The 56,354-nt window shown below is 62.9% G+C and carries 51 protein-coding genes and 2 pseudogenes (2 of these 53 running past the window's edge); 27 read left to right on the top strand and 26 right to left on the bottom strand.

Features of this window, described 5'->3' with window-relative positions:
* The 6 genes from recC to ACFY68_RS23580 all read left to right on the top strand — a co-directional run.
* Positions 1–2,077: the 3' portion of an exodeoxyribonuclease V subunit gamma gene (gene recC, locus ACFY68_RS23605; protein ID WP_387532390.1), read on the top strand. 1,400 nt of this gene lie to the left of the window's left edge; only the last 2,077 of its 3,477 coding nucleotides appear in the window; its start codon lies beyond the left edge, outside the window; it ends in the stop codon at positions 2,075–2,077.
* Entirely contained in the window at positions 2,074–5,745 is a 3,672-nt protein-coding gene (recB, locus tag ACFY68_RS23600) for an exodeoxyribonuclease V subunit beta (protein WP_387532387.1), read from the top strand. Before recC ends, recB begins: the two co-directional genes overlap by 4 nt.
* Entirely contained in the window at positions 5,742–7,817 is a 2,076-nt protein-coding gene (gene recD, locus ACFY68_RS23595) for an exodeoxyribonuclease V subunit alpha (protein ID WP_387532384.1), read from the top strand. The genes recB and recD overlap by 4 nt, the downstream gene beginning before the upstream one ends.
* Before the next feature lie 71 nt (positions 7,818–7,888).
* Positions 7,889–8,455 carry a YfiR family protein gene (locus ACFY68_RS23590; protein ID WP_387532381.1) on the top strand — a complete coding sequence of 189 codons (567 nt, stop codon included), beginning with the start codon at positions 7,889–7,891 and terminating at the stop codon, positions 8,453–8,455.
* Positions 8,452–9,723 carry a diguanylate cyclase domain-containing protein gene (locus ACFY68_RS23585; RefSeq protein ID WP_387532378.1) on the top strand — a complete coding sequence of 424 codons (1,272 nt, stop codon included), beginning with the start codon at positions 8,452–8,454 and terminating at the stop codon, positions 9,721–9,723. The genes ACFY68_RS23590 and ACFY68_RS23585 overlap by 4 nt, the downstream gene beginning before the upstream one ends.
* A 3-nt stretch (positions 9,724–9,726) precedes the next feature.
* Positions 9,727–10,218: an OmpA family protein gene (locus ACFY68_RS23580; protein ID WP_346613877.1), complete on the top strand. Its 492-nt coding sequence runs from the start codon at positions 9,727–9,729 to the stop codon at positions 10,216–10,218.
* Positions 10,219–10,389: 171 nt separating this feature from the next.
* Here ACFY68_RS23580 and ACFY68_RS23575 read toward each other — a convergent pair whose 3' ends face one another.
* Positions 10,390–11,340 carry a LysR family transcriptional regulator gene (locus tag ACFY68_RS23575; protein WP_387532375.1) on the bottom strand — a complete coding sequence of 317 codons (951 nt, stop codon included), beginning with the start codon at positions 11,338–11,340 and terminating at the stop codon, positions 10,390–10,392.
* A gap of 132 nt (positions 11,341–11,472) precedes the next feature.
* On the opposite strand from ACFY68_RS23575, the gene ACFY68_RS23570 reads away from it, so the two are divergent.
* A complete protein-coding gene (locus ACFY68_RS23570) occupies positions 11,473–12,999 on the top strand; it encodes a CoA-acylating methylmalonate-semialdehyde dehydrogenase (protein ID WP_387532372.1) in 1,527 nt (508 codons plus the stop codon).
* 10 nt (positions 13,000–13,009) lie between these two features.
* On the top strand, positions 13,010–13,897 hold the full coding sequence (gene mmsB, locus ACFY68_RS23565; RefSeq protein ID WP_387532369.1) for a 3-hydroxyisobutyrate dehydrogenase: 888 nt from the start codon (positions 13,010–13,012) through the stop codon (positions 13,895–13,897).
* A gap of 146 nt (positions 13,898–14,043) precedes the next feature.
* Here the strand turns inward: mmsB and ACFY68_RS23560 are convergent, their stop codons facing one another.
* From ACFY68_RS23560 to ACFY68_RS23545, 4 genes are all read right to left on the bottom strand, one after another.
* Positions 14,044–14,403, bottom strand: a complete 360-nt coding sequence (locus ACFY68_RS23560) for a hypothetical protein (RefSeq protein ID WP_387532366.1) — start codon at positions 14,401–14,403, stop codon at positions 14,044–14,046.
* Positions 14,400–15,377 (bottom strand): hypothetical protein, encoded by a 978-nt coding sequence (locus ACFY68_RS23555; protein WP_387532363.1) that lies wholly within the window; start codon positions 15,375–15,377, stop codon positions 14,400–14,402. Before ACFY68_RS23555 ends, ACFY68_RS23560 begins: the two co-directional genes overlap by 4 nt.
* A gap of 10 nt (positions 15,378–15,387) precedes the next feature.
* Positions 15,388–15,876: an Hcp family type VI secretion system effector gene (locus ACFY68_RS23550; RefSeq protein WP_387532360.1), complete on the bottom strand. Its 489-nt coding sequence runs from the start codon at positions 15,874–15,876 to the stop codon at positions 15,388–15,390.
* Between the two features lie 305 nt (positions 15,877–16,181).
* Positions 16,182–16,526, bottom strand: coding sequence for a cupin domain-containing protein (locus ACFY68_RS23545; RefSeq protein ID WP_003258412.1), 345 nt, complete (start codon positions 16,524–16,526; stop codon positions 16,182–16,184).
* A gap of 583 nt (positions 16,527–17,109) precedes the next feature.
* Between ACFY68_RS23545 and ACFY68_RS23540 the strand changes: the two genes are divergently transcribed.
* On the top strand, positions 17,110–17,328 hold the full coding sequence (locus tag ACFY68_RS23540; protein ID WP_387532356.1) for a hypothetical protein: 219 nt from the start codon (positions 17,110–17,112) through the stop codon (positions 17,326–17,328).
* A 17-nt stretch (positions 17,329–17,345) separates the two neighbouring features.
* Positions 17,346–17,606, top strand: coding sequence for a DUF3077 domain-containing protein (locus ACFY68_RS23535; protein ID WP_387532353.1), 261 nt, complete (start codon positions 17,346–17,348; stop codon positions 17,604–17,606).
* Between the two features lie 114 nt (positions 17,607–17,720).
* On the opposite strand, the gene ACFY68_RS23530 is transcribed toward ACFY68_RS23535, so the two are convergent.
* From ACFY68_RS23530 to ACFY68_RS23500, 7 genes are all read right to left on the bottom strand, one after another.
* Positions 17,721–18,653: a phosphatidate cytidylyltransferase gene (locus tag ACFY68_RS23530; RefSeq protein WP_387532350.1), complete on the bottom strand. Its 933-nt coding sequence runs from the start codon at positions 18,651–18,653 to the stop codon at positions 17,721–17,723.
* Position 18,654: 1 nt separating this feature from the next.
* Positions 18,655–19,278: a lysophospholipid acyltransferase family protein gene (locus tag ACFY68_RS23525; protein WP_346613886.1), complete on the bottom strand. Its 624-nt coding sequence runs from the start codon at positions 19,276–19,278 to the stop codon at positions 18,655–18,657.
* Between the two features lie 10 nt (positions 19,279–19,288).
* The gene (locus tag ACFY68_RS23520) at positions 19,289–19,720 is read right to left on the bottom strand and encodes a hypothetical protein (RefSeq protein WP_387532347.1); all 432 of its coding nucleotides are present in this window, start codon (positions 19,718–19,720) and stop codon (positions 19,289–19,291) included.
* A complete protein-coding gene (locus ACFY68_RS23515) occupies positions 19,717–21,180 on the bottom strand; it encodes a phosphatase PAP2/dual specificity phosphatase family protein (protein ID WP_387532345.1) in 1,464 nt (487 codons plus the stop codon). The genes ACFY68_RS23520 and ACFY68_RS23515 overlap by 4 nt, the downstream gene beginning before the upstream one ends.
* Complete coding sequence (locus ACFY68_RS23510) at positions 21,177–22,934, bottom strand: bifunctional alpha/beta hydrolase/class I SAM-dependent methyltransferase (RefSeq protein WP_387532342.1); 1,758 nt, start codon at positions 22,932–22,934, stop codon at positions 21,177–21,179. Before ACFY68_RS23510 ends, ACFY68_RS23515 begins: the two co-directional genes overlap by 4 nt.
* 30 nt (positions 22,935–22,964) lie before the next feature.
* Complete coding sequence (locus ACFY68_RS23505) at positions 22,965–23,570, bottom strand: CDP-alcohol phosphatidyltransferase family protein (RefSeq protein ID WP_387532339.1); 606 nt, start codon at positions 23,568–23,570, stop codon at positions 22,965–22,967.
* 181 nt (positions 23,571–23,751) lie between these two features.
* Positions 23,752–24,657 (bottom strand): LysR family transcriptional regulator, encoded by a 906-nt coding sequence (locus tag ACFY68_RS23500; RefSeq protein WP_387532336.1) that lies wholly within the window; start codon positions 24,655–24,657, stop codon positions 23,752–23,754.
* A 78-nt stretch (positions 24,658–24,735) separates the two neighbouring features.
* On the opposite strand from ACFY68_RS23500, the gene ACFY68_RS23495 reads away from it, so the two are divergent.
* Positions 24,736–25,500 carry a sulfite exporter TauE/SafE family protein gene (locus ACFY68_RS23495; protein WP_387532333.1) on the top strand — a complete coding sequence of 255 codons (765 nt, stop codon included), beginning with the start codon at positions 24,736–24,738 and terminating at the stop codon, positions 25,498–25,500.
* Here the strand turns inward: ACFY68_RS23495 and ACFY68_RS23490 are convergent.
* Complete coding sequence (locus ACFY68_RS23490) at positions 25,490–25,804, bottom strand: putative quinol monooxygenase (protein ID WP_346613893.1); 315 nt, start codon at positions 25,802–25,804, stop codon at positions 25,490–25,492. The genes ACFY68_RS23495 and ACFY68_RS23490 overlap by 11 nt on opposite strands.
* Positions 25,805–25,968: 164 nt before the next feature.
* Here ACFY68_RS23490 and ACFY68_RS23485 point away from each other — a divergent pair, with 164 nt between their 5' ends.
* The 3 genes from ACFY68_RS23485 to ggt all read left to right on the top strand — a co-directional run bounded on the left by ACFY68_RS23485 (position 25,969) and on the right by ggt (position 29,301).
* The gene (locus ACFY68_RS23485) at positions 25,969–26,559 is read left to right on the top strand and encodes an NAD(P)H-dependent oxidoreductase (protein WP_346613894.1); all 591 of its coding nucleotides are present in this window, start codon (positions 25,969–25,971) and stop codon (positions 26,557–26,559) included.
* Between the two features lie 60 nt (positions 26,560–26,619).
* Positions 26,620–27,516, top strand: a complete 897-nt coding sequence (locus ACFY68_RS23480; protein WP_387532329.1) for a LysR family transcriptional regulator — start codon at positions 26,620–26,622, stop codon at positions 27,514–27,516.
* 117 nt (positions 27,517–27,633) lie between these two features.
* Positions 27,634–29,301 (top strand): gamma-glutamyltransferase, encoded by a 1,668-nt coding sequence (gene ggt, locus ACFY68_RS23475; RefSeq protein WP_387532326.1) that lies wholly within the window; start codon positions 27,634–27,636, stop codon positions 29,299–29,301.
* 121 nt (positions 29,302–29,422) lie between these two features.
* On the opposite strand, the gene ACFY68_RS23470 is transcribed toward ggt, so the two are convergent.
* The 3 genes and pseudogenes from ACFY68_RS23470 to ACFY68_RS23460 form a co-directional block, all read right to left on the bottom strand.
* The gene (locus ACFY68_RS23470; RefSeq protein ID WP_387532401.1) at positions 29,423–30,136 is read right to left on the bottom strand and encodes a methyl-accepting chemotaxis protein; all 714 of its coding nucleotides are present in this window, start codon (positions 30,134–30,136) and stop codon (positions 29,423–29,425) included.
* 141 nt (positions 30,137–30,277) lie between these two features.
* Positions 30,278–31,207, bottom strand: a pseudogene (locus ACFY68_RS23465) (methyl-accepting chemotaxis protein); the annotation flags it as partial.
* Positions 31,208–31,536: 329 nt separating this feature from the next.
* Positions 31,537–32,427 (bottom strand): neutral zinc metallopeptidase, encoded by an 891-nt coding sequence (locus ACFY68_RS23460; RefSeq protein ID WP_346613898.1) that lies wholly within the window; start codon positions 32,425–32,427, stop codon positions 31,537–31,539.
* 181 nt (positions 32,428–32,608) lie between these two features.
* Between ACFY68_RS23460 and pcaH the strand changes: the two genes are divergently transcribed.
* Positions 32,609–33,328: a protocatechuate 3,4-dioxygenase subunit beta gene (pcaH, locus tag ACFY68_RS23455; protein ID WP_387532323.1), complete on the top strand. Its 720-nt coding sequence runs from the start codon at positions 32,609–32,611 to the stop codon at positions 33,326–33,328.
* 10 nt (positions 33,329–33,338) lie between these two features.
* A complete protein-coding gene (pcaG, locus tag ACFY68_RS23450; protein WP_346613900.1) occupies positions 33,339–33,944 on the top strand; it encodes a protocatechuate 3,4-dioxygenase subunit alpha in 606 nt (201 codons plus the stop codon).
* 38 nt (positions 33,945–33,982) lie between these two features.
* Here pcaG and trmA read toward each other — a convergent pair whose 3' ends face one another.
* From trmA to ACFY68_RS23435, 3 genes are all read right to left on the bottom strand, one after another.
* Positions 33,983–35,068, bottom strand: a complete 1,086-nt coding sequence (gene trmA / locus ACFY68_RS23445) for a tRNA (uridine(54)-C5)-methyltransferase TrmA (protein WP_387532320.1) — start codon at positions 35,066–35,068, stop codon at positions 33,983–33,985.
* Entirely contained in the window at positions 35,065–36,360 is a 1,296-nt protein-coding gene (locus tag ACFY68_RS23440) for an NCS2 family permease (RefSeq protein ID WP_016497921.1), read from the bottom strand. Before ACFY68_RS23440 ends, trmA begins: the two co-directional genes overlap by 4 nt.
* Before the next feature lie 222 nt (positions 36,361–36,582).
* Positions 36,583–37,803 (bottom strand): MFS transporter, encoded by a 1,221-nt coding sequence (locus ACFY68_RS23435; RefSeq protein ID WP_387532317.1) that lies wholly within the window; start codon positions 37,801–37,803, stop codon positions 36,583–36,585.
* A 346-nt stretch (positions 37,804–38,149) separates the two neighbouring features.
* Here ACFY68_RS23435 and ACFY68_RS23430 point away from each other — a divergent pair, with 346 nt between their 5' ends.
* From ACFY68_RS23430 to ACFY68_RS23420, 3 genes are read left to right on the top strand one after another with little or no spacing between them, the layout of a single operon-like run.
* Positions 38,150–39,586: a cytochrome ubiquinol oxidase subunit I gene (locus tag ACFY68_RS23430; RefSeq protein ID WP_346613904.1), complete on the top strand. Its 1,437-nt coding sequence runs from the start codon at positions 38,150–38,152 to the stop codon at positions 39,584–39,586.
* Between the two features lie 3 nt (positions 39,587–39,589).
* Positions 39,590–40,597, top strand: a complete 1,008-nt coding sequence (gene cydB / locus ACFY68_RS23425; protein ID WP_387532314.1) for a cytochrome d ubiquinol oxidase subunit II — start codon at positions 39,590–39,592, stop codon at positions 40,595–40,597.
* Positions 40,598–40,606: 9 nt separating this feature from the next.
* Positions 40,607–40,762 (top strand): DUF2474 domain-containing protein, encoded by a 156-nt coding sequence (locus ACFY68_RS23420; RefSeq protein ID WP_346613906.1) that lies wholly within the window; start codon positions 40,607–40,609, stop codon positions 40,760–40,762.
* Positions 40,763–40,879: 117 nt separating this feature from the next.
* Here ACFY68_RS23420 and ACFY68_RS23415 read toward each other — a convergent pair whose 3' ends face one another.
* Positions 40,880–42,004, bottom strand: a complete 1,125-nt coding sequence (locus ACFY68_RS23415) for a methyltransferase (protein WP_387532311.1) — start codon at positions 42,002–42,004, stop codon at positions 40,880–40,882.
* 93 nt (positions 42,005–42,097) lie between these two features.
* Positions 42,098–42,811: an autoinducer binding domain-containing protein gene (locus tag ACFY68_RS23410; protein ID WP_387532398.1), complete on the bottom strand. Its 714-nt coding sequence runs from the start codon at positions 42,809–42,811 to the stop codon at positions 42,098–42,100.
* 211 nt (positions 42,812–43,022) lie between these two features.
* Between ACFY68_RS23410 and ACFY68_RS23405 the strand changes: the two genes are divergently transcribed.
* Complete coding sequence (locus tag ACFY68_RS23405) at positions 43,023–43,799, top strand: ferredoxin--NADP reductase (RefSeq protein ID WP_346613909.1); 777 nt, start codon at positions 43,023–43,025, stop codon at positions 43,797–43,799.
* A 70-nt stretch (positions 43,800–43,869) separates the two neighbouring features.
* Here ACFY68_RS23405 and mscL read toward each other — a convergent pair whose 3' ends face one another.
* Positions 43,870–44,289 (bottom strand): large-conductance mechanosensitive channel protein MscL, encoded by a 420-nt coding sequence (gene mscL, locus ACFY68_RS23400; RefSeq protein ID WP_346613910.1) that lies wholly within the window; start codon positions 44,287–44,289, stop codon positions 43,870–43,872.
* Positions 44,290–44,467: 178 nt separating this feature from the next.
* Between mscL and radA the strand changes: the two genes are divergently transcribed.
* Positions 44,468–45,835, top strand: a complete 1,368-nt coding sequence (gene radA / locus ACFY68_RS23395) for a DNA repair protein RadA (RefSeq protein ID WP_387532307.1) — start codon at positions 44,468–44,470, stop codon at positions 45,833–45,835.
* A 181-nt stretch (positions 45,836–46,016) separates the two neighbouring features.
* On the opposite strand, the gene ACFY68_RS23390 is transcribed toward radA, so the two are convergent.
* Together ACFY68_RS23390 and ACFY68_RS23385 are read right to left on the bottom strand one after the other, a co-directional pair.
* Entirely contained in the window at positions 46,017–47,534 is a 1,518-nt protein-coding gene (locus ACFY68_RS23390; protein ID WP_387532304.1) for a nucleobase:cation symporter-2 family protein, read from the bottom strand.
* Positions 47,535–47,797: 263 nt separating this feature from the next.
* Complete coding sequence (locus tag ACFY68_RS23385; protein WP_387532301.1) at positions 47,798–48,160, bottom strand: PilZ domain-containing protein; 363 nt, start codon at positions 48,158–48,160, stop codon at positions 47,798–47,800.
* 165 nt (positions 48,161–48,325) lie between these two features.
* On the opposite strand from ACFY68_RS23385, the gene ACFY68_RS23380 reads away from it, so the two are divergent.
* From ACFY68_RS23380 to yjiA, 3 genes are all read left to right on the top strand, one after another.
* Positions 48,326–50,392 carry a carbon starvation CstA family protein gene (locus tag ACFY68_RS23380; protein ID WP_387532298.1) on the top strand — a complete coding sequence of 689 codons (2,067 nt, stop codon included), beginning with the start codon at positions 48,326–48,328 and terminating at the stop codon, positions 50,390–50,392.
* Positions 50,393–50,405: 13 nt separating this feature from the next.
* Positions 50,406–50,603 (top strand): YbdD/YjiX family protein, encoded by a 198-nt coding sequence (locus tag ACFY68_RS23375; protein WP_008094130.1) that lies wholly within the window; start codon positions 50,406–50,408, stop codon positions 50,601–50,603.
* A gap of 72 nt (positions 50,604–50,675) precedes the next feature.
* Positions 50,676–51,653 (top strand): GTPase, encoded by a 978-nt coding sequence (gene yjiA, locus ACFY68_RS23370; protein ID WP_387532295.1) that lies wholly within the window; start codon positions 50,676–50,678, stop codon positions 51,651–51,653.
* On the opposite strand, the gene ACFY68_RS23365 is transcribed toward yjiA, so the two are convergent.
* Positions 51,589–53,100: a methylenetetrahydrofolate reductase C-terminal domain-containing protein gene (locus ACFY68_RS23365; protein WP_387532292.1), complete on the bottom strand. Its 1,512-nt coding sequence runs from the start codon at positions 53,098–53,100 to the stop codon at positions 51,589–51,591. The genes yjiA and ACFY68_RS23365 overlap by 65 nt on opposite strands.
* Before the next feature lie 212 nt (positions 53,101–53,312).
* On the opposite strand from ACFY68_RS23365, the pseudogene ACFY68_RS23360 reads away from it, so the two are divergent.
* Positions 53,313–54,359: pseudogene (locus ACFY68_RS23360) on the top strand (5-methyltetrahydropteroyltriglutamate--homocysteine S-methyltransferase); the annotation flags it as partial.
* 82 nt (positions 54,360–54,441) lie between these two features.
* Here the strand turns inward: ACFY68_RS23360 and ACFY68_RS23355 are convergent.
* Complete coding sequence (locus tag ACFY68_RS23355; RefSeq protein ID WP_387532290.1) at positions 54,442–55,620, bottom strand: acetyl-CoA C-acetyltransferase; 1,179 nt, start codon at positions 55,618–55,620, stop codon at positions 54,442–54,444.
* Positions 55,621–55,839: 219 nt separating this feature from the next.
* Here ACFY68_RS23355 and ACFY68_RS23350 point away from each other — a divergent pair, with 219 nt between their 5' ends.
* Entirely contained in the window at positions 55,840–56,106 is a 267-nt protein-coding gene (locus tag ACFY68_RS23350) for a PepSY domain-containing protein (protein ID WP_346613918.1), read from the top strand.
* On the top strand, positions 56,106–56,354 hold the beginning of the coding sequence (locus tag ACFY68_RS23345) for a cytochrome b/b6 domain-containing protein (protein WP_387532287.1). The gene runs 291 nt beyond the window's last position; 249 of the gene's 540 nt are visible here — the first part of the coding sequence; the start codon lies at positions 56,106–56,108; its stop codon lies off the right edge, out of view. The genes ACFY68_RS23350 and ACFY68_RS23345 overlap by 1 nt, the downstream gene beginning before the upstream one ends.

Genomic DNA, 56,354 nt, shown 5'->3' with positions numbered 1-56,354 from the left:
GATTGCCCTTGAACACCTGCTCAAGCTGCCAGACAGCCGTTTCGCCGTCAGCGAAGTGCTCGACCTGCTCGACGTTCCGGCAGTGCGTGCACGTTTCGGCATACGCGAAAGCGATCTGCCGACCCTGCACCGCTGGATCGAAGGTGCGGGTATACGGTGGGGCCTGAATGCCGAGCAGCGGGCCACGCTCGGCCTGCCCGAAGGCCTGGAGCAAAACAGCTGGCGTTTCGGCCTGCGACGCATGCTGCTGGGTTATGCCGTCGGCATGGGCGAGGGTTGTGACGGCATCGAGCCTTACGACGAAATCGGTGGGCTGGATGCTGCCCTGATCGGCCCGCTGGTAGCCTTGCTCGACGCCCTCGATGTGGCCAACCAGGCCTTGTCCCAGCCTGCCACGGCGGCTGAGTGGGGAGAGCGCCTGAATGCGTTGTTGCAGGTGTTCTTCCTGGCGGAGGATGAACATGACGAGTTCCTGCTGATGCAACTGCAGGAGCTTCGCGATAGCTGGCTGGAGGTCTGCGAGACCGTTGGCTTGCAGGACCTGTTACCCCTTACTGTGATCCGTGAGGCGTGGCTGTCGGGCCTCGACCAGGGCAAGCTGTCCCAGCGTTTTCTTGCGGGTTCGGTAAACTTCTGCACCCTGATGCCGATGCGAGCCATCCCGTTCCGGGTCGTCTGCCTGCTGGGCATGAACGATGGGGACTACCCACGCGCCCAGCAACCGCTGGACTTCGACCTGATGGCCAGCGACTACCGCCCTGGCGATCGATCACGCCGTGAGGACGACCGGTACCTGCTACTCGAAGCACTGCTGTCGGCACGCGACCAGCTCTACATCAGCTGGGTAGGCCGGAGCATCCGCGACAACAGCGAGCGCCCGGCATCCGTGCTCATCGGCCAGTTGCGCGATCACCTTTCCGGCGGCTGGCGCGTGGCCGGTGGTGGAGAAGGCCCGCAGGCAGGCGAACAGTTGTTGCATGCGCTGACTCAGGAGCACCCACTGCAACCTTTCAGCCCACGGTATTTCCAGAAAGGCAGCGGGTTGTTCAGTTATGCCCATGAGTGGCAACTGCTACACCAGCAAGCCGATGAAGTTAACCAGCCCCAACCCGGCTTGTCTTCGTACAACAACGATGAAGCACTGACCCTGACCCAGTTGCAGGACTTTCTGCGCCACCCGGTGCGGCATTTCTTCAGTCAGCGTTTAAAGGTGTACTTCGAGGCACTGGAAGCCCCCGCGCCGGATGAAGAGCCGTTCGTCCTCGATGCGCTGCAGCGTTACAGCGCCAGTGAAAGCCTGCTGGGTGCCGCCCTGGCCGATCCGGAAAATGCCGAGCAAGCGTTAACCGCCCAAGCGCGCCGGCTGCAGGCTTGCGGCATGCTACCGCTGGCCGGGTTTGGCGAGCTTCTGCAGGCTGAGCTTATTCAACCCCTGCCCGACCTGCTGCAGCGCCACCGCCAGTTGCTACAACGCTGGCCCGATGTGGTCGAGGGTGCGCTGCCGATCCATTTCGAGCATGGTAGCCACCGCCTCGAGGGCTGGCTTGGCAGGGTGTACCAGGGCGCAGATGAAAGCCTGTTGAGCATCACCACGGTGCCAAACACCATCAATGCGGGGCGCAACAGCCTTAAATGGCACCGTTTGATTGCCAGCTGGGTCATGCACCTGGCGGCCTGTGCTGCAGGGTATCCATTGCACAGCGCGCTGCTGGCCAGTGACATCACCCTGTTGCTGCCACCGCTGCCGCAGCCCGAAGCCGCGGAACAGCTCGGCCATCTGCTGGTATCACGCCAGGCCGCAATGAATGCACCGCTGCCGGTTGCCGCCAAGACAGCGTTCGCCTGGCTGGCCCAGGACGACCCCGACAAAGCACTCGCCGCCGCCACCCGTGCCTATGAAGGCGACGGCCGCACCAGTTTCGGCGAGCGCAGTGAAAGCGTGGCGCTTGCCAGACAGTTCCGCGACTTCGCTGCGCTCAGTGCCGACGAAACCTTTGAAGGCTGGTGCGAAACCTTGTACCGCCCGTTATTCAGCGCAGCCTGGCAGACCTTGGGCAATCCGGAGAGTGGCGCATGACCCAGGACCGTCCCCTCGCACTGAGTTTCCCCCTGCACGGCAGCCAACTGATCGAAGCCAGTGCGGGCACCGGCAAGACCTTCACCATTTCCGCGCTCTACTTGCGGCTTATCCTCGGCCATGGCGGTGAGCAAGGCTTCGGCCGTGAGTTGTTGCCGCCACAGATCCTCGTGGTGACCTTCACCGATGCCGCCACCAAAGAGCTGCGCGAGCGTATTCGCGCGCGCCTGGCCGAAGCTGCGCGTTTCTTCCGCAGTGAGCTGCCAGAGGCGGACCCGCTGCTGCACCAGTTGCGTGACGATTACCCCGAAGAGCACTGGGCACGCTGCGCCAATCGCCTGGAAGTGGCGGTGCAATGGATGGACGAAGCGGCCGTTTCGACCATTCACGGCTGGTGTCAGCGCATGCTCCGCGAGCATGCCTTCGACAGCGGCAGCCTGTTCACCCAGAGCCTCGAAACCGACCATAGCGAGTTGCTCGGCCAGGTCATGCGCGACTACTGGCGACGCTTTTGCTATGGCATGCAAGGCGACGCTCTAGCCTGGGTGCGCAGCCACTGGGGCAGCCCCGACGCGTTGTTGCCGCGTATCCGCCCGCTGTTCGGCCGCGTCCGTGCACACCAGGATGAGCACGAGCCGCAGGCACTGATCGACAGCGCACTGCAACAGCGCGTCGATCAGCTGTGTCTGTTGAAAGCGCCATGGGCAAAGTGGGCGGACGAGTTGCAGCAAATTTGCCGCGATGCCGTCGCCGCCAAGCAGGCTGACGGGCGCAAGCTGCAGGCACGCTTCTTCGAGCCGTGGTTCGAAAAACTGCGTGCCTGGGCGAGTGATGAGCAGGTCGTCGAGCTCGACCTGGGTACCGGTTTCACCCGCCTGACCCCCGCCGGCATGGCTGAAGCGTGGAAGGTTGGCGAGCCGCCAGCTCACCCGGCCTTGCAGGCCATGCAAGGCCTGCCGCAACAGCTGCAGGCCCTGGCCAGCCCCGATGCACGCTTGCTCGAGCACGCCGCCGCCTGGGTCGCGGCACGTTTCGAGCTAGAAAAACGCCGCCGCGCCGAGATGGGTTTCGACGACATGCTGCTGCGCCTGCAGCACGCTCTGGCCAGTGAGGCCGGTGAGCGCCTGGCCAGCTTGATCCGCGAACAGTTCCCGGTCGCGCTGATCGACGAATTCCAGGATACCGACCCGGTGCAGTACGGGATCTTCGAGCGCATCTACTGCATCAGCGAAAACCGCGCAGAAACCGGCCTGTTCATGATCGGCGACCCCAAGCAGGCGATTTATGCCTTCCGCGGTGCCGACATCTACACCTACCTGTCCGCCCGGCGCGCCACCGCCGGCCGGCTGCACAGCCTGGACACCAACTATCGCTCCAGCGAGGCGATGGTGGCCGCGGTCAACCAAGTATTCCTGCAGGCCGAAGCACGTGAGCAAGGGCGCGGCGCGTTCCTGTTCCGCGAGGCCGATGACAACCCGCTGCCGTTCATCGAAGTGCGTGCCAAGGGCCGCAGCGAACACCTGCTGATCGACGGCGAGGCCGCCGCGGCCCTGCAATGCTGGCAGCTGGAAAGCGAAGACCCCGTTTCCAGCACACTTTACCGTCAGCAAATGGCAGCCAGTTGCGCCAGCCACATCGTTACCCTGCTCAATGGCGCTCAGCGTGGCGTCAGTGGTTTGCGCAAGGCTGACGGCGCACTTCGGCCCTGCCTGCCATCCGACATCGCCATCCTGGTGCGTGATGGCCATGAGGCGCAGTTGGTGCGTGCGGAATTGGCGGCCCGTGATGTGCGCAGCGTCTACCTTTCCGACAAGGATTCGGTGTTTGCCGCCCAGGAGGCACATGACCTGCTGGCCTGGCTCAAGGCCTGCGCCGAACCGGACTCCGAGCGCTTGCTCAAAGCCGCGTTGGCCAGCCTGACGCTTGAGCTATCACTGGCCGAACTGGACCAGCTGAACCAGGACGAGCGGGTCTGGGAAGATTGGGTGATGCGTTTTCGCCGTTACCGTGACACCTGGCAGCGCCAAGGCGTACTGCCGATGTTGCGCCACCTGCTGCACGACTTCCAGTTGCCGCGCACGCTCATTGCCCGCAGTGATGGCGAGCGAGTGCTGACCAACCTGCTGCATCTGGCCGAACTGCTGCAGCAAGCGGCCGGCGAGCTGGATGGCGAACAGGCGCTGATCCGCCATCTGGCGGAGCACCTGGCCAACTCCGGCCAGGCCGGGGAAGAACAGATCCTGCGCCTTGAAAGTGATGAGCAACTGGTCAAGGTGGTGACCATCCACAAATCCAAGGGCCTTGAATACCCCTTGGTCTACCTGCCGTTCATCTGCACCAGCAAGCCGGTGGACGGCAGCCGCCTGCCGTTGGCCTGGCACGACAGCCAGGGCAATGCGCAGCTGACACTCACCCCCGACCAGGCACAGATAGCCCTGGCCGATGACGAGCGCCTGGCCGAAGACTTGCGCCTGCTCTATGTAGCCCTCACGCGTGCCCAGCATGCGTGCTGGCTGGGTGTTGCCGACCTCAAGCGTGGCAACCAGAAAAGCTCGCAGCTGCACCGTTCAGCGCTCGGCTATCTGCTCGGTGGTGGCTTGCCGCTGCAGGGCTCGGCACAACTGGGCGACTGGTTGCGCAGCCTGCAGGCGGGCTGCCCGCACATTGCCTGCCCAGGCCTGCCGGCAGCCGACGACACGTGCTACCGCACGCCCCATGCCGAACGCGAACTGTTGCCGGCGCGCAAGCCGCGTCGCCCAGCGGCCGAGCATTGGTGGATCGCTTCCTACAGTGCCTTGCGGGTCGGCGAGCAGACGCTGGGCGCCGACAGCTCCCAGGCCCAGCAACTGCTCGACGATGAAGTCGTCGACGCGCAAGTGCTGCGTGAAGTGCCGGCTGACGGTGGCGATATGCATCGCTTCCCGCGCGGTCCGAACCCCGGCACCTTCCTGCATGGCCTGCTCGAGTGGGCGGGGCGCGAAGGTTTTGCCGAAGTCGCGGCCAACCCCGCACTGATCGCACGCACCGTCGGGCAACGCTGCAACCGACGCGACTGGACCGGCTGGATTTCAACGCTTAACCAATGGTTGGAGCAACTGCTGACTGAGCCTTTGCCGGCCCGTGATGTGACCCTGACTCTGGCGCAGCTGCAGCACTACCAGATCGAAATGGAGTTCTGGTTCGCCAGCCATCAGGTCGATGCAGAGCAGCTCGACCGCCTGGTAGCGCGCCATACCCACCCAGGCGCGGCGCGCCCCGCTGCCCAGCCAACATTGCTCAACGGCATGTTCAAGGGCTTCATCGACCTGGCGTTCGAGCTGGACGGGCGTTACTACGTGGCCGACTACAAGTCCAACTGGCTTGGCCCCGACATCCAGGCCTATGACACTTTGGCCATGGAGAAGGCGATCCTCGAGCATCGCTACGACCTTCAGTATGTGCTGTACCTTTTGGCCCTGCATCGCCAGTTGCGTGCCCGCCTGCCCGATTACGATTACGACCTTCATGTGGGCGGCGCCTTGTTCATTTTCCTGCGTGGCGCCAACAGCAGTGGCCACGGCGTGTACTTCGCCAAACCGCCACGCGAGCTGATCGAAGCGCTCGATGCGCTGTTCCGCGGCGTGCACGCGCCGCAACAGCAGGACCTGTTTGCCGGAGCTGCGCCATGAGCCGCACCCTAGATGACCTCTTGCCCACGCCCCTGAACGCCGAACACCTGTTGACGCTCGCGCCGCAACGCATCAGTGCTGACCTGCTGCAACTGCTCGACCGTTGGGTCGAGCGCGGCTGGTTGCGCGCCCTCGACCGGGCGTTCGTGTCTTTTCTCGAAGAACGCGCTCCCGGTAGCGATCCATTGCTGCTGCTGGCTGCAGCGTTGGCCAGCCATCAACTGGGCCACGGCCACGTCTGCCTCGACCTGCAACAGACCCTCGCCGAGCCGGACTTCGCCCTGTCGCTGCCCCCGGAAGGCGATGCCTTGGCAGGCCCCTTGCTGCTGCCGTCGCAACTGCTCGCCAACCTCGATCTGGGCACCTGGCGCCAGCGCATCACCGCAAGCCCACTGGTAGCCGCTGGCAACACCCCTGGCCAGCAGTCGCGGCCGTTGGTGATCAGCGGCGAGCGCCTCTACCTGCGCCGCTACTGGAGTTACGAACGGCAGATCGACGCAACCCTGCGCCAACGCCTGAGCCAGGAAGATGCAGCCCCGGCAGACCTGCCAGCACGCCTGGCGCAGTTGTTCGACGAAGGCGCTCTGGCCGGCCAGGTGGACTGGCAGAAGCTGGCCTGTGCCCTGGCCACCCGCGCCGGTTTCAGCATTATCACTGGCGGCCCTGGCACCGGTAAGACCACCACCGTAGTCCGCCTGCTGGCCTTGCTGCAGGCGCCTGCGGTAGAGCAGGGCAGGCCCCTGCGCATCCGCCTGGCGGCACCGACCGGCAAGGCCGCCGCCCGCCTCACCGAATCCATCGGCCAGCAGGTCGAGCGCTTGCAGGTTAGCGGCGAGGTGCGCGGGCAGATCCTCACCGACGTCAGCACGGTGCACCGCTTGCTGGGCAGCCGGCCGGGTTCGCGGCACTTCCGCCACCACGCCGGCAACCCGCTGCCGCTGGATGTGCTGGTGGTCGATGAAGCGTCGATGATCGACCTCGAGATGATGGCCAACCTGCTCAATGCCTTGCCCCCCAAAGCGCGCCTGATTTTGCTGGGTGACAAGGACCAGCTGGCCTCGGTCGAAGCCGGCGCGGTACTCGGCGACTTGTGCCGGGATGCCGAAGAGGGCTGCTACTCACCCGCCACCCAGGCTTGGCTGGAGCAGATTGGTGGCCAGTCGTTGACGGACAGCGGCCTGAAGGCGGGTGACGCACAGCGCAACCCGCTGGCCCAGCAAGTGGTGATGCTGCGGTTTTCCCGGCGCTTTGGCGAAGGCAGCGGCATCGGCCAGTTGGCGCGGCTGGTCAACCGCCAACAAGCCCAGGCGGCCCGCGACCTGTTGACGATGCCACCGTCGGACGTCTTCGGCCTCGCCTTGCGCGGCGAGCACGACCGCGCGTTCGATCGGCTGATACTCGATGGCCTCAACCGCGGCAGCGAAGGCCCGCAAGGCTATCGCAGCTACCTGCGCGCCATCGGCCGTTACCGCCCGGCGCCAGGCAGCGCATTCGATGACCCGCGTTGGGAACAATGGGCCGGCAAGGTGCTGCGCAGCTTCGAGGACTTCCAGTTGCTTTGCGCAGTGCGCAAGGGCGCCTGGGGTGTCGAAGGCCTGAATGAACGGGTGGCGCGTGTGCTGCATGGCGCCGGGCTGATCGACAGCCAGCAGCCCTGGTACGAAGGGCGCCCTGTGCTGGTAACGCGCAACGACTACGGCCTCGGGCTGATGAACGGCGACATCGGCATCGCCCTGCGCTTGCCGGATGAACACGGCGAGCCGCTGCTGCGCGTGGCGTTCCCGCGCAATGACGGCAGCGGCGGGGTACGGTTTGTCCTACCCAGCCGCCTAAACGAAGTGGAAACGGTTTTCGCCATGACCGTGCACAAGTCCCAGGGCTCGGAGTTCAGCCACACCGCCCTGGTGTTACCGGACGCGCTCAACCCGGTGCTGACCAAGGAACTGGTGTACACCGGCATTACCCGGGCCAAGCACTGTTTCAGCCTGATCGAGCCACGCCAGGGCATCTTCGAAGAAGCGGTGGGGCGCAAGGTGAGGCGGATCTCCGGGTTGATGCTCGAGCAGGTCTGACGCCCCTACGGAGGTGGCGGCGTTGTGCTATCGTTGCGCCCATATCCGAAGGGACTTGAGAGATTTCCCACATGACAGTGGCCGGTGGACGAGTGACGAGCTCTTTGCTTTCGCTGTTGCTGGCTGCCCTGATGCTATCGGCCGGCCCCGCCCGCGCAGACGCTGCAGCCACTGCGGTACAAGCCCAGCAGCGGGCCAAGGCCGTTACCCAGGTGGTGCTGGGTATTCTCAGCTATGCGCGTTGGCCGACCGAGCCTGTGCCGCTGCGCCTGTGCCTGGTCGGGCCCACCGAATACGCCGATGACCTGATCAAAGGCAACCTGCAGAACTCCGGGCAACCGCTGCAGGTGCGCCGTTTGCTCGCCGATGACCGCGCGGTGGCCCAGGCCTGCGATGCCATCTACATCGGCAAGCTCGATCACGCTCAGCGCGATCGCTTGTTCCAGGCGGTCAGCGGTCACCCGGTATTGAGCATCAGCGAGGCGGATGACCCGTGTACAGTCGGCAGCCTGTTCTGCCTGCGGGTCAGCGATCAACAGGTAGCCTTTGAGGTCAACCTCGATTCCGTGGCCCGCTCCGGCGTGCGTATCCACCCCAGTGTGCTGCAGTTGTCACGGCGCCGGGCGGTGCAACCATGAAGGCTACTAAAAAGAACCGGGCTCGCCCGACCCTGCGTTCGGTGCTTGGCCGCGGTCACCTCAGCGTGGCCCTGTTGGCCGTTGGCCTGGTGGGCATATCGCTGACGCTGCTGGGCGTGCTCGCCCTGCGCGTTTACGCCAACCACAACTTGCACCTGATCGCCCGCTCGATCAATTACACCGTCGAAGCCGCCGTGGTGTTCGACGACAGCGTCGCTGCCAACGAGGCCCTGGAGCTGATTGCCAGCACCGAGGAAGTGGCCGATGCCAAGGTGTTCAACAACGACGGTGAGCAGTTGGCGCACTGGCAGCGCAACGTTGACGGCCTGCTTGGGCACCTGGAAACCCGGGTGGCAACGGCCTTGCTGGGCGAGCCAATCAACCTGCCGATTCTGCACAAGCAGCAGAGGGTTGGGCATATCGAGCTGATCGGCCAAGGCCGCAGCCTGTTGCTGTTCATGCTCGGCGGCCTTGGCGGCATTCTGTTCTGTACCCTCCTCAGTGCCTTTGTTGCCCTGCACCTGTCGCGGCGCCTGCTGGGCGATATCGTCCGCCCGCTGCGCGCACTGGCCAGCGTCGCCCACGCGGCACGGCGCGAGCGCAGCTTCGACCGGCGTGTGCCGGAAGCGCCGATCGCAGAACTCAACGAACTGGGCAACGACTTCAACGCCTTGCTGGACGAACTGGAGGTCTGGCACAGCCACCTGCAGAACGAGAATGCCACCTTGGCCCACCAAGCCAGCCACGACAGCCTGACCGGCCTGCCCAACCGCGCCTTCTTCGAAGGCCGCCTCAGCCGCTGCCTGCGCAACGCTGCGCGCCAGCAGGACCACATGGCCTTGCTGTTCCTCGACAGCGACCACTTCAAGCAGATCAACGACAGCCTCGGCCACGCCGTGGGTGATGAAGTACTGATCAACGTTGCCGACCGTGTGCGCGCGCAGTTGCGCGAGCATGACCTGGTAGCGCGCCTGGGCGGCGATGAATTCGCCATCCTGCTGACCCCGCTGCAGTCGCGCGAAGATGCCCAGCGCATCGCCGAGAAGATCATCGCCAGCATGCAACTGCCGATGCAGCTGGACAGTGGTGGCAGCATCAACACCTCGCTGAGTGTCGGCATTGCCTATTACCCGGATGATGGCGACGATTCCGCCAGCCTCCTCAATGCTGCTGATGCGGCGATGTACCAGGCCAAGCGCACGCGCCGTGGCCAGTGGCAAGCGGCGCAGACGGAACGGTCCGCCGCCGAAATCAAGAACAGGAGCTGAACCGTGATACAGCGTTTGCGTTTCCCCTTCGTCGCCGTGGTGTTGGCTTTGCTGGCGCTGACCGGCTGCCAGAGTACGCCCCAGGCAGGCCTGACGCCTGAACAGATCGCCGTGCTCAAGCGCGAAGGCTTTGCACCCACGGATGAGGGCTGGGCGTTCGATCTGTCGGGTAAAGTGCTTTTCGGCAGTGACCTGGACAGCCTCAACGGCCCGAGCCAGGCGATTGTCGAGCGTATCGGCAAGGCGTTGCTGGGCGTGGGCATCGAGGGGGTGCGGGTCGATGGGCATGCCGATGCCTCGGGCAAGGCGGCCTACAACCAACAGCTGTCCGAGCGCCGGGCGCAGAGCGTGGCCCAGGCACTGATCGGCATCGGCATGCCTGCGCAGAACATCCGCACACGCGGTTTGGGTAGCACCGAGCCGGTGGCGGATAACCGCACAAGCTCCGGCCGCACCGAAAATCGGCGGGTGTCGATTGTGGTGGCGTCTTACTAAGGCCCGCGTTGCAGTCATCGCCGGCAAGCCGGCTCCCACAGGTTGGACTGCCCCCAAGAAGTTGGATACCAATCCAACCCTAGGGGGGCAGTCCAGGTATGGCCAGCCTTCAAGGCCTGTGATTTCCCTGTGGGAGCCGGCTTGCCGGCGATGGGCTGCAGAGCAGCCCCTTTACGCCTGGGCAAAGCGCATCTCGCGGGTTTCCCCCATCAACAAAGGCGCATTCGCCTCGGTCACCCCACGGATGTAATCCCACAGCAGGGTGATCCGCTTCAACTTGCGCAAATCCTCCCGGCAGTACATCCAGAATTGCCGGGTCACCTCGATTTCTGCAGGCAGCACCGTCACCAACCGTGGGTCCTGCGCTGCAAGAAAGCACGGCAATATCGCCAGCCCGCGCCCCTGCAGCGCCGCCGTGAATTGGGCAATTACACTGGTGCTGCGCAGGTGCGCACTGGCATTGGGAATCAGGTTGGCCAGGTAAAGCAGCTCGGAGCTGAACGCCAGGTCATCCACATAGCTGATGAACGGATGGCCCGCCAGGTCGCTTACCTGGCGGATCGGTGTGTGGTTGTCGAGGTAATCCTGCGTCGCGTAAAGCCGCAACCGGTAGTCGCACAGTTTGCAGCACACATAGGGGCCATGCTCAGGCCGCTCCAGGGCGATGACGATATCCGCCTCGCGCTTGGACAGGCTGATGAAGTGCGGCAGCGGCAGGATATCCACCGAAATCGCCGGGTAGGCATTGACGAAGTGGCTCAGCTGCGGGGTAACGAAGAAGCTGCCGAAGCCTTCGGTGCAGCCCATGCGCACATGCCCCGACAGCGCCACGCCTGAGCCGGACACCTGCTCACAGGCCATGTGCAGGGTGCTTTCGATCGACTCTGCATACCCCAGCAATCGCTGGCCCTCGGCAGTCAGCACAAAGCCATTGGTTCGCGACTTTTCAAACAGCAAGGTGCCCAGCGCGCCCTCCAGCGAAGTGATGCGCCGCGACACCGTGGTGTAGTCGACGCTCAGGCGTTTGGCCGCGCTGCTGGCCTTGCGGGTGCGTGCCACTTCAAGGAAGAACTTCAAATCGTCCCAGTTCAGCGAACTGAGTGAGGTCAGGTCTTTTTGCATGTTGATCCGGTTTTTTTGTGCGTTCTTGTTGGATGTTTGCACATCTATACTCGAAAAAAGCCCCCTGACGCCACCTCGCGTTTGCACGGCGCTGGCGATCTCGTCCTGACAATAATTCCAAGGAGAACGCAGATGAACGCACCCCAATCCCCCAGCCAGGCCAAGGTCGAGCAGGTCAAACTGCTGATTGATGGCCAGTGGGTCGAGTCGAAAACCACCGAATGGCGCGACATCGTCAACCCGGCCACCCAGCAGGTGCTGGCGCGGGTACCGTTTGCCACCGTTGAAGAAGTGGACGCTGCAGTGGCCGCCGCCGAGCGCGCCTTCAAGACCTGGCGCGACACCCCGATCGGCGTGCGCATGCGCATCATGCTCAAGCTGCAGGCACTGATCCGTGAACACAGCAAGCGAATCGCCGTGACCCTCAGCGCCGAGCAGGGCAAGACCATCGCCGATGCCGAGGGCGATATCTTCCGCGGCCTGGAAGTGGTCGAGCACGCCGCGTCCATCGGCACCCTGCAGATGGGCGAATTCGCCGAAAACGTTGCCGGTGGCGTCGACACCTACACCCTGCGCCAGCCCATCGGCGTGTGCGCCGGGATCACCCCGTTCAACTTCCCAGCGATGATCCCGCTGTGGATGTTCCCGATGGCCATCGTCTGCGGCAATACCTTTGTGCTCAAGCCATCCGAACAGGACCCGCTGTCGACCATGATGCTGGTCGAGCTGGCGCTGGAGGCCGGAGTGCCGGCGGGCGTGCTGAACGTGGTGCACGGCGGCAAGCAGGTGGTGGACGCCATCTGCACGCATAAGGACATCAAGGCGATTTCGTTCGTCGGCTCCACCGAAGTCGGCACCCACGTGTACAACCTGGGCAGCCAGCACGGCAAGCGCGTGCAGTCGATGATGGGCGCGAAAAACCACGCTGTGGTGCTGCCCGACGCCAACCGCACCCAGACCGTCAACGCCCTGGTCGGCGCGGCTTTTGGCGCCGCTGGGCAGCGTTGCATGGCCACCTCGGTGGCGGTCCTGGTGGGCAAGGCGCGTGAGTGGCTGCCGGATATCAAGGAGGCGGCAAGCAAGCTCAAGGTCAATGCCGGTAGCGAACCAGGCACCGATGTGGGCCCGGTGGTTTCCAAGCGTGCCAAGGAGCGAGTGCTGGGCCTGATCGAAAGCGGTATCAAAGAAGGCGCCAAACTTGAACTGGATGGCCGTGACGTCAAGGTACCGGGTTACGAGCAAGGCAACTTCGTCGGCCCGACCCTGTTCTCCGGTGTGAAAACCGATATGCAGGTCTACACCCAGGAAATCTTCGGCCCGGTACTGGTAACCCTGGAAGTCGACACCCTCGACGAGGCCATCGCCCTGGTCAACGCCAACCCGTTCGGCAACGGCACCGGCCTGTTCACCCAAAGCGGCGCGGCGGCGCGCAAGTTCCAAAGCGAAATCGACATCGGCCAGGTCGGTATCAACATCCCGATCCCGGTACCGGTGCCGTATTTCAGCTTCACAGGTTCGCGTGGTTCCAAGCTCGGCGACCTCGGCCCTTACGGCAAGCAGGTGGTGCAGTTCTACACTCAGACCAAGACCGTCACCGCCCGCTGGTTCGATGACGACAGTGTCAATGACGGTGTGAACACCACCATCAGCCTGCGCTAAGGAGAACGCCATGCGTATCGCATTCATCGGCCTGGGCAACATGGGCGCGCCCATGGCCCGCAACCTGATCAAGGCCGGGCACCAGCTGAACCTGTTCGACCTGAACAAGACCGTACTGGCCGAGCTCGCCGAACTGGGCGGGCAAGTCAGCGCGTCGCCCAAGCAAGCGGCAGCCGACAGCGAGCTGGTGATCACCATGTTGCCGGCCGCAGCCCATGTGCGCAGCGTCTATCTGAACGAAGACGGCGTGCTGGCGGGCGTGCGCCCGGGCACGCCGACCGTGGACTGCAGCACCATCGACCCGCAGACCGCTCGCGAGGTGTCCAAGGCCGCTGCCGGCAAAGGCGTGGACATGGGCGATGCGCCTGTTTCCGGTGGTACCGGCGGTGCGGCAGCCGGCACCCTGACGTTCATGGTCGGTGCCAGCACCGAGCTGTTTGCCACGCTCAAGCCGGTACTGGAGCAGATGGGCCGCAATATCGTGCACTGCGGTGAGGTTGGCACCGGGCAGATCGCCAAGATCTGCAACAACCTGCTGCTGGGCATCTCGATGATCGGCGTATCCGAAGCCATGGCGCTGGGCAACGCACTCGGCATCGACACCAAGGTACTGGCCGGCATCATCAACAGCTCCACCGGCCGTTGCTGGAGTTCCGATACCTACAATCCTTGGCCGGGCATCATTGAAACCGCGCCGGCATCACGGGGTTATACCGGGGGCTTCGGCGCCGAGCTGATGCTCAAGGATTTGGGGCTGGCCACCGAGGCTGCGCGCCAGGCGCATCAGCCAGTGATTCTCGGGGCCGTGGCCCAGCAGCTGTATCAGGCGATGAGCCTGCGCGGCGAGGGTGGCAAAGATTTCTCGGCGATTGTCGAGGGGTACTGCAAGAAGGATTGACGAGCAAGGTGGACTTCACCGTGGGCCGGGCAGCCTCCCCTCTGTAACTGCGCACCAGAGGGGAGGAGGCCCGTACTGCGGTGTTTTTTCTTTCTGCTCCGGAAAATGGTTTATATTTGCAATGAGCTGCACGTTAAAGGGTGAAATTACAGGTAGTGAGTTACTACAAGGGATGAGAAGAGAATTATATGTAGGGCCCATAGTGTCACTAGTAGAATCTTGGTTTTCTTGGGGAATGAATCAATTTCTTGTTGCTCTAAAAGATTTCCATGCGTGAAAATTGATGGGAGTGCGAGTACTGTTGAAATTGTTCCTGTGCGCATCAGTTTTCCGATCAGCCCGGCTCGCTTGTAAGTCGCTCTATTTTTTTTGATGTACTGGCTGTTAGGGAATAGTGACTCAAAATACTCGGTCCGCCGGGCGGCGATATAACACTGTGCTGTCATTGTGATGATGATCAGATTGATGATGACTGCGGGGATTAACCCTTTATCAAAAATATTCACTTTGAAAACTCCCGATACAGAAGCTCACCGTAGAATTCACCTTGCTCTTCTCCAATTTTGCCGCCAATGGTTGCTCCAGCACCACCAATCACTACTGCGCAAATCAGCCCACCCGTACCTGCCGTTGACAAACCGATCGCGGCACATATTGCAGGTGCTAGAACTGTCCCAGCCACATATCCACCAGCACTTCCGCCCGCCAGCCCTCCCATCAGTGAACCTCCTCCAACATATTTCGCTCTCTCGCAATCGGCTTCACGGCCGAGCGTACAAGCCTTGTGGATTTCAAGTCCTGTTCCTGCGACTTCAAGCGCTACTCCAACGTAGGCACCTTGCTTTATCAAACTGGCTGCCTTGGCTACACCGGCGACTTTATTTGCATACCCTGCTATCTCGCCCGTGTGCAAAAAGCGCTTGGTGGATATCCCCAGCGTCCTTTTGATGGAGGTTCTATTTTTCAGCCCAGAGCCGTAAGCAGCCAGCTTGTTCAACTGCTCATCCAACTTCATGAACAAGGCGGCACGCTTGGCATAGAACTGATCGCGAGCCACCATGGTCCCTGATCCGAGATGCTGTTGATGCAACTTTTCGATTTCCATCAATGTGGCCTCGATGGCCCTCAGGTGCTTGCTCCATCCTTCACTGACCACTCCCGCGCCCATGGACGCATGCGCGATCAGGCTTTTCAGTGTCTCGAAGTTATCCAGGAAAAAGTTATCCACACCCTGACCATTGTGCAGCAGCCCTACGTGCACCTTGGCTGCTTGCGCCATCATCCAGGCTTCCTGACTGGTACATGAGGCCGTTGTGGAGTCGCCGATAATGATCAACTCGCCTTTTCTGACCACTGTGTTGGCGACGTGGGCATTAAGTACATCAAATTTTTCCAGTGAATGGCCGCTGAGCGCCAGGTCAGCTTTAAGCCGGTGATAGTTTTGCAGCTTGAGATTCAGAAACGCCCGCGCCTCAGACATGACCATGCCCTCACGCGTATTTTTTATTGCCGATACGGTCCCAGCCACCGGCAATATTGCCGCCGCCGCTACCATCAACGCGGCGCTGTTGGGTATAAGTGGTTTTTATTCTCCCGTAATTGAGTTGCACCACTTCCAGAGGAATACCCGTGTCGACGCCCTGCGAGTATTCGGCAATGATCACTTCTTCGAGAATGATTTCGTAGTATTTCAATTTGTCGCCACCGGCACGGCAGAGCGCCAGCTTCACTTCCTTGAGATGCTGGCCGGTGCAGCTGGCTTCCATCAGTTTGCAACTGGCGCTGTCGAGGCTTTTGGTGAATGTGAAGTTGGTCACTGAGGTGCGGCCAGAAGTTGCACCGCCTGCGGAACTTGCAGTGGCGGATGTGCTTTGGCTGATGCCAAAGTCATAGCCGAGTATTTCAATCCATTTGTTGTGCTTTTCATCCAGTGCTTCACCTGGAATGTTGTCGATATGAATATAAGCGTCGAAAGCCATGCCTACCGCTCCCTGGCAAGTGATGTGAGTGGGTAATGCTGCTCGGCGAAAAGCCGGCTACAGGAGCGTAAGACTGTCATGGGGCGAGGGCAATGCCTTCAGGGGCAAAGGAGGGGAATTCAGAAAAGGACTACACTTAAGGGGATAACTTGCGTGGAAATGTCGAAAGATGTTTCAGTATTCCAGCGGTTTAAGGACAAATTGCTGGGCTGATGCCTTAATGTAAACGGCATGTTCAGAAACACTTATGCCCCTGTAGGAAACCTCGCAAATCAAACAGGGGCATAGTTGGAGCAGCTTACTAATTAGGCAAAGACGAAGTACTTACGCACAGTCTCGACCACTTCCCAGGTCCCTTTCATCCCCGGTTCGATCACGAACACATCACCCGCCTTCAGGTGCTTCGGCTCTTCACCTTCCGGGGTGATGATGCAGTAGCCGTCGAGGAAGTGGCAGAACTCCCACTTCTCGTAATTGACCTCGAACTTGCCCGGGGTGCAGATCCAGGTACCCATGATCTTGCTGCCGTCGGCCGACAGGTAGGCGTTGAGGTTGACGGTGTGCGGATCGCCGCCGATGCGCTTCCACTTGGTGGCGTCCACGACCGGCGTCGGGCAGGTTTCGCGCAGGACGGTAATGAAATCGGACATGGCACAACTCCTGGTGACTGGCTGAATGACTCGACACCATAGGGCCATTGGCCGAGCCCCAGTTGCCTGCGCTCGACGTCCAGGTGCCTGGCTGCGCTATGTATGCTCTTTATCCACAGCTCAGGGCTAGCTGAAATTCGGCAGGCACTGGCACGAAGGTGGGGGCCGGCCATTGACGAAGTTTCCGCCTATGTGCCGAGTATTCGCGGGTTTGCACTGTACGTGTAGGAGCTGGCTTGCCGGCGATGGGCCGCGAAGCGGCCCCAAAGTGTCAGATCCCACAAAAAATCTTCAGAATTTCCCCCTTCCTTGTAGTCCATTTCCCAAAGATACTCCCGCCGCGCTTAAGTCATTGCGATGGGTATGTGTCGCGCTCTAGTCTCGGCGGGTCGTTGCAAATTCAACGGCCGGGTTTAGCAGCCCAGTCCATATCAGGCTTAAGCATTCACCTCCATGGTGGCTGTGCGCGGGGCACCTTCGGGTGCGCCGGGTGCCTGACTTGCCGGTCTGCTAACCCGCGTACAGCTGCCTCCATTCGTTTAGCAGCGATGTCCGGCAGCTCCATACCCGTCAGGAGCAAACCATGCTGAAAATCGTCCCCGATCCCCCGCTCAATTCCCTCGAAGACTCCCTCGCAGTCATTTCTGAATACTTGATGTGCGCCCACACCATTACCCAGCAATTGGTGTTCCTCAACCCGAAGCAGCCCATGCAGGCGATGGGTTTGGCGGTGATGCACGAGATCGAGGCAGCTCGCGGCCTGGTCGAGCAAACCTTGGCCCGTGTGCAAACACGTCATTGAACAGCGAGCAAAAGTCCATGGACAATGAATTGATAACGCCCGGCGTCGCTACAGTGCGCGTGAGCGAATCGATCCCGGAACTGATGCGGGTGCTGCCCGGCATTCCCGTAACCCTGGCGTTAGAGCAGGCTTCGATCATCCAGGACTGCGTGCGTCATCTGACACTTGAGTCCGCCCTGGCGGAACAGGGCGGCGGCAAATTGATGTGGGCAGCGCACTACCTGAGTGGCATGGCCAAAGCGTTGCTGGATGATGCGGCAGGCGGGTTACAGGCCTGAGATGCATCGGCTTAGCCGGCCTAATCGCGGGTAAACCCGTTCCCACAGGTACAGCGCAAACCTCCATGGGAGCGGGCTTGCCCGCGAAGAGGCCCGCACTGGCACCCTCATCACTCAAGCCCACCAATACCGCACAAAGTGGAAGAACACCGGCGCCGCGAAGCACACCGAGTCCATCCGGTCGAGCATGCCGCCGTGCCCTTCGATCATGTGCCCCCAATCCTTAACACCCCGGTCGCGCTTGATCGCCGACATCACCAAACCGCCGAAGAAGCCCATCACGTTCACAGTCAGCGCCATCAGGGCCGCCTGCCAGAAGCTGAACGGGGTGATCCAGCACAGCAGGGCGCCCACTAGCGTGGCCAGTACCACGCCGCCGAGCAGGCCTTCCAGGGTTTTCGAGGGTGACAGGTTGGGTGCCACCTTGCGTTTGCCAAACAGCTTGCCGCATACGTACTGCAGCACGTCGCTGATCTGCACCACCAGGATCAGCCAGGCGATCAGCAGCAGGTTGCGGCCTTCGTAGCCGGGGATATCCAGGGTCAGCAGCGCGGGCACCGCCGACACGCAGTACACCGCGATCATCAGCCCCCACTGCACCTTCGAGGCGCGTTCGAGAAACCGCGTGGTATCGCCGCCGAAGCTGGCCAGGATCGGCAGCAGCAGGAACAGGTACACCGGGATGAAGATGCTGAACAGCCCGTACCAATCCATGGCGATCAGCAGGTATTGCACCGGCAGCGCCACGTAGAACGCTGCCACCAATGCCGGGTAATCGCTGCGCCGGGTCGGGGTGAGTGTCATGAACTCGCGCAGGGCGTAGAACGAAACGCCGTAGAACAGCACGATCACGCCGTATTTGCCGAACACGAAGGCGATGCCGATCACCAGCACCATCACCCACCAGGCATTGATGCGGGCGTTGAGGTTGTCGATCACCGCGTGCGGCGCCGGGCCGGCGCGCCACTTGAGCAGGCGGCCGATCACGCTGGCGAGCAGCAGCAGGGCGCCGATGCCGGTAAATAGCGAAAGGGTGTTGTCGTCCATGTCAGGCTTCCTTAGGGGCCAGGTTCAGCAGGGCCTGGCTGGCCCGCTCGAGAAACGCCTGCTTGCTCTCATCCGCATGCAGGTGAATGGGTTCGCCGAAGCTCAGCGTGCACAGCAACGGCAAGGGCAGCGCGCGGCCCTTGGGCATGACCCGGTTGAGGTTGGCGATCCACACCGGCACAAGCTCAACCTCGGGGTTGGCCATCGCCAGGTGGTACAGGCCGCTTCTGAATGGCATCAGCGGCTCGTCACTGAGGTTGCGCGTGCCTTCGGGGAAGAAGATCAGCGAATCACCCTGGGCCACCGCTTCCAGGATCGGCTGCAGTGGGCTGCCCTGGCCTTCGCTGCGCTGGCGGTCGATCAGCACGCCGTTGAAAACCTTGCGGATCAGGAAATCACGAATGCCTGGCTTGGCCCAGTAGTCAGCCCCGGCCACGGGGCGCGTGCGTTCACGCAGAGGCGCTGGCAGCGAGGCCCAGAGCAGCACGAAGTCGCCGTGGCTGCTGTGGTTGGCGAAGTACAGGCGTTGCACCGGCAGCGGTGTGCAGCCGAGCCAAAGGGCGCGGGCGCCGGTGATCAGGCGGGCGGCGGAGGTTATGACGAAGGCGGTCAGGGCGGCGAGCATGGCGCGGTGGTTATCCGGTGAAGGGGAGTGTGAGCAGGGTAGTCAAGGTTAGTAACAGTTGCAGGCCCAGGCACACGGCCTGGCGCCGGAACAGGGCTAGCGCGGCTTGGCTGCGGCTGGGCCAGTCGCGGGCGTCGACGGCTTGCGGCTTGAGCCGCAGGTCGATCAGGGCGCGGTCCAGGGCCTGGGTATCCGCAGGCAGGTCCGTGCTGGCGCTCAGCTTGGCAAACAGCTCTGCATCCAGTGCCACGCGGATCGCCCAGTACTTGTGCAGCAGGCCGAGTACCAGCAAAACAACGCATAGCACGCTGGCCAGCGGCTGCAGTGGCATACCGAGCAAAGGTGCCAGGCCGTAGGCCAGGGCGAGCAGGGTGATGCCATCCGACAGGCGCTCCAGTTGCGCGCCACGGCCGAGCAGGCTGGCGACCAGGTGCAGGTTCATGGGTGGGCTCCCAGCTGCTTCAGCACCTGGCGATGCGCTGGGTGCAGGACGATGCCGGGGCGCGCCTGGCGGATCAGCGCCTCGGCCTGGGCTGCATCGCTGCAGCGGCCGCTGAGCAACAGCCAGGCGGCCACTGCGCTGGCGCTGCGCGAATATCCCAGCGCGCAGCAGACCAGCAGGGGCCCTTGAGTGCGCAGGTGCTCGATGGCGTCGGCGGCTTGTTGCAGCAGCTTGGCATCGGCGGCTATCAGATCCAGGGTTGGCAATGATCGATAGGCTGACTGCGCCGGCCTCATCGCCGGCAAGCCGGCTCCCACAGGTACTGCGTGAACCTTGGAGCCTGTGGGGGCCTGCAAGCTTGCACCCACAGGTACTGCACAAGCCTTGGAGCCTGTGGCGATCCCTGTGGGAGCCGGCTTGCCGGCGATGGCGGCGGTACGGGCAATAAAGGGCAGTTCAGCGCAGAGGTCGACGATGGCAGCAAAGGGCGCGCGCTCGCCGCGCCCCGGAATGCGCCCGAGGAACACCCCGTCACATACTTCATCTGGCTGTGGGTGCCGCCAGGTCCAGAATCTGGAGTTGATCCAGGCCGCGACCAGGTAAGGCGCCAACAGCCAGCAGGCGGCATTCGAAAGGCGCCCGTCGCTACCTTTCTGAAACCCACCCGCACCGAGCACACCATAGTTAAGCGCGACCATGCACAAAGACACCGCAGGCCATGCCAGCCACAGCCACGCGCCGCCGAGCTTGGCCGCCAACACCGCGCACAAACATGCCCCCAGCCCATACCAGGCTGCCAGCCGCCAGCGCTTGGCAACGCGCGCCAGGCGCGCAGTCTGCAAAGGCAGCAGGCCTTCACGCGGCCACAACCAGACACACACAAACCCCGCCAACGCCCCGGCAGGCAAGTCGATGAAATGGTGCTGCCAGGTCGTCAGCACCGAGATACCGATCAACGCCATCCAGCCATGCATCACCCATCGCCAGGGTTGCCGGTGAACGTGCCGGGCAAACATCGTCCAGATGATCACCAGCAACGCGATATGCAGCGAAGGTGCCTGGTTATAGGGTTTGTCGAACCCCATCAGCACATCGAACAACCAGCCGAACACGCCATCCAGCGCTGGCCGCTCGAAGGTGAAACGCAGCGGCCAGAGCAGGAAGCAGCCCACGCTGATCAGTTGCGCGGTCAGCAGCGCCAGGGCATGCCGGTCCATTTCCTGACGGGTGCGTGGTAGCAGGAACGACAGCCCGTACAGGAGGTCGATCGACCAGTAAGGAATGATCGTCCAGGGCCACAGCGGTATGTGCTGTTCCCAGCCGAAGACTAGGCTGCCGATGTCATCGCGGCCAGCGGTGTAGTCGTTCACCAGGCCATAGCTAATAAAGAAGAACGGGCCCAGCATCAACAACCAGAGCACGCCCCGGCGGATTAGGCCCTGCTCACGGGGTGGGTTCATTCCCGCACTCGTTGCGCCAGGCTGACGCTGAAAATGCCCCATTCATCGATGCGCTGGGCAAGCTTGCGAAAGCCCGCCGCCTCGACCAGCTGGTCCATCTCGGCCTGGCTGCGCCGGCGCATGACCCACGCCTCACCGCCCCGGTGGCTGGTGAGGGCGCGGGCGATCATCTCCAGTTGCGGGTGCCAAGGCTGGCCGGTGTAGACCAGGTAGCCGCCATCCTCGACAGCCTCGGCCAGGCCTGCCAGCGAGTCACTCACCAACGTGTTGCTGGGGAACAGTTCATACAGGCCGGACACCACGGCGAGGGTAGGGCGCGGCTCGAGCGCAGCCAGGCTTTCGCGGTCGAAGGCATCGCCTTGAACGAAGCGGGCGATGTCGGCCAGGCCTTTTTCGGCGATCAGCGCGCTGCCTTGCTGCACATTCAGCTCGCTGTAGTCGCGCAGCAGGATGGATTCTGGCAGTTGTTCCAGCGCTTGCAAGGCTTCGAGAATGTAGCGGCCGTGGCCGGCGGCAATATCGGTGATATGCACCGGCCGCTGCTGTTCCCGCAGCCGAGCGATGGCGACGCGCAGCAGCTCTTCAACGTGCAGCTTGCGCTGGCGGATGCCGCGCCAACCGATGGCGCCGAGGTAGTGCTGGTCGATCATCCGGCCCAGCTTGCCCTTGCCCGTCGGTTGGTTGCGGTAGACGTAGTCCAGGGTGCTGCCGGAATCAAAACCGGTGTCGAAGCCCAGCTTCACCCCGTCGGCGAGACCTTTGCCCAGGCGTAGGCCGGCGCGGGTGGCACGCCAGTAAAGGTCGCGTGGCGAGTTGCGCGGCAAGGGCGCTGCCAGGCTTTCGGCTTCGGCACAGCTGGCGCCGACTTTGTCGGCATCGAGCAGCGACGGTAGCGGCGCGGGGCTATCGAAGCAGTGCTCGACAAAGCGTTCGATGCGCTTCAAGGCATGCCCCCGTTCACGCTCGCCGAGGGTGTCGTGGAAGAACCCGGGCAGGATGTGAAGCTCTTTGCGTGCACTGCCCAAGCGCTCGAAAAAACGCTCCTGCGGTTTGCGCTCGACCACCAGGTCGGCCCCGGAAACCAGCATCTGCGTCGGTACCTGAATGGCCTGCGCATCGGCCACCACTCGCTCGGCAGCCTCGTACAGGCCGAGCAGCATGGTCACCGAAATCGGCCGGCTGATCAGCGGGTCAGACACATACGACATGACCCGCTTCGGGTCGTGGGTAAGCAGGCGCGGTTTGACGTAGCTGTTGACGAAGAAGTTGCCGCGCAGGGCCTTCAGCAGCTTCAGGCCGGGGCGGGCGAAAGGCACATACAGCTTGACCTTGAAGGCGGGCGAGGCGAGCACCAGGCAGCGCACCTTGGGCGCGTAGTCATGGGCCCAGGTGGCGATCAGCACGGCGCCGACACTTTGCGCCAACACCACCAGGTCCTGTTCGGCGATGCCGTGCCGGGCCTGGATATGTTCGATGAACGTCTGCACATCGCGCACGCTGGTGGCAAAGCTCGGGCTGTCGCCGCGGGCGCCCGGGGATTTGCCGTGGCCGCGTGCATCCCAGGCGAAGAACTCATACCCCGGCATGTCCAGTTCGTCTGGCAGGTGGGCCATGCGCCCGCCATGTTCATGGCCACGGTGGAACATCACCACAGCCCGGCGAGGCTGGTGCTGGTTACGCGTGGCAGGCCAGTAACGGTAGTGCAGCTCGACCCCGTCATGGGTGGAGAAGTGCAGCGATTGCGCTTGGCGCATGGCGAAAGTCCTTGTCCGGCGGCGATGGGCTCAGCGGGTCTCAAGCAACCCCTGGCGAACCCGGTTGTAGAGGGTATAGAGCGAGAGTGCGAGGATGACCAGCAGCAGGCCATTGACCCATGGCGCAGCGAGCAGGCCGAAGGCCACGCCTGTACCCAGCACGCCGAAGGCGAACGCCCGGTCGCTCTTGCCCATCGGCCCGTCGTAACGGCGCGATGCACCGGCCAGCGGGCCCATCACACCCGCGTATTCGCTGAACGTGGCGCTGAGCACCACCAGCACCACCAGGCTAGGCCACACCCCGGCTAGCAGGGCGAACGGCAGGTACAACGCGGCATCGGCGATCACGTCGCACAGCTCGTTCAGGTAGGCACCCAGTGTGGATTGCTGGCCGAATTCCCGGGCGAGCATGCCGTCGACGGCATTCAGCGCCATGCGCAGCAGCATCCAGACCGGGATGAGGATGAACAGCCAGGTGATGTGGCTGAGCCAGACCAGCAGCAGGCCCAGTAAAACCGAGACCACCGCGGCGCTGACAGTGACCTGGTTGGCAGTGACGCCACGGGCATGCAGGCGTTCGACGCTGGGGCGCAGCAAGGCCTGAAAGCGGGGTTTGAGCTGGTAGATGGATGGCACGTTGAACTCCCTGTCGTGGTGCGGCGGTGCGATTGTGCGGCGGACATATCCCGTAACGCAAGAACACCACGATCGCTGTAGGAGCGGGTTTGCCCACGATGCATTAGAGGCGGGGCCTGGCCATGGCTTCGCCCTGGTTCGCCGGGGGGGCCGGCGTCGGGGTAAACCCGCACCCACAAAGTCACGGTTCAATCAAAAAACCTGGGGTGGGCCGCAAACGCTCGACCAACCCAGCGGCATACCCCGGCAACCCAGCAAAATCCCGCGCGCACAGCAGCAAGCGGCGATTGGCCCAGCCCTCGCGCAGCGCCACCCAATGCATCGGTAACAGGCCTTCCCAGCGCCTCACTGCCGCCAGCGGCACCACGCTGACACCGGCGCCCCCTGCAACCATGCGGATCACCCCGTCAAAACCTTCTGCGCGTACCCGCACGCGCATGCGTAGGCCCTCGCGCAAGGCCTGTTCCTCCAGGTAAAGCGCCAGCGCGCTGTTCGCCCCCAGCCCGACATGGCCATGGGCGAGGCTGTCGACAAAGCTCGGTGCGGGCTCCGCGCTGAGCGCGTGGCCCGGGGGGGTGACCAGTACCAGCGGATCATCGCGAAACGGCAGGGTCTGCAGGTGCGCGCAGGGTGCAGCAGTAGAGATGATGCCCAGGTCGGCCATGCCCTGGGTGATCGACTGCACGATCCTCAGGCTCGGCAGTTCCTGCACATCGACACTCACGCCGGGGTTGTTGGCCAGATAACCGGCAAGCAGTTCAGGCAAGTATTCGGTCAGCGCCGCCGTGTTGCACAGCAGGCGCACTTGGCCTTGCTGGCCTTGGGCGTACTGGGCAAGGTCGAATTGCAGGCGCTCGACCTGCTGGCCGATAAGCCGGGCGTGCTGCAACAACGCCTGGCCCGCAGGTGTCGGCTGCACGCCACGGCGGTTGCGTTGCAGCAGTGCAGTACCGAGCGAAGCCTCCATGGCCCGGATACGCGCACTGGCCGCCGGCAATGAAAGATGGCTGCGGCGCGCCCCTGCAGTAATGTTGCCGCACTCAAGGGTGTGCTGGAAAAGCGTGAGATCAATCAGGTCGAAATGCATCAGCCTCTGTCCAGGCAAAAGTCTCCCTGAGTATATGGCAGATTTTCAGCCCAACCGTCTCACGCCATGATGGCAGCCATGAATACCTTGATCGCGTTCTATCAAAACATCGGCCCAGCCTTGTCAGTACTGGTCATCATCACCTTCGTGCTGGCGGGCGCGGTCAAAGGAGTGATAGGCCTCGGCCTGCCGACCATTGCCATGGGCCTGTTGGGCCTGGCTATGCCGCCTGCGCAGGCTGCCGCGTTGCTGATAGTCCCGTCGACGCTCACCAACCTCTGGCAACTGGCGGCGGGCGGGCATCTGCTGGCGCTGCTGCGGCGTCTCGGGCCGATGCTGGCGATGATCTTCATCGGCACCCTGCTCGGTAGCACCTGGCTGGGCATCGACAGTGGCCCCTGGGCGGTTCACGCACTGGGCGCGGCGCTGCTGGTGTACGCGATGTACGGCCTGGTAGGGCCTGATCTGCGACTGGCGCCAAGCAGGGAAGGTTGGCTTGGGCCATTGTGCGGGCTGGTGACCGGCATCGTGACCGCCGCAACGGGTGTGTTCGTGATGCCGGCAGTACCCTACTTGCAGAGCCTGGGCCTGAGCCGCGACCAAATGATCCAGGCGCTGGGCCTGTCGTTCACCGTCTCGACCGTGGCCCTGGCCCTGGGCCTGGCCGGGCAGGATGCCCTGGGTGGCCAGGCACTGGGCGCGTCACTGCTGATGCTGGCGCCTGCGCTGCTGGGCATGCTGGCGGGCCAGTGGTTGCGTCAGCGCATCAGCCCGGCGCTGTTCAAACGCTGCTTCTTCCTCGGCATGGCCGTGCTGGGCGGCCATCTGCTGATCAACGGTTAGCGGATGAAGCACTGAGCATCTCGATGGCCTGGATATCGAAGTCGCGCTCCAGGTAATCCATGCGCTTTTCGAAGAACTCGACCATGTGCGGCAAGGCCGAGTGCACGTCCAGCGCGGCTTTGTCGGCCCACACCTCGAAGAACACGAACAGGCTCGGGTCGGCCTTGTCGCGCAACATGTGGTACTCGATGCAGCCAGGTTCCCGACGGCTCGGCTCTACGTAGGCACGGAACAAGGTTTCGAAGGCGTCGGCCATTTCCGGACGGGTCTTGGCCTTGAGGATGAAGGCGTGTTGCTCGCTCATGATGCGCTCTCGGTGGTTAACGATGAGGCGATTCTAAGGCAATAATGGATCGAGCATTCGTGACTTCAAGGCAATTGTATTTTGACCCATGCCTGCTGTTTCCCACGCAAGCGAGCCTCTAATCTGCCGGTCATCCAATTTGACTCAGCCCACCGAGGCCCAGTATGAAAAAGATCCTTCTGCTCAATGGCGGTAAACAGTTCGCTCACTCCGACGGCCGCCTCAACCAGACCCTGCACGACGCCGCCCTGGCCCATCTCGACCGCGCCGGCTTCGACGTGCAACAAACCTTCATCGATGGCGGTTACGACGTTCAGGCCGAAGTCGAAAAATTCCTCTGGGCCGACGTGGTGATCTACCAGATGCCGGGCTGGTGGATGGGTGCACCGTGGACCGTGAAGAAGTACATCGACGAGGTCTTCACCGCCGGCCACGGCAGCCTCTACGCCAACGACGGCCGTACCCGCTCGGATGCCTCGCAGAAGTACGGTAGCGGCGGCCTGGTGCAGGGTAAGCAGTACATGCTTTCGTTGACCTGGAACGCCCCGCAGCAGGCCTTCGACGACCCGAGCGATTTCTTCGAGGGCAAAGGCGTGGATGCGGTGTACTTCCCGTTCCACAAGGCCAATCAGTTCCTGGGCATGACCGGCCTGCCGACCTACCTGGCAGTCGATGTGATGAAGCGCCCGGATGTGCCGGCCGCACTGGCAGCCTATGAAGCGCATCTGGACCAGGTGTTTGGTAAGGCCGAATAACTGGACTTGCAGCCCTCAAGCGGCTATCTATCACCGCGACCAGCAGACACAGGCGCCGCCGTGAAAACCCGATCCGAAGAACTCCAGGTATTTGTCGCCGTGATCGACTGCGGCTCGATCTCCGCTGCCGCCGAGCAGATGGGCCAGACCCCGTCGGCGGTGAGCCGCACCTTGTCGCGCCTGGAGGCCAAGCTCGGCACCACTTTGGTCAACCGCACCACGCGGCGCATGGACCTGACTGAAGAGGGGCGGTTCTTCCTGGAACGCTCACGGCAGGTGCTGGAGCAGATGGACGAAATGGAAGAGCGCCTGTCGATGAACCGTCAGAACGCCGCCGGGCGCCTGCGCATCAACGCCGCCGCGCCTTTCATGCTGCACGCCATCCTGCCCTGGATCGGTGAGTTTCGCCGCCAGTACCCTGGCATCGAGCTGGAACTCAACACCGACGATCTGATCATCGACCTGCTGGAACAGAGCACCGACGTGGCAATCCGCATCGGTGAGCTGGCCGACTCCAGCCTGCATGCCCGCTCGCTGGGCTGCAGCCCGGTGCAGGTGCTGGCCAGCCCGGCCTACCTGGCACAGCACGGCACGCCGCAGCACGTCGAAGATCTGAACAACCACTGCCTGCTGGGCTTCAGCCAGCCCGAGTCGCTCAACCAGTGGCCGCTGCGCCACGCCGAGGGCGACCGTTGGCAGATCCGCCCGGCGCTGATCGCCTCCAGTGGCGAGACCCTGCGCCAACTGGCGCTGGCCGGGGAGGGTATCGTCAGCCTGTCGCACTTCATGACCCATGAAGACATTCGCGCTGGCCGCCTGCAGGTGCTGTTGAGCGATGCCAACAACGGTTACCGCCAGCCGATCCACGCCGTCTACTACCGCAATACGCAACTGGCCTTGCGCATCCAGTGCTTCCTCGATTTCATCCAGCAGAAGTTGGCGATGTACGCCTGCTGAGTTGCCTGAACGCGACAAATCCTGCCCATAGGCGGCGAAACTTCCTACGTTTGATTGCACAGTCGACGCGCTTCGGCCTTACTGACTGATCAACAAAAACAACACCAAGGAAGTGTCATGCGTATCGTCCCGTTCCAGTACCTCGCGCTAGCAGCCGCGATCCTGAGCAGTTCCTCGGTCTACGCGGCAACCCTGGAGGGTGGCGCGGTGGCCGCACCCGATCAATATGGCGCACAGGTGGCCGCCGATATTCTGAAAAAGGGCGGTAACGCGGTGGATGCGGCAGTTGCCACAGCCTTCACCCTGGCGGTTACGTACCCTGAGGCCGGCAACATCGGTGGCGGTGGTTTCATGACCCTGTTCGTCGACGGCAAAGCCTATTTCCTCGACTACCGCGAGGTGGCGCCCAAGGCCGCGACTCGCAACATGTACCTGGACGACAAAGGCGAGGTCGTCGAGAACCTCAGCCTGGTCGGTGTGCGTGCGGCCGGCGTGCCCGGTACGGTGATGGGCCTGTGGGAAGCACACCATAAGTTCGGCAAGCTGCCGTGGAGCGAGCTGCTCACGCCGGCCATCGGTTATGCCAAAAATGGCTTCAAGATCGCAGAAAAACAGTACCAGTACCGCAACGACGCCCAAGGCCTGTTCAAGACCGCGACCAACTTCAACGACTACTTCGGCAACATGAAAGTCGGTGAGCTGTTCAAGCAGCCGGAGATGGCCCAGACCCTCGAACGCATTGCCGACAAAGGCGTGAGCGAGTTCTATCAGGGCAAGACCGCCGACCTGCTGGTGGCGCAGATGCAGGCCGACAAAGGCCTGATCACCAAGGAAGACCTTAAGGATTACAAAGCCGTGTGGCGTGAGCCGATGGCCCTGAGCTGGCGCGGCAACGTGGTCTATACCGCGCCGCCGCCCAGCTCCGGCGGCGTTGCCCTGGCCCAGTTGCTGGGCATCAAGGAAGACCGCGCGGCGGACTTCAAGGGCGTTGCGCACAACTCGGCGCAGTACATCCACCTGCTGGCCGAAATCGAGAAACGTGTGTTTGCCGACCGTGCCGACTACTTGGGCGACCCAGCCTTCACCAAAGTGCCGGTCGACCAGTTGGTCGCCAAGGACTACCTGGCCAAGCGTGCTGCGCAGGTCAACCCCAACGCCATTTCTGCAACCGACGACGTCAAGCCGGGGCTGGAACCGCACCAGACCACGCACTTCTCGATCGTCGACAAGCAGGGCAATGCAGTCAGCAACACCTACACCCTCAACCTGGACTACGGTAGTGGCGTGGTGGTGAAAGGCGCAGGCTTCCTGCTCAACGATGAGATGGACGATTTCAGCGCCAAGCCGGGTGCGGCCAACGCCTTTGGTGTCGTGGGCGGTGATGCCAATGCCATCGAACCCGGCAAGCGCATGCTGTCATCCATGAGCCCGAGCCTGATGACCCGTGATGGTAAGGTCGAACTGGTGATCGGAACGCCAGGTGGTTCGCGCATCTTCACCTCGATCTTCCAGGTGATGAACAACCTGTACGACTACGGCATGCCGCTGGAGAAGGCAGTGGCGGCGCAGCGTGTGCACCATCAGTTGCTGCCCAAGGACACCATCTATTTCGACAGCTATGCGCCGCTGACCGGGCCGGTGGCCGATGGCCTGAAGAAGATGGGGTATGTGCTGGAGGATCAGGGCTGGGAGATGGGCGATATCCAGGCGATCCGGGTGAACGGGGCGAAGCTTGAGACGGCTTCCGATCCGCGTGGGCGCGGGGTGGGGATGGTCGTCAAATAAGCGTTGGCCCCATCGCCGGCAAGCCGGCTCCCACAAGTCCCGCGCCTACCTTGAGGTTGCGCACTACCTGTAGGAGCTGGCTTGCCGGCGATTGGGCCGCAAAGCGGCCCCAAGCCTGTAGTCACACGCGGAACTGGCTGACCAACATCTGCAGGTGCCCACCCAGGCGCGCCAGCTCGACGCTCGACGCCGCCGTCTCATCACTGGCCGCCGCTGTCTGCTCCGACACATCCCGCACATTCAGAATGCTCCGGCTGATCTCTTCAGCCACCGCACTCTGCTGGTCGGCCGCCGCAGCAATCTGCTGGTTCATCGACTGGATGCTCGACACCGTGCTGGTGATGTTCTCCAGCGAAGCCCCGGCTTTGCGCGCCAACTCGACGCTGCTGTCGGTCAGGGTACGGCTGCCCTGCATGGCGTTGGCCACCTGCTGGGTGCCATGTTGCAGGCCGGCGACCAGCTCTTCGATCTCTTCGGTGGACTTCTGCGTACGCTGGGCCAGGCCGCGCACTTCGTCGGCGACCACGGCAAAACCACGGCCAGCTTCGCCGGCACGGGCGGCTTCGATTGCGGCGTTCAGCGCCAGCAGGTTGGTTTGTTCGGCCACCGACTTGATCACGTCCATCACGCTGCCGATCTTCTGGCTTTCCTGCTGCAGCAGGTTCATGGCTTCGGTGGAACGGTGCACTTCTTCGGCCAGGCGTTCGATCTGGCTGATCGCCTCACCGACCACGCGATCACCCGCGCGCGCTTCATCGTCGGCACCGGTTGCAGCATGCGAAGCCTGCTCGGCATTGCGCGCTACTTCCTGAACGGTCGCGGCCATTTCGTGCATGGCGGTAGCCACCTGGTCGGTTTCGACCTTCTGGCTATTGGCCCCCGCGCTGGTCTGCTCGGTGACGGCCGAAAGCTCTTCAGCGGCGCTGGCGATCTGCGTGACGCCGTCACGGATACCGCTGATCAGCTCACGCAGGGTAGTGCCCATGCGCGCGATGCCTTGTTGCAGCACGCCGATTTCGTCGCGGCGGGTAACCCGCATGTCGTGGGTGAGGTCGCCGCCGGCGATGCGCTCCACGGCTTGCAGGGTCTCCTGCAAAGGGCGGGTGATCTGGCGGGTGATGATGACTGCCGCCAGTACACCGGCCAGCAGCGCCAGCAACGTGGCGATGGTCTGCAGGCTGCGGGCCTGGCTGCTTTCGATGTCGCGGCGCTCGATCTGGATCTTGTACAAGGCGTCGCTGCGCTTGACGATGTCGGCGCCCTGAACGGTCATTTCCGCGCGGGAGGTGGTGATGGTTGCGACCGCATCGCGGAACTGGCGCACCGCCTCACGGTAGGCCTGAACCGACTGTTCGAACTGTTGCACGCGCGTGGCTTCGGCTGGCAGCTGGCGCTTGAGGGTGTCGATTTGCACCAGTGCCGATTCCAGCTGGCGCAGCGCCGCCTGTTCGTTGGCCGCGCTGTTTTCGGCGATGTAGCCGCGCACGTCCACACGCACTTGCAGCAGTTGCTGGCGGGTTTTGCTGATCAACTGGTATTGCGCCAGGCGCACGCTGTCGGCCTCGGGGCGGGCCATGACGTCCTGGCTGAGGGTTTCCATGGCAGCGTCGGCCTGCGCAGCCGACACATTCATCGCTTCACGGGCGGCCAGCGAGCTCTTGTAGCCAGCGCGCATCTTGTTCAGCGAGACCTTGTACTCGCTGATGGTCTGTCCAAGCTCTTTGAGCAGCTTGACGTTTTCCGGGCTCTTGAAGGTGCCGACCAGGTATTCCTGCTGCTTGCTGAACGCATCCAGCTTGGCCTGGGTATTGGCAGCGGCGGCATCATCGCCGTTGGCGATCATGTACTGCAGGCGCGCGACGCGAAGGTCGGTCAGGTCTTTGTTGAGCTGGCCGATATCACCCATCCAGTTGCTGCGGTCGATCAGGCTGCCCAGGCTGGTCCAGCCGGTCAGGGCCAGCAGGCCAGTAAGGACCAGCACCAGGCCGAAGCCCAGGCCGAGTTTGAGGTTGACGCTGATGTTGGCGAACCAGCTGTTCATGCACGCTCTCCAGAAAAATTTCGCTCACTTGATCATTTTTCGATCGCGAGGCGTTGTTGTTCTGGATGCCCGCTGAATCGTGCAGGGGTTATCGGCACTTGGCAGCGAAGCTGAAACGCTTTTTCAGCTGTTTTGTAACTGCATGAAAACGTTTGCTTTTTATCGGGCTATCCGCGGGCAAGCCCGCGAATATTTCACAGGCTGCGCGCACTGAACGTATCGCAGCTGTTCACATCCCCTTGGGCAAACCCAGCCTTGAACCAGCGTACCCGCTGCGCCGAAGTGCCATGGGTAAACGAGTCCGGCACCACGCGCCCCTGGCCCTTTTGCTGCAACCGGTCATCACCAATCGCGTTGGCCGCATTCAGTGCTTCCTCGACATCCCCCGGCTCCAGCCAGTTCAGGCGTTGCTGCGCCTGATAGGCCCAGACACCGGCCAGGCAGTCGGCCTGCAACTCCTGGCGCACCAGCAGGCCATTGTCGCCTTCCAGGCGCTGGCCATTGCGCCGCGCGGCATCGACCTTGGCCGACACACCGAGCAAGGTCTGCACATGGTGGCCGATCTCATGGGCTATCACGTAGGCCTGGGCGAAGTCACCTGCAGCGGCGAAGCGGGTTTCCATTTCGCGGAAGAATGACATGTCCAGGTAGACTCGTTGGTCCGCCGGGCAGTAGAACGGCCCCACCGCCGCGGAGGCGAAACCGCAGGCGGAATTCACTTGGCCGCTGAACAGTACCAGCTTGGGGTCGCGGTACTGTTTGCCCGCCTGGGAGAACAGGGCCTTCCAGGTGTCTTCGGTGTCGCCGAGGATCGACGCGACGAATTGCGCCTGCTCGTCGTTGGCCGCCGGCGCCTTGTTGCCCGCGCCGCTGGGCGCCTGCTGTTGCTGCTGTTCCATCTGCCCGGTGAGCTGGCCGAGTATCTGCAGCGGGTCCTGGCCGGTGAGCCAACCGATGCCGACGATCAGCAGGATTGCCCCAAGCCCCAGCCCCTTGCCGCCGCCAAAGCGCATACCGCCGCCGCCGCCACCTTCGCCACGGGCATCGACCACATTGTCGCTGCGCCGGCCTTTTCGCCATTCCATGAGTTGTGCTCCCGAGCGTGAAACATGAAGACAAAGATTAGTTCACCCCAGCCAAAGGTACTAATGCATAACCATACGGTTATGTATCGGACCACTGATTTCAATATTCATCCCGCGCGAGTTATCTGAAACTGCAAGTCCCCATAGGGGAATTTTCATAATTCCAAGAGAGGAAAACGGCATGCCCGCCCAGGACAATAGCCGCTTCGTGATCCGTGATCGCAACTGGCACCCCAAGGCCCTGACGCCCGACTACAAGACTTCCATTGCCCGCTCGCCGCGCCAGGCACTGGTCAGCATTCCGCAGTCGATCAGCGAAACCACCGGCCCGGATTTCACCCACCTGGGCTTTGGCGCCCATGACCATGACCTGCTGCTGAACTTCAACAACGGTGGCCTGCCGATCGGTGAGCGCATCATCGTTGCCGGCCGTGTCGTAGACCAGTACGGCAAGCCGGTGGCCAACACCTTGGTGGAGATCTGGCAGGCCAACGCCGGTGGCCGCTATCGCCACAAGAACGACCGCTACCTGGCACCGCTGGACCCCAACTTCGGCGGTGTCGGCCGTTGCCTGACCGACCGCGACGGCTACTACAGCTTCCGCACCATCAAGCCCGGCCCGTACCCATGGCGCAACGGCCCCAACGACTGGCGCCCGGCGCACATCCACGTGGGTGTGAGTGGCCCGTCGATCGCCACCAAGCTGATCACCCAGCTGTATTTCGAAGGCGACCCGCTGATCCCGATGTGCCCGATCGTCAAGTCGATCGCTAACCCTGAAGCGGTGCAGCAACTGATTGCCAAGCTCGACATGAGCCACGCCAACCCCATGGACTGCCTGGCGTACCGCTTTGACATCGTGCTGCGCGGCCAGCGCAAGACCCACTTCGAAAACTGCTGAGGACCCCGCCATGCCAATCGAACTGCTGCCGGAAACCCCTTCGCAGACCGCCGGCCCTTACGTGCACATCGGCCTGGCCCTGGAAGCGGCCGGCAACCCGACCCGCGACCAGGAAATCTGGAACTGCCTGGCCAAGCCTGAGGCACAGGGTGAACACATTCTGCTGATCGGCCAGGTGTATGACGGCAATGGCCACCTGGTGCGCGATTCGTTCCTGGAGCTGTGGCAGGCGGACGCCGCTGGCCAGTATCAGGATGAATACAACCTGGAAAACGCCTTCAACAGCTTCGGCCGCACCGCCACCACCTTCGATGCCGGTGAGTGGACCGTACAGACCGTGAAGCCTGGTGTGGTGAAGAATGCGGCCGGTGTGCCGATGGCACCACACATCAACATCAGCCTGTTTGCCCGTGGCATCAATATCCACCTGCACACGCGGCTGTATTTCGATGATGAGGCCGAAGCCAACGCCAAGTGCCCGGTGCTCAACCTGATCGAGCAGCCGCAGCGCCGCGAGACCTTGGTTGCCAAGCGTTGCGAAGTGGATGGGAAGACGGCCTATCGTTTCGATATCCGTATTCAGGGGGAAGGGGAGACGGTGTTCTTCGACTTCTGAGTGTATTGGGGCCGCGTTGCGGCCCCAGTTTCCGCCAATCAACGCCGAACCAGCAAAACCCCACTTTCCATATGGTGGGTGTAAGGGAACTGGTCAAACAACGCACAACGCTCGATGCGGTGCGTGTCCTGCAACTGCTCGATGTTCGCCGCCAGCGTTTCCGGGTTGCACGAAATGTACAGAATCCGCTCGAAACGCCGGGTCAGCTCGCAGGTATCCGGGTCCATGCCCGCGCGTGGCGGGTCGACGAACACAGTACCGAACGCGTAGCTTTTCAGGTCGATCCCTTCCAGCCGGCGGAACGGGCGCACGTCATTCAGCGCCTGGGTCAGCTCTTCTGCTGACAACCGCACCAGCCGCACGTTATCCACAGCGTTCTCGTCAAGGTTGCTCAGTGCAGCATTGACCGAGGTCTTGCTGATCTCGGTGGCCAGCACCTGGCGCACCCGTGTGGCCAGCGGCAGGGTGAAGTTGCCGTTGCCGCAATACAGCTCCAGCAAGTCGTCATCGCGATCGCCGATGGCCTCGAATGCCCAGCTCAGCATTTTCTGGTTCACCGCGCCGTTAGGCTGGGTGAACGCACCTTCCGGCTGACGATAGCTGAACACACGGCCGGCGACCTCGAGTTTCTCCACGGCATAGTCACGGCCAATCACCAGGCGTTTGCCTTTGGACCGGCCAATCAGGCTCACACCCAGCGCTTCAGCCAGTTCCCGCGCGGCCACTTCCCAGGCTTCGTCGAGCGGGCGGTGGTAGCACATCGTGACCATCGCATCGCCGGCCAGCGTGGTCAGGAACTCCACCTGGAACAGGCGATTGCTGAGTTCCTCACTGGCCTGCCAGGCCGCCTTCAAGCGCGGCATCAGGTCGTTGATGCGCTGGCTGGCAATGGGGAAATCGTCGATCAGGATGGCCTTGTGCTTCTCGCCCGGGGCGAACATCGCATAGTGGCGCTGGCCGTCCTCGCGCCACAGGCGGAACTCGGCTCGCAGCCGGTAGTGCTCGCGCGGCGAGTCGAAGACGGCCGGCTCCGGCGCGCCGAACGGGGCCAACAGCTCGCGCAGGCGGGCGACTTTGCCCTGAAGTTGCGCGTCGTAGGCGCTAGGGTCGAATGCAGCACTCATGCGTTGAACCAGCCCAGCTTGATGACGAACAGGATGGAAAGGATCACCAGTGCCGGGTTCAGGTCGCGGTGGCGGCCCGAGATCAGCTTCACGGCGGTCCAGGAGATGAAGCCGAAGGCGATGCCGTTGGCAATCGAGTAGGTCAGCGGCATCGCCAGGGCGGTGACCACCACGGGCGCAGCTTCGGTGACGTCGTCCCAGTTTATTTCCGCCAGGCCCGAGGCCATCAGCACGGCGACGAACAGCAGCGCCGGGGCGGTGGCGAAGGCCGGTACGCTACCGGCCAGCGGGGCGAAGAACAACGCCAGCAGGAACAGCACGGCAACCACGATGGCTGTGAGGCCGGTGCGGCCACCAGCGCTCACGCCCGCCGCCGACTCGATGTAGCTGGTGGTGGTAGAGGTGCCCAGCAGCGAACCGGCCATGGCCGCCGTGCTGTCGGCGATCAGGGCGCGGCCCATCTTCGGCATGTGGCCGTCCTTGCCCATCAGGCCGGCGCGCTTGGCCACGGCGATGAGGGTGCCGGAGTTGTCGAACAAGTCGACGAAGAGGAAGGCGAAGATCACGCTGATCAGGCCCACATCGAGGGCACCGGCGATGTCCAGCTGCAAGAAGGTCGGTGCCAGCGAAGGAGGCATCGACACGATGCCGCCGAACGGCGTGACGCCCATGGCGATAGACGCGACGGTGACGGCCAGGATGCCGATCAGCACCGCGCCGCGCACTTTCAGCGACTCAAGGCCGACGATCAGGAAGAAGCCCAGTGTGGCGAGGATCACCGAAGGCTGCTTCAGGTCGCCCATGCCCACCAGGGTAGCTGGGTTATCGACGACGATGCCGGCGTTATGCAGGGCGATCAGCGCCAGGAACAGGCCAATACCGGCCGCGATGGCCGAGCGTAGTGGCAGGGGGATGCTGTTTACGATCCATTCGCGGATACGGAAGATCGATAACAGGAAGAACATCACCGCCGACAGGAACACCGCACCCAACGCCACTTGCCAGGTGTGGCCCATGTGCAGGACCACGGTGTAGGTGAAGAACGCGTTCAGGCCCATGCCCGGCGCCAAGGCGATCGGGTAGTTGGCGATCAGGCCCATGGTGGCCGAGCCGATGGCCGCAGCCAGGCAGGTGGCGACGAAGATCGCACCCTTGTCCATGCCGGTTTCGCCGAGGATGCTCGGGTTGACGAACAGGATGTAGGCCATGGCCAGGAAGGTGGTGACGCCCGCGAGAATCTCGGTGCGCACGTTGGTGTTGTGTGCTCTTAGTTGAAACAGCCTTTCCAGCATGCCCGCTCCCCAAGGCGCCCCCGGCGCCGTGAATGTATCGACCCCATCAGCAAAGCACAGACCGTACCGGTTGCCGTGGTTTTGTGTGGGGAGGAAAAAAGCCGCGCATCATACCAGCATGCTTGGCGGGGGCCTATGGCCGTTGGGGAATGGGTTTACACAGCCGGTACCGGCCCTGCGGGAGCGGGCTTGGCCCGCGAAGAGGCGGGCACAGGCAACTGATCAACCGTTATGCAACCGGTCCCGCTTGGCCAGGGTCGGGAACAGCTTTATCCACACCCCCGTCACCACCAGGGTGCCCACACCGCCCAGCACTACCGCCGGCACCGTACCAAACCAGTGCGCCGTGACCCCCGATTCGAATTCGCCGAGCTGATTCGAGGCACCGATGAACAACCCGTTGACCGCGCTCACCCGGCCGCGCATCTCGTCGGGCGTCTCCAGCTGCACGAAGGCGCCGCGGATCACCATACTGATCATGTCTGCCGCGCCCAGCACCACCAGCACTGCCAACGAGAACCAGAACGAGGTCGAAAGGCCAAACGCGATCGTCGCCACGCCGAACACGCCGACCGCGGTGAACATGATGCGGCCGACCTTGCGCTCAACCGGGAAGCGCGCCAGCCACAGCGACATCAGCAGCGCTCCCACCGCCGGTGCCGAGCGCAGCAGGCCCAGGCCCCAGGGGCCGGTTAACAGTATGTCCTTGGCGAACACCGGCAACAGCGCGGTGGCACCGCCCAGCAGCACCGCGAACAGGTCGAGCGAAATGGCCCCGAGAATGTCTGGCCGGCTGCGGATGAAGCGAATCCCGGCCAACAGCGACTCCAGACTGGCGCGCCCGCGCTGCGGTACCTGCTGGCGCGAGTCCAGGCTCAGCATCAGCAGGCAGGCAATGGCATACAGGGCCACGGTCGGGCCGTACACCCAGATGCTGCCGAAGGCATAGAGGAAACCGCCCACGGCCGGGGCGACGATGGTCGCCGCCTGGGTCGCCGAGGCAGACGCCGCCACAGCCCGTGGAAACAGCCCGGGCGGCACTACATTGGGCAACAGCGCCTGGGTGGCGGGCATTTCGAACGAGCGCGTGGCGCCCAGCAGGAAGGCCAGCACGAAGATCAATTCGCGGCTCACGTTGTCGGTGGCGCTGCCCAACGCCAGGGCCAGGGCAATCAGCCCCTGCAGGGTCTGGCACAGGGCGGCGACCTTGCGTCGGTCGTAACGGTCGGCGACATGCCCGGTGTGCAGCATGAACAGCACGCGCGGCGCGAATTCGACCAGGCCGACCAGGCCCAGGTCGAGCACATTGCCGGTCAGCTGGTACAGGTGCCAGCCAATGGCCACGGTGAGCATCTGGAAGCCGCTGGCGGTGAATACCCGTGCCAGCCAGAAGGCAACGAACGGGCGGTGGTGGCGTAATAACTGCGGTGCTGAATCAGACATCGCGAACCTGTGGCCTCGGCGCAGTAGAGGGGCCCGCAGCGTATCATCTGTTTGTAACAAACAGTTACTGTTTGGCCTGATCGGCACTTTTCAATGCTTCCCGAAAGAGGGTGGGGCAACAGGTCACGCGGCAATCAACCACACGGCCCATCCGGCCATTCGGGACTATGCTTCCTAGCAGTCGTTGATCTGGATCAATCGTTCCAGAAACAACGAATTGGCCTGTGGGCCGAAATCCCTGCGATCGAACAGAACAATTCCAACAGGCCGCACTCGACTGAGACGTGGGGGCAGTGGGCAACGGGGCCACGAGCCCGGAAGCCGGATTATCTGAAGAGGAAGCACCATGTTCGGAATAGAAGCCCTCGAGCTCGCCCGAATTCAGTTTGCCTTTACCGTGTCGTTTCACATCCTGTTCCCGGCCATTACCATCGGCCTGGCGAGCTACCTGGCGGTTCTCGAAGGCCTCTGGCTGAGGACCCACGAGCAGGTCTACCGTGACCTCTACCACTTCTGGTCGAAAATCTTCGCCGTCAACTTCGGCATGGGCGTGGTATCCGGCCTGGTCATGGCCTACCAGTTCGGCACCAACTGGAGCCGCTTCTCCGACTTCGCAGGCGCCGTCACGGGCCCGCTACTGACCTATGAAGTGCTGACCGCGTTCTTCCTCGAGGCGGGCTTCCTCGGCGTCATGCTGTTCGGCTGGAACCGTGTGGGCCGCGGCCTGCACTTCTTCGCCACGGTGATGGTGGCGCTGGGCACCCTGGTGTCGACGTTCTGGATCCTCGCCTCCAACAGCTGGATGCAAACCCCGCAAGGCCACGAGATCATCGACGGCCGTGTGGTTCCGGTGGACTGGCTGGCGGTGATCTTCAACCCGTCGTTCCCCTATCGCCTGATGCACATGGCCACTGCCGCCTTCGTCGCGACGGCCTTCTTCGTCGGCGCCTCGGCGGCCTGGCACCTGCTGCGCGGGCGCGACAACCCGGCCGTGCGCAAGATGCTCTCGATGGCCATGTGGATGGCGCTGATCGTCGCGCCGGTGCAGGCAGTCATCGGTGACTTCCACGGCCTCAACACCCTCAAGCACCAGCCGGTAAAGATTGCCGCGATCGAAGGCCACTGGGAGAACGTGCCCGGCGAGCCAACCCCGCTGATCCTGTTCGGCATCCCCGACATGAAAGCCGAAACCACCCGCTTCAAGGTCGAGATCCCGGCGCTTGGCAGCCTCATCCTCACCCACAGCCTGGATAAACAGGTGCCGGCCATGAAGGAGTTCCCACCCGAGGACCGGCCCAATTCGACCATTGTCTTCTGGTCGTTCCGGGTCATGGTCGGGCTGGGCTTCCTGATGATCTTCGTCGGCCTGTGGAGCCTGTGGCTGCGCAAGCGCGGCACCCTCTACAGCTCACGGCCGTTCTTGTACCTGACCCTGTGGATGGGCCCGTCCGGCCTGGTCGCGATCCTGGCCGGCTGGTTCACCACCGAGATCGGCCGTCAGCCGTGGGTGGTCTATGGCCTGATGCGCACCTCGGAAGCTGTGTCCAACCACAGTTACGCACAACTTGGGTTCACCCTGGTGGCTTTCGTGGTGGTGTACTTCGCGCTGTTCGGCACGGGCCTGGGCTACATGATGCGCCTGGTGCGCAAAGGGCCGAAAACAGGCGAGGGTGATGATCACACGCCGGGTGGCCCCGGGCAAAAACGCACGCCGGCACGGCCGCTGTCTGCCGCCGATGATGGCCGCGAGGCCAACACACCCAGCCTGAGCAAGGAGAACTGAGCCATGGGTATCGACCTTCCGCTGATCTGGGCTGTGATCATCATCTTCGGCGTCATGATGTACGTGGTGATGGATGGTTTTGACCTCGGCATCGGCATGCTCTTCCCGTTCGTCAAGGACGAGCATGACCGTGACGTGATGATGAACACCGTCGCCCCCGTGTGGGACGGCAACGAGACGTGGCTAGTGCTCGGCGGTGCCGGGCTGTTCGGGGCGTTCCCACTGGCCTACGCAGTGGTGCTCGAAGCCTTGTACCTGCCGCTGATTTTGATGCTCATCGGCCTGATATTCCGCGGCGTGGCGTTCGAATTCCGCTTCAAGGCCAAGGATGACAAGCGCCATATCTGGAACAAGGCATTTATCGGCGGCTCGCTGGTGGCGACGTTCTTCCAGGGTGTTGCGCTGGGCGCGTTCATGGAAGGCTTCAAGGTGGTCGACCGGCATTACGCCGGCGGCACGCTCGACTGGATGACCCCGTTCAGCCTGTTCTGCGGCCTGGGCCTGATCGTTGCGTATACCTTGCTGGGCTGCACCTGGCTGATCATGAAGACCGAGGGGCCGTTGCAGGCGCAGATGCACAAGCTCGGCCGGCCACTGGCACTGGTGTTGCTGGTGGTGATCGGTATCGTCAGCCTGTGGACGCCGATCGCTTACCCGCAGATCGCCGATCGCTGGTTCAGCATGCCTAACCTGCTGTGGTTCATGCCGGTGCCGGTTCTGGTGCTGGTGACCTTCTACGGCCTGTTCAAGGCGGTGGCGCGCAGTGCCAACTACACGCCGTTCCTGTTGACCTTGGTGCTGATCTTCCTTGGCTACAGTGGCCTGGGCATCAGCCTGTGGCCGAACATCATCCCGCCGTCGATCTCGATCTGGGAGGCTGCTGCACCGCCACAAAGCCAGGGCTTCATGCTGGTGGGCACGCTGTTCATCCTGCCGTTCATCCTTGGGTACACCTTCTGGAGCTACTACGTGTTCCGCGGCAAGGTGACCCACGAAGACGGCTATCACTAGGAGAGGTGCATGATGGCTGGCAAACATGGCCTTGAAGAGAAAAAACCGCTTTGGCAGCGGCTGGGCTGGCTGCTGCTGATCTGGGCGATGAGCGTGGCGGCGCTGGGCGTGGCTGCCTATGTGATGCGGCTATTCATGGGGGCGGCCGGGCTGACCACCCATTGAAGGCTAGCCAGTGATGGGCCTATCGCCGGCAAGCCGGCTCCTGCAGGTACAGCGTTGTGCTTGAGAGCACCGCAATGCCTGTGAGAGCCGGCTTGCCGGCGACAGGGCATTGAATGTCTACTTGCGGGCCTTGAGGATCACGAACTTAGGCGTCGCCGCCACTTGTTCCACCCCTCTGAACAACCGCGCCAGCTTGCTGTGATAGCCCAGGTGACGGTTGCCGACGATATACAGCGCCCCCCCCACCACCAGCGCTTCGCGCGCCTGCTGGAACATGCGCCATGCCAGGAAGTCGCCCACCACCTGCTGCTGGTGGAACGGCGGATTGCACAGCACCACGTCCAGCGACTGTTTTTCCACCCCGGCCAGGCCGTCGCCTGCCAGCACCGTCACCTCGCGGTCGCCCAGCGCCGCCTGCCAGTTTTCCTGGGCCGACTGCACCGCCATGTACGACTCATCGACCAACAAGTACTGCGCTAGCGGGTTGGCCAGCGCGCTGGCGATACCGAGCACGCCGTTGCCGCACCCCAGGTCGGCAACCCGTGCATTGCCCAGGTCGCGTGGCAAGTGCGGGAGGAACGCGCGGGTGCCGATGTCCAGGCCGTCGCGGCAGAATACGTTGGCGTGGTTGAGCAGTTCCAACGCAGGGGCGTCCAGCTGGTAGCGGGTCGGGTAGGGCGAACGTGCAACGGGGCGCTCGGCGACGGTAGCGGTCAGCAGGCGCGCTTTTTTCTGTGCCAACGAAGCCTGCACCGGGCCGATGTACTTCTCCAGCAAGTCGCCAGCCGCCCGCGGCAGGTGTTTGATCATGGCCCCGGCAATCACTTGTGCGCCGGGGGCCAGGTGACCTTGCAGGCGGATCAGTTGCTCTTCAAGCAGTGCCAGGGTCTTGGGCACGCGCACCAGCACGCGATCGAACGGGCCCTGCCAGTGCTCGCTGGCGGGCACGAATGGCACGCTGTCGAACGCCTTGCCGTTGCGCGCGAGGTTTTTTTCCAGGGCCAGGTGGGCCAGGTGCGAGTCGCCGCTGCTGACTACCGACAGGTGGCCGGCCAGGCTGGCGGCCAGGGCACCGAAGCTGTCATTGAGTACCAGCACCCGGGACTCGGCAGCCAGCTGTTGCCCATGCAACTGTTCGAGCAGGTATTCATCGGCCGCATCGAAGGCCTGCAGCGGGTCGTTGGCCTGGTCCGGTTGGCGGATCAGGTCGAGTTCGGCGAAGGGGGTGGTCAACAAGGGCATGGCGTCTGGCTCGGGTACGGATCTGCCCGTTGCGGATGGCGACGGGCTTTGGCCCGTGATTCTACAGGGCTTTACCGACGGTCGCAGGCCTCACTATTCATCGATCAGGCCGCGCATCATGGCGATGGCGATAGCGCCTGCCTTGTTGGCGGCGTTGGTTTTGGTGATCACGCTGCGGATGTGGAAGTTCACCGTGCTTTGCGAAAGGGAAAGGATGCAGGCTACATCGGCGGCCGTCTTGCCGGCGGCCGACCATTTGAGCACCTCGAGTTCGCGCTCGCTCATCTTGACGGGAGGCGAACTGAGCTTGGCCAGGTGATGCTCGCTGACGATCGCGTGCAGGGTGTGGCATAACCACTGCACTTTGCCGGCCTTGTCGTAGAGCTCGGCGATGCTCACCTCGCCGATGGGCCGGCAAACACTGACCTGGCTCTCGTTGTGCTTCAGGTCGTGCAGCGACTGTGTCCAGCCATGGCGCAGGCCGTGTTCGCATGCCTGCTGGCGAAAATGCGGCGTTTCACGATAAAGCTCATCTGTCCACAGCACCGGCATCGTCGAGGCATGGCTACAGATGGCTGCCGCGTCCTCCTTATAGAACTCATCGCGCTGATAACGCTCGATCCAGGCCTCGGGGTAGTTGCTGTAGAGGTAGAGCCTGGGTGACTGAGCTGCAAGCTGAATGCGAATTTTCAGGCCCAGGAAGTCCATTTCCATATCCTGTGCCAGGTGCACCGCGAGGTCGAACACCTTTTGCGGCGCGCTCTCGCTGATCAACCTATGTAGATGCTCGTGATTCCATTGAAGCATCCGGCACACTCCCTTGGTTTGCGGATCCAATCCGTTCGCATACCCGAAGCATTGTAGGAAAAGTCCGAGCGCCATGTTGGGATTTTTTGTTATGACAATCAGCTTTCTCTGAGAAATCGGCACGATTGACTTGCCGTGCCCCTACATCTAGGTGGTTTTTATCCAGGCTGCTTTGCGCGACACTGTGCACACGCTATTTTTGGAGCCCGTCATGACCGCCAGTGCCGACAAGTTTACCCGCCAGACCCTGCTCGACGTCCAGCCGCTGACGCCGAACCTGTTCAGCCTGCGGGTGACTCGCGATACGGGGTTTCGCTTCCGTGCCGGCCAGTTCGCCCGGCTTGGCGTAACCAAGGCCGACGGCAGTGTGGTCTGGCGTGCCTATTCCATGGTGAGTGCGCCGCACGACGAACACCTGGACTTCTTTTCCATCGTGGTGCCGGGCGGGGAGTTCACCAGCGAGCTGAGCCGCCTGGGTGAGGGCGACACCTTGCTGATCGACCGCCAGGCATTCGGCTTCCTGACCCTCGACCGCTTCGTCGGCGGGCGTGACCTGTGGTTGCTTGCGACCGGTACCGGCATTGCTCCGTTCATGTCCATCCTTCAGGACTTCGAAGCCTGGGAGCGCTTCGACAACATCAAGTTGGTGTATTCAGTGCGCGAGGCGAAGGAGCTGGCGTATGTGGACGACATCGCCGGGCTGGAACAGCGTGAGTACCTGGCCGAGTTTGCAGGCAAGTTGCAGTTTATCCCGGTGGTTACCCGCGAGCCCCACCCGGGGGCGTTGAATGCACGCATCACCACACTGATCGAGACCGGCGAGCTGGAGAAGGCGGCGGGGCTTGAGTTTTCGCCGGAGCACTCGCGGATCATGCTCTGCGGTAACCCAGAGATGATCGATGACACGCGCAAAGTGCTCAAGGCGCGCGACCTGCAGCTGAGCCTGAGCAAACGGCCGGGGCAGGTAGCGGTGGAAAACTACTGGTGATGCACGGGGCCGCTTTGCGCCCCAATCGCCGGCTTGCCAGCCATTGGGGCGCCAGGCGCCCCCAGATTGTTCAAGGCAGGCGATCCTGGTTCTGCGTCTTGAGCAGGTCGCGAATCTCGGTCAGCAATGTTTCCTGAGGCGTCGGCGCAGGCGGCACGCTCGGGGCCACGGCTTCCTCGCGCTTCAGGCGGTTGATGACCTTCACGCCCATGAAGATGGCAAACGCCACGATCACGAAGTCGATCACGGTCTGAATGAATTTGCCATAGGCCAGCACCACGGCGGGTATATCGCCTTCGGCCGCCTTCAGGGTAATGGCCAGGTCACTGAAGTCCACGCCGCCGATCAGCAGCCCCAGTGGCGGCATCACCACGTCGCCGACAAAAGAGGAGACGATCTTGCCGAAGGCTGCGCCGATGATGATACCGACCGCCATGTCGACGACATTGCCTTTGACCGCGAAGGCCTTGAACTCACTGATCATTCCCATGTTCGATTCCTTTGTAACAAATGGTGAGGTTAACGCAGTGTAAGCCACTAAAACGCTTCATGCGTGACGTTCAGGGGTAGTGACTGCGCTTAGAACGAATAGTTTTGTCGCATCCCAACGCGTTCGAGGCACGTCTGTGTCGGCTATCATGGCGACTTTTTCCAGGAGACCCTGCCCCATGGCCAAAGCCAAGCGTTTGTATGGCTGCACCGAATGTGGTGCGACCTTCCCCAAATGGGCCGGCCAGTGTGGCGAATGCGGGGCCTGGAACACCCTGGTCGAAACCATGATCGAGAGCGGTGGCGCGGCGGCGCCCAGCGGGCGTACAGGTTGGGCGGGGCAGCAAGCGCAGCTCAAGACCCTGGCCGAAGTCAGCGTCGAGGAGATTCCGCGCTTCACCACCAGCAGCACCGAGCTCGATCGCGTGCTGGGTGGCGGCCTGGTCGATGGCTCGGTGGTGTTGATCGGCGGCGACCCCGGCATCGGCAAATCGACCATCCTGCTGCAGACCTTGTGCAACATCGCCGTGAACATGCCCGCGTTGTATGTCACAGGCGAGGAATCGCAACAGCAGGTGGCCATGCGCTCGCGGCGCCTGGGCCTGCCGCAGGACAAGCTCAAGGTCATGACCGAAACCTGCATCGAGACGATCATCGCCACGGCGCGCCAGGAAAAGCCCCGCGTCATGGTCATCGACTCGATCCAGACCATCTTCACCGAACAACTGCAGTCGGCCCCTGGCGGCGTGGCACAGGTGCGCGAGAGTGCCGCCTTGCTGGTGCGCTATGCCAAGCAGAGCGGTACGGCGATCTTCCTGGTTGGCCATGTCACCAAGGAAGGTTCGCTGGCAGGGCCTCGCGTGCTGGAGCACATGGTCGACACGGTGCTGTATTTCGAGGGCGAATCCGATGGCCGTCTGCGCCTGTTGCGGGCAGTGAAGAACCGCTTTGGCGCAATCAACGAGCTGGGTGTGTTCGGCATGACCGATCGCGGCTTGAAGGAGGTTTCCAACCCTTCGGCGATCTTCCTCAACCGGGCCCAGGAGGAAGTGCCGGGCAGTGTGGTCATGGCTACCTGGGAAGGTACCCGGCCGATGCTGGTGGAGGTGCAGGCGCTGGTCGACGACAGCCACCTGGCCAACCCACGGCGGGTCACCCTTGGCCTGGACCAGAACCGCCTGGCCATGCTGCTGGCTGTCCTGCACCGCCATGGCGGTATTCCCACCCATGACCAGGACGTGTTTCTCAACGTGGTCGGTGGGGTAAAGGTGCTCGAAACGGCCTCCGACCTGGCCTTGCTGGCGGCGGTGATGTCCAGCCTGCGCAACCGGCCATTGGCCCACGGGTTGCTGGTGTTCGGCGAAATCGGCCTGTCCGGCGAAGTGCGGCCGGTGCCGAGCGGGCAGGAGCGCTTGAAGGAGGCGGCCAAGCATGGCTTCAAGCGGGCCATCGTGCCCAAGGGCAATGCACCGAAAGAATCGCCAGCGGGGCTGCAGGTGATTGCCGTGACCCGGCTGGAACAGGCCCTGGATGCTTTGTTCGAGTAATTCATAGTCTGTACTGGCTCCTTCGCGGGGCAAGCCCGCTCCCACAGGCTCCCCACAGGGACCAGAAACTGTGGGGAGCCTGTGGGAGCGGGCTTGCCCCGCGAAGGAGCCAGTACAGACAAACAAAAAGGGGAGCCGACGATGCGCGTCGGCCCCCCTTGCTTAACCGCTCAGTCAGCGGTCAATGCTCGGCGACCGGTGTTCGCCTGGGCGCCGCGTTGCCATGCTCGTCCAGTTCCAGCACGGGCACCTCGTTGCCTTCGGCATCGAACAGCTTGCCATCCTTGAAGTAATCGCCATCACGCAGCGAGGAGATGTCCGAATACTGGATGGTCCGTTCGTAGGCCGCGGCAAATACCGACTGCTGGTCCGAGTTGCCGGCCGTGAAGTGGTTGAAGATCAGGTTCAGCAGGATAGCCATGATCGCCGCCGAGCTGATGCCCGAGTGGAAGATGGTCTCGAACCAGTTCGGGAATTGGTGGTAGAAGCTCGGCGCGGCAATCGGGATCATGCCGAAGCCCAGCGAAGCGGCGACGATGATCAGGTTGACGTTGTTCTTGTAGTTGACTTTCGACAGGGTACGAATGCCACTGGCCGCCACGGTGCCGAACAGCACGATGCCTGCCCCGCCGAGTACCGGTGTCGGGACTGCGGCAATCACCCGGCCCATGACCGGCAGCAGGCCGAGCACGACCAGGATCACGCCACCGGTGGCCACCACGTAGCGGCTTCTGACCCCGGTCACGGCCACCAGGCCGACGTTCTGAGCGAAGGCGCTCTGGGTGAAGGAGCCGAAGATCGGTGCCAGGATGCTCGACGCCATGTCGGCGCGCAGGCCATCGCCCAGGCGTTTGGAGTCGACCTTGGTGTCGATGATCTCACCCACGGCGAGGATGTCTGCCGAGGTTTCCACCAGCGTCACCATGATCACGATGCACATCGACAGGATGGCCGCGATGTGGAAAGTCGGCATGCCGAAGTGGAACGGCGTGGGGAAGGCAAACATCGGGCCTTCGGCGACCTTGCTGAAGTCGGTCATGCCCAGCGCCCAGGCGATCAGGGTACCGAACACCATCGCCAGCAGGATCGACAGCCGCGAAATGGTCGCGCTGCCCAGCTTGCTCAGCAGCAGCACGATGGCGAAGGTCAGCCCCGCCAGGCCGATGTTGGCCATGCTGCCGAATTCCGGCGAAGCGCTGTTGCCGCCCATCACCCAGCGCGCCGCCACCGGCATCAGGGTCAGGCCGATGGTGGTGATGACGATGCCGGTGACCAGCGGTGGGAAGAACTTGGTGATACGCGAGAACACCGGGGTGATCAGGAAGCCGATCAGCGAAGCCGCCATGACCGCGCCCAGCACACCAGGCAAACCACCACCGCCCTCGCTGCTGAGAATCGCCCCCATGGTTGCCACGCCGGCGAAAGACACGCCTTGTACCAACGGCAACTGGCAACCGAAGAAGGGCAGGCCAAGCGTTTGCAACAGCGTGGCCAGGCCACCGGCAAACAGCGAAGCGGCGATCAGCATGCCGATCTCGGCACCGTTCAGGCCCGCGGCCTGCCCCAGGATCAGGGGTACTGCGACGATCCCGCCATACATGGTCAGCACATGCTGCAGACCATAAGCCAGGTTGGCACCAAGGCCGAGGTTTTCGTCCTCGGGGCGCTTGGCGGGAGACGTGCTAGGGGACGTAGTCATTGAGCAGGCTCTCTGTTTATTGTTGTGCCGCTACTGTAGACACTTCCTACAAATGATTGCCACAAGAATTGTATACAATATTTTGATTGGAGCGCGAACAAGCGGCCTTGCAGTGTGTGCAAGACCCTGATGCAGATCGCGTACCAAGTGGGTAGATGCTGTGCTAGAGGGCTGTGTACAAAGCACTGCTACCCAGGCGTGAAGCTGTCTGGGTAGACAAGAAACGCAAGGTGGGAAAAATCTAAGCTAGCTAAGAGATTCCATTATTCGATGAGTTGACGCAGCTCACGCATCATTTCGGTGCTGTCAGCGAGGTTCAATTCCACAAGACGGTGCAAATGCGTCATCGACTCGACGTCGATGAACAGGCACACGAAACCCAGGCGAGTAGGCTCCTCGTGACGCAGTTCGACTTGCATCTGCACGCGGGTATACCGGTCGAGGTGGATGATCGCGTCGAAATCCTGGGTCAGGTCGGCGTCCCAGTTTCTCGGGCGTTCTACCAGCAGGCCTTTGAGCGAAAGATCGATGAGTTTTGCCGGCCAGCGGCGGTTCCCCTGGCGCAACTCGGCGGGGGCATCGAACTCGATGCGTTGAAAACGGCGACGTTCGTCGTGTTGGCGCATGGGCAAGCCCTCCGGGGTTCATCCTGACTATAGTTAATCCTGTGTGGCTATCAGGTACCGCAATCTGGCCGCAGAGGCTCTAGACCAAAGCAAGTGTGGCAATGCGCGATGACTGGCCCTAGACTCGGTGGGCGGTCTTTCCAATCCACCAGCTGGAAGCAAACCATGAACAACAATAATAGCCTGCTACGCCACATTCCGTGGCTGGCGCTGGCAGTCATAGGAGCCTGCGCGCTGGGTGTGGTTGCCCTGCGTCGCGGCGAGGCGATCAATGCCTTGTGGATCGTAGTCGCGTCAGTGGCCATCTACCTGGTCGCCTATCGCTACTACAGCCTGTTCATCGCCACCAAGGTGATGCAACTCGATGCCCGCCGGGCCACCCCCGCTGTACTCAACAATGACGGCCTGGACTACGTCCCGACCAACAAACACATCCTCTTCGGTCACCACTTCGCCGCTATTGCAGGCGCCGGCCCCCTGGTCGGCCCTGTGCTCGCTGCGCAGATGGGCTACCTGCCCGGCACGCTCTGGCTGATCGCCGGCGTGGTGCTGGCCGGTGCGGTGCAGGACTTCATGGTCCTGTTCCTGTCCACCCGCCGTAACGGTCGCTCGCTGGGCGACATGGTGCGCGAGGAAATGGGCCGCATCCCGGGCACCATCGCCCTGTTCGGCTGCTTCCTGATCATGATCATCATCCTTGCGGTGCTGGCGCTGATCGTGGTCAAGGCCCTGGCCGAGAGCCCATGGGGCATGTTCACGGTGATGGCGACCATCCCGATCGCGATGTTCATGGGCATCTACATGCGCTATATCCGCCCGGGCCGCATCGGCGAAATCTCGGTGGTCGGCGTGGTGCTGCTGCTGGCGTCGATCTGGCTGGGGGGCCAGATTGCCGCGGACCCGGTGTGGGGCCCGGCGTTCACCTTCACTGGCGTGCAAATCACCTGGATGCTGGTGGGCTATGGTTTTGTCGCTGCCGTGCTGCCGGTATGGCTGGTGCTGGCGCCGCGTGACTACCTGTCGACCTTCCTCAAGATCGGCACCATCGTCGGCCTGGCCATCGGTATTCTGATCATCGCGCCAGAGCTGAAAATGCCTGCGCTGACCCAGTTCACCGACGGCACTGGCCCGGTATGGAAGGGCACTCTGTTCCCGTTCCTGTTCATCACCATCGCCTGTGGTGCGGTGTCCGGTTTCCACGCGCTGATCTCCTCGGGAACCACGCCTAAGCTGCTGGACAACGAAACCAACGCCCGTTACATCGGCTACGGCGGCATGCTGATGGAGTCGTTCGTTGCCATCATGGCCATGGTCGCCGCTTCGGTAATCGAGCCGGGCGTGTATTTCGCCATGAACAGCCCGGCCGCCGTGGTGGGCTCCGACGTCGTTTCGGTGGCGCAGACGGTCAGCAGTTGGGGCTTCCTGATCACCCCTGAGCAGCTTGAAGCGGTTGCCCGTGACATTGGCGAGCACACCATCCTGGCCCGTGCCGGTGGTGCTCCGACGCTGGCGGTGGGTATTGCGCAGATCCTGCACCAGGTGCTGCCGGGTGAAAACACCATGGCCTTCTGGTACCACTTCGCGATCCTGTTCGAGGCGCTGTTCATCCTGACTGCAGTGGACGCCGGTACCCGCGCGGGCCGCTTCATGCTGCAGGACCTGCTGGGCAGCTTTGTCCCGGCCCTGAAACGCACCGAGTCGTGGACAGCCAACCTGATCGGCACCGCCGGCTGCGTGGCGCTGTGGGGCTACCTGCTGTACCAGGGCGTGATCGACCCGCTGGGTGGCATCAACACCCTGTGGCCGCTGTTCGGCATCTCCAACCAGATGCTGGCCGGTATCGCCCTGATGCTCGGCACCGTGGTGCTGATCAAGATGAAGCGCCAGCGCTACGTCTGGGTCACCCTGCTGCCAGCCGTGTGGCTGCTGATCTGCACCACCACCGCGGGCCTGATCAAGCTGTTCGACCCGAACCCGGCCGTTGGCTTCCTGGCCCTGGCCAAGAAGTACAGCACCGCGCTGGACGCCGGCCAGGTACTGGCCCCGGCCAAGGACATCGGGCAGATGCAGCACGTGATCTACAACGCCTACACCAACGCAGGCCTGACCGTGCTGTTCCTGATAGTGGTGTTCAGCGTGCTGTTCTTCGCCGTCAAGGTTGGCTACGCCGCCCTTGGCCGCAAGGAGCGCACCGACAAGGAAACCCCGTTCCAGGCTCTGCCTGACGCTTGAGAGGAATGCTGCGATGTTCAACGACCTGGGTCGACTGGGTAAGTACCTGGGGCAGGCAGCCCGCCTGATGGTCGGCATGCCCGACTACGACAACTATGTCGAGCACATGCAGACCAAGCACCCGGACAAGCCGGTAATGAGCTACGAGGCGTTCTTCCGCGAACGCCAGGAAGCCCGCTACGGTGGCAAGTCCGGCCCCAAGTGCTGCTGAGCCGGCACACTGCGTGAACCTGTGGGAGCCTGTGGGCTCCCACAGTCATTTTCAGCTTCAGGAGATTTCTGCGTGCAGACGCCTATTCCCGTAACCGTGCTGACCGGCTTTCTCGGTGCCGGCAAGACCACCTTGCTCAAGCACATGCTCAAGGCCGAGCACGGCCTGAAAATCGCCGTGATCGAAAACGAGTTCAGCGAGGCCGGCATCGACAGCCAGCTGCTGGGCGACGAGCCGGTGCAGGTCATGACCCTGGCCAACGGCTGTGTGTGCTGCAGCATCCATGGCGACCTGACCCGCGCGCTGTACCTGCTGCTTGAGCGCCTGGACGCCGGCGAGATCGCCTTCGACCGCCTGGTGATCGAATGCACCGGCCTGGCTGACCCGGCGCCGGTGGCGCAGACCTTCTTCATCGAAGAGGACCTGCGCGACCGCTACATCCTCGACGGCATCATCACCTTGGTCGATGCCGCCCATGCCGAACTGCACCTGACCCAGACCATCGCCCAGGCCCAGGTCGGGTTTGCCGATCGCCTGCTGCTGAGCAAGACCGACCTGGTCGAGCCGGCTGCGGTAGAAGCCCTGCGCGAGCGCCTGGCGCGCATCAATGGCCGAGCGGCCATCCGTGTGGTGGAACATGGCAGCATCGACCTGGCCGAACTGCTCGATGTGCGCGGTTTCAACCTCAACCCCGACCTGGGGGCCAACCTGAAACCGGCCCTGCGCCCGGTGTTGAAACCCGCCACACCGGATCGGATCTCCACGTTGGTGCTGCGTACCGAAGTGCCGCTGGACATCGACCGCCTCAGCGACTTCATGAACGAGCTGCTGGAAACTCACGGCAAGCAACTGCTGCGCTACAAGGGCGTGCTCAACATTGCCGGTGACGACCGCCGCCTGGTGTTCCAGGGCGTGCTCAAGCTCTATGGTTTCGACTGGGATGCCGAGTGGGCCGATGGCGAAACCCGCGAGAGCGTGATGGTGTTCATTGCCGATGAACTGCCGGAGGCGAAGATTCGGGCTGGTTTCGAGGCACTGGCTGGGGGCTGAACCGGCGCGGCGCCGAGGCGTCGAACCACTGCGGCCACGAGCTGCGGTGGCGTGTTTCGGCGTCGATGCACGGGATCAGCCGCTCGCTGAGCACGGCAGTCTGGCGCACGGCCTTGGCGGTGCGGTATTTGACGCTGTGGATGCATTCACGGTCGCCGAACTCGCAGCGGTTCAGCGCAGTACCACCACAGGGGCCGTTGGCCAGGCCCTTGGGGCAGGTTTCCGGGCACACATACAAGGTGTCTTCGAGCCGGCAACGGCCGCAGGTGTCACAGCCCAGCAACGGCCGTTTCACGCTGCGCTCCAGGCCATGTAGCCAACGAGAGCCCCGGCGCGTGTTCCAGAGTGGTCGCCGCACGGCCCAGCCAAAGGTCTTGCTCAGCCAGTTGGTGCGGCTGAACAGCAGCGCGTGAAACGCATGCAGCAGGTGATAGCGCAGCGTTTCTCTGCGGGTTGCACTGACCTTCGACTCACCCTGACGCCAGGCCGCTTGCGGTGGGTGGAAGGTTACCGCTGGCAGGCCCGGCATCTGCCAGCTCTGGGCCCAGGCGGGCGCCCACTGGTCCAGCGCGTGGATGCGTGCCTGCCAGTGTTCCAGGCGTTGTTCCAAGGCGAGCAGTTGCTTGAGCTCGTGAATACCCGACAGGTGCACCCCGGCGTAACCCATCAACTTCACACCAATGATCTGCAAGGCCAGGCGATCGACACTGCGCGCCTGGGCGTAGGCCTTGGACACAGCCGCTTCGGCTTCGAGCATGTCGCGCATGGACGGCGAGACGGTCACGCCGGCGACATGCTCGAGCATCGTCGCACGGCCATGAGTCAGGCTCATCAGGCAGGCGAGCATGGGTTTTGGGGCGGCCTGGCGGCTCATCCATTGCATGGCCTCCTGATGCTTGCTGGCATCGAAGCCCAGTTGCAAGGTGAGGAAGTCAGCGCCCGCAGCGAGCTTCTTCTCGGCCTTGAAGTACTGCGCGCCGCCTTCTTCCTCACGGTATTTGAACGGGTTGAGCGCGGCGCCGAGCAGCCAATGGGGGCAGGCCTGGCGAGCGATCTGCAGCGCCGCCACCGACTCGAGGTAGCGCACCGGGCGTTCGCCTGGCTGGTGGCCAGGCAGGCGGTCACCGGTCAGTAGCAGCAATTGGTCCAGGCCGGCGGCGTCCATGCGCTGCAGTTGCGCAAGCAGATGGTGGCGTTCGCGGTCCTTGCCGGAGAAATGGGGCAGGGCAGGGACGGGCGAGCTGAAACTGGACAGGGCATCCAGGGGCGAGAGGTCGAGCGGGCTGCCGACCCGGTCGCCGATGGCCACGGTCATCGGCCAGCCGCACAGGTGCGCACGGGCCATGATCGCCTCCATGGCGGCGAAGCGCTCGGCCGAGGGCTTGGGCACAAACTCCATGACGCAGACGAAGTGCTTTTCGTGCAGCGCCGATTTCAGCAGGCTCATGGTGGGTGGCACCTGGATTGATCAGGGTGGCATTGTGCGGCAGAGCGCGGGCGCGGTCATGTCCAAGGGCGCAGGATGCTGCTCTGATCAAGACAAGCTGCAGGGCGATCATGAGCAATACTTGAGTTCATCTCAAATTTAATGAGTTTGTTTCGAAATGCGCTTCGCTTGAAAATTCTCTCATTCTTTTTCTGGGTTTTGAGAGACACGACATGGCACTGGCACACAACCTGGGTTTTTCGCGCATCGGTGGTGATCGCGAGCTGAAGAAAGCCCAGGCGGCCTTCTGTAACGGTGAGCTGGACGAGGCAGGCTTGCGCAAGGTTGGCCGTGAGTTGCGCGCCGCTCACTGGCAGGCCCAGAAGGATGCCGGTATCGAATTGCTCCCGGTCGGCGATTTCGCCTGGTATGACCAGGTGCTGACCCACTCGCTGACCTTCGGTGTGATGCCCGAACACCTGCGTGGCGAGGAGGGTGCCAAGCCAACCCTGCAGACCTTGTTTGCCATGGCCCAAGGGGCTCAGGAAACGACCGCATGGTTCGACACCCACTACCAGTACCTGGTCCCCGAGTTCACCGCTGACCAGCAGTTCGCGCTGAGCTGGGAGCAACTGTTCGATGAGGTGGACGAAGCCAAGGCCTTGGGCCACGCCATCAAGCCGGTGATCATCGGCCCGCTCACCTACCTGTGGCTGGGCAAGGCCAAGGGTGCAAATTTCGACAAGCTGGAGCTGGTCGATCGCCTGCTGCCGCTGTACGACCAGATCCTCAACCGCCTGGCCGCACAGGGCGTGGAGTGGGTACAGATCGACGAGCCGATTCTGGTCCTCGACCTGCCACAGGAATGGAAGAACGCCTATGAGCGCGTGTACAACATCCTCCAGCGCGCACCGCTGAAAAAACTGGTGACCACCTACTTCGGTGGCCTGGAACAAAACCTCGGCCTGGCCGCCAACCTGCCGGTCGATGGCCTGCACATCGACCTGGTGCGTGCGCCGGATCAGTACCCCACCCTTCTTGATCGCCTGCCGGCCTACAAGGTGCTGTCGCTGGGCCTGGTAAATGGCAGCGCCGCAGGGGCGTGCGACCTGGAAAGGGCGGCAGACGTGCTGCGTCATGCGGCCGAACGCCTGGGTGATCGCCTGTGGGTCGCGCCGTCCTGCTCGCTGCTGCACAACCCGGTCGACCTGACCTTCGCCGTGCAGAAGTGCCAGGAGGTAGCCCGGCTGGCAAGTCTGGACATGCGCGCTGCTGCCGCCTGATCACTCCCTATCCGAGGGCCTCTTCAGCGCTGTGCTGGCGTGCAGCGAAGAGGCCCGCACTGCTTGCAACAACCCCCGATCAACGCTCGATGGCCAACGCCACACCCTGCCCGCCCCCAATGCACAGGGTGGCCAGGCCCTTTCTGGCATCGCGCTTGATCATCTCGTGCAGCAAGGTCACCAGCACCCGGCACCCCGATGCCCCAATCGGGTGGCCGAGGGCAATCGCCCCACCATTCACGTTGACCCGCGTCGCATCCCATTCCAGCGCCTTGCCCACCGCCAGTGCCTGTGCAGCAAACGCCTCATTGGCCTCGATCAGGTCCAGTTCGGCCAGCTGCCACCCCGCCTTGTCCAGGCAGCGTTGGGTAGCCGATACCGGGCCGATGCCCATGATCGCCGGGTCTACACCCGCACTGGCGTACGCGGCAATCTTCGCCAGCACCGGCAGGCCCAGGGCCTTGGCCTTGGCAGCGCTCATCAGCAGCACCGCTGCAGCGCCGTCGTTCAGGCTGGAAGCGTTGCCCGCAGTGACGCTGCCGTCTTTCTTGAAGGCCGGGCGCAGCTTGGCCAGGGAATCGGCGGTAGTGTCCGGACGTGGCTGCTCGTCACGGTCGAAGACCTTGGGGGCGCCTTTTTTCTGTGGCATCACGATCGCCGTGATTTCGTCCTGGAAACGGCCAGCCTCGATAGCCGCCACAGCCTTGCGCTGCGACTCGGCGGCGAAAGCATCCTGTTGTTCGCGGCTGAGGCTGTATTGCTCGACCAGGTTCTCTGCGGTGATGCCCATGTGGTAGTCGTTGAAGGCATCCCACAGGCCGTCGCTGATCATGCTGTCGACCAGCTGGCCGTGGCCCATGCGCTGGCCGGTGCGCGCCGAAGGCATCACGTAAGGGGCCAGGCTCATGTTCTCTTGGCCGCCCGCAATCACTACCTCGGCATCGCCGCAACGGATGGCCTGGGCCGCCAGGTGCAGGGCCTTGAGGCCCGAGCCGCAGACTTTGTTCAGGGTGAGCGCCGGCACGCTGTAGGGCAGGCCGGCCTTGATCGCGGCCTGGCGGGCGGGGTTCTGCCCGGCACCGGCGGTGAGCACCTGGCCCAGGATCACTTCGTCGACCTGCGCCGGGTCCAGCCCGGTCTGCTCCAGCAAACGCTTGATCACGGCCGCGCCGAGGTCGACGGCGGGCACCGTGGCCAGGGCGCCCTGGAAGCTGCCGATGGCGGTACGGGTTGCGGCGACGATGACCACATCGTTCATCTTGTTGTTCTCCGTGTACAGGTGGGCGCCGAGCGGGCGCGGTGCCTTCAGCTTCGGTGGGTTTGGCTCATTTGTTAAGTTTGTTTTTCTTTGCCATTGATGTGAAAAGCAAATGAATGGCTTGAAGGGCCGCAGCAGGCAAACCTTGCACCGCTGGCTAAGCTTGATTGGGCTGCACGCGCCTCATGCTGTTCACTCAACAGACCGGAGCTCATTGCCATGCGTACCCTGATCGCTCTCACCTTGCTCGTTGGCTGCAGCAGTGCATTCGCCGCCACCCAATGCACCACCGCTGACAAAAGCACCTGGCAAGACCAGGAAAAGTTTCAGGCGCAGCTCAAGGAACAGGGCTACAAGATCAACAAGTTCAAGGTCACCAAAGGCAACTGCTACGAAATCTACGGCTTCAACAAGGACGGCAAGAAGGTCGAGATCTACCATGACCCTGTCACTGGCAAAGCGGTCAAGACCGAGATCGAAGACTGATGCAGACGCCAACGGTACAGCTGTGGGACCCGCTCCTGCGGCTGTGCCACCTGTCTTTCGCCACCGTGTTCATTGCCGATTACTTTTTCACCGAAGAGGGTGACGACTGGCACCAGTGGCTCGGTTATTACGCACTGGGCTGTGTCGTGGTGCGCCTGGTATGGGGCTTCGTCGGGCCGCAGAGTGCGCGTTGGGCTGACTTCTGGCCGACGCCTGCGCGGCTTGCGGCGCATGCACGGGCGCTGCTG

It is taken from the genome of Pseudomonas sp. NPDC012596 (assembly GCF_042902325.1).
In the GTDB taxonomy this organism is placed as follows: domain Bacteria; phylum Pseudomonadota; class Gammaproteobacteria; order Pseudomonadales; family Pseudomonadaceae; genus Aquipseudomonas.
Note: the sequence above shows the minus strand (reverse complement) of the source record. Positions and strands in the feature narration are given on the sequence as shown.

Bases quoted from the DNA above. Each gene is read 5' to 3' on its own strand.
- recB (WP_387532387.1), top strand. From the start codon at position 2,074: ATGACCCAGGACCGTCCCCTCGCACTGAGTTTCCCCCTGCACGGCAGC.
- recD (WP_387532384.1), top strand. From the start codon at position 5,742: ATGAGCCGCACCCTAGATGACCTCTTGCCCACGCCCCTGAACGCCGAA.
- ACFY68_RS23590 (WP_387532381.1), top strand. From the start codon at position 7,889: ATGACAGTGGCCGGTGGACGAGTGACGAGCTCTTTGCTTTCGCTGTTG.
- ACFY68_RS23585 (WP_387532378.1), top strand. From the start codon at position 8,452: ATGAAGGCTACTAAAAAGAACCGGGCTCGCCCGACCCTGCGTTCGGTG.
- ACFY68_RS23575 (WP_387532375.1), bottom strand. From the start codon at position 11,340: ATGCAAAAAGACCTGACCTCACTCAGTTCGCTGAACTGGGACGATTTG.
- ACFY68_RS23570 (WP_387532372.1), top strand. From the start codon at position 11,473: ATGAACGCACCCCAATCCCCCAGCCAGGCCAAGGTCGAGCAGGTCAAA.
- mmsB (WP_387532369.1), top strand. From the start codon at position 13,010: ATGCGTATCGCATTCATCGGCCTGGGCAACATGGGCGCGCCCATGGCC.
- ACFY68_RS23555 (WP_387532363.1), bottom strand. From the start codon at position 15,377: ATGTCTGAGGCGCGGGCGTTTCTGAATCTCAAGCTGCAAAACTATCAC.
- ACFY68_RS23550 (WP_387532360.1), bottom strand. From the start codon at position 15,876: ATGGCTTTCGACGCTTATATTCATATCGACAACATTCCAGGTGAAGCA.
- ACFY68_RS23545 (WP_003258412.1), bottom strand. From the start codon at position 16,526: ATGTCCGATTTCATTACCGTCCTGCGCGAAACCTGCCCGACGCCGGTC.
- ACFY68_RS23540 (WP_387532356.1), top strand. From the start codon at position 17,110: ATGCTGAAAATCGTCCCCGATCCCCCGCTCAATTCCCTCGAAGACTCC.
- ACFY68_RS23535 (WP_387532353.1), top strand. From the start codon at position 17,346: ATGGACAATGAATTGATAACGCCCGGCGTCGCTACAGTGCGCGTGAGC.
- ACFY68_RS23530 (WP_387532350.1), bottom strand. From the start codon at position 18,653: ATGGACGACAACACCCTTTCGCTATTTACCGGCATCGGCGCCCTGCTG.
- ACFY68_RS23525 (WP_346613886.1), bottom strand. From the start codon at position 19,278: ATGCTCGCCGCCCTGACCGCCTTCGTCATAACCTCCGCCGCCCGCCTG.
- ACFY68_RS23520 (WP_387532347.1), bottom strand. From the start codon at position 19,720: ATGAACCTGCACCTGGTCGCCAGCCTGCTCGGCCGTGGCGCGCAACTG.
- ACFY68_RS23515 (WP_387532345.1), bottom strand. From the start codon at position 21,180: ATGAACCCACCCCGTGAGCAGGGCCTAATCCGCCGGGGCGTGCTCTGG.
- ACFY68_RS23510 (WP_387532342.1), bottom strand. From the start codon at position 22,934: ATGCGCCAAGCGCAATCGCTGCACTTCTCCACCCATGACGGGGTCGAG.
- ACFY68_RS23500 (WP_387532336.1), bottom strand. From the start codon at position 24,657: ATGCATTTCGACCTGATTGATCTCACGCTTTTCCAGCACACCCTTGAG.
- ACFY68_RS23495 (WP_387532333.1), top strand. From the start codon at position 24,736: ATGAATACCTTGATCGCGTTCTATCAAAACATCGGCCCAGCCTTGTCA.
- ACFY68_RS23490 (WP_346613893.1), bottom strand. From the start codon at position 25,804: ATGAGCGAGCAACACGCCTTCATCCTCAAGGCCAAGACCCGTCCGGAA.
- ACFY68_RS23485 (WP_346613894.1), top strand. From the start codon at position 25,969: ATGAAAAAGATCCTTCTGCTCAATGGCGGTAAACAGTTCGCTCACTCC.
- ggt (WP_387532326.1), top strand. From the start codon at position 27,634: ATGCGTATCGTCCCGTTCCAGTACCTCGCGCTAGCAGCCGCGATCCTG.
- ACFY68_RS23470 (WP_387532401.1), bottom strand. From the start codon at position 30,136: ATGCACGAAATGGCCGCGACCGTTCAGGAAGTAGCGCGCAATGCCGAG.
- ACFY68_RS23460 (WP_346613898.1), bottom strand. From the start codon at position 32,427: ATGGAATGGCGAAAAGGCCGGCGCAGCGACAATGTGGTCGATGCCCGT.
- pcaH (WP_387532323.1), top strand. From the start codon at position 32,609: ATGCCCGCCCAGGACAATAGCCGCTTCGTGATCCGTGATCGCAACTGG.
- pcaG (WP_346613900.1), top strand. From the start codon at position 33,339: ATGCCAATCGAACTGCTGCCGGAAACCCCTTCGCAGACCGCCGGCCCT.
- trmA (WP_387532320.1), bottom strand. From the start codon at position 35,068: ATGAGTGCTGCATTCGACCCTAGCGCCTACGACGCGCAACTTCAGGGC.
- ACFY68_RS23440 (WP_016497921.1), bottom strand. From the start codon at position 36,360: ATGCTGGAAAGGCTGTTTCAACTAAGAGCACACAACACCAACGTGCGC.
- ACFY68_RS23435 (WP_387532317.1), bottom strand. From the start codon at position 37,803: ATGTCTGATTCAGCACCGCAGTTATTACGCCACCACCGCCCGTTCGTT.
- ACFY68_RS23430 (WP_346613904.1), top strand. From the start codon at position 38,150: ATGTTCGGAATAGAAGCCCTCGAGCTCGCCCGAATTCAGTTTGCCTTT.
- cydB (WP_387532314.1), top strand. From the start codon at position 39,590: ATGGGTATCGACCTTCCGCTGATCTGGGCTGTGATCATCATCTTCGGC.
- ACFY68_RS23420 (WP_346613906.1), top strand. From the start codon at position 40,607: ATGATGGCTGGCAAACATGGCCTTGAAGAGAAAAAACCGCTTTGGCAG.
- ACFY68_RS23415 (WP_387532311.1), bottom strand. From the start codon at position 42,004: ATGCCCTTGTTGACCACCCCCTTCGCCGAACTCGACCTGATCCGCCAA.
- ACFY68_RS23410 (WP_387532398.1), bottom strand. From the start codon at position 42,811: ATGCTTCAATGGAATCACGAGCATCTACATAGGTTGATCAGCGAGAGC.
- ACFY68_RS23405 (WP_346613909.1), top strand. From the start codon at position 43,023: ATGACCGCCAGTGCCGACAAGTTTACCCGCCAGACCCTGCTCGACGTC.
- mscL (WP_346613910.1), bottom strand. From the start codon at position 44,289: ATGGGAATGATCAGTGAGTTCAAGGCCTTCGCGGTCAAAGGCAATGTC.
- radA (WP_387532307.1), top strand. From the start codon at position 44,468: ATGGCCAAAGCCAAGCGTTTGTATGGCTGCACCGAATGTGGTGCGACC.
- ACFY68_RS23390 (WP_387532304.1), bottom strand. From the start codon at position 47,534: ATGACTACGTCCCCTAGCACGTCTCCCGCCAAGCGCCCCGAGGACGAA.
- ACFY68_RS23385 (WP_387532301.1), bottom strand. From the start codon at position 48,160: ATGCGCCAACACGACGAACGTCGCCGTTTTCAACGCATCGAGTTCGAT.
- ACFY68_RS23380 (WP_387532298.1), top strand. From the start codon at position 48,326: ATGAACAACAATAATAGCCTGCTACGCCACATTCCGTGGCTGGCGCTG.
- ACFY68_RS23375 (WP_008094130.1), top strand. From the start codon at position 50,406: ATGTTCAACGACCTGGGTCGACTGGGTAAGTACCTGGGGCAGGCAGCC.
- ACFY68_RS23365 (WP_387532292.1), bottom strand. From the start codon at position 53,100: ATGAGCCTGCTGAAATCGGCGCTGCACGAAAAGCACTTCGTCTGCGTC.
- ACFY68_RS23355 (WP_387532290.1), bottom strand. From the start codon at position 55,620: ATGAACGATGTGGTCATCGTCGCCGCAACCCGTACCGCCATCGGCAGC.
- ACFY68_RS23350 (WP_346613918.1), top strand. From the start codon at position 55,840: ATGCGTACCCTGATCGCTCTCACCTTGCTCGTTGGCTGCAGCAGTGCA.